The 54,861-nt window shown below is 68.6% G+C and carries 55 protein-coding genes, 1 tRNA gene, 1 other RNA gene and 2 pseudogenes (1 of these 59 only partly in view); 29 read left to right on the forward strand and 30 right to left on the reverse strand.

Features of this window, described 5'->3' with window-relative positions; all coding sequences use genetic code 11:
* The first annotated feature begins 69 nt into the window (after positions 1-69).
* Together BLQ61_RS09205 and BLQ61_RS09210 are read left to right on the forward strand one after the other, a co-directional pair.
* Complete coding sequence (locus tag BLQ61_RS09205) at positions 70-594, forward strand: DUF3489 domain-containing protein (protein ID WP_245703947.1); 525 nt, start codon at positions 70-72, stop codon at positions 592-594.
* A 97-nt stretch (positions 595-691) separates the two neighbouring features.
* Positions 692-1,060 carry a hypothetical protein gene (locus BLQ61_RS09210; protein WP_091569149.1) on the forward strand — a complete coding sequence of 123 codons (369 nt, stop codon included), beginning with the start codon at positions 692-694 and terminating at the stop codon, positions 1,058-1,060.
* On the opposite strand, the pseudogene BLQ61_RS17585 reads toward BLQ61_RS09210, so the two are convergent.
* Positions 1,024-1,179 (reverse strand): annotated as a pseudogene (locus tag BLQ61_RS17585) (DNA methylase N-4); the annotation flags it as partial. The gene BLQ61_RS09210 and the pseudogene BLQ61_RS17585 overlap by 37 nt on opposite strands.
* A gap of 99 nt (positions 1,180-1,278) precedes the next feature.
* On the opposite strand from BLQ61_RS17585, the gene BLQ61_RS17590 reads away from it, so the two are divergent.
* The 7 genes and pseudogenes from BLQ61_RS17590 (at position 1,279) to BLQ61_RS09250 (ending at position 6,554) form a co-directional block, all read left to right on the forward strand.
* Positions 1,279-1,563, forward strand: coding sequence for a YqaJ viral recombinase family protein (locus tag BLQ61_RS17590; protein ID WP_245703949.1), 285 nt, complete (start codon positions 1,279-1,281; stop codon positions 1,561-1,563).
* Positions 1,564-1,599: 36 nt separating this feature from the next.
* Entirely contained in the window at positions 1,600-2,925 is a 1,326-nt protein-coding gene (locus BLQ61_RS09225; protein WP_091569152.1) for a serine/threonine-protein kinase, read from the forward strand.
* Positions 2,926-3,030: 105 nt separating this feature from the next.
* A complete protein-coding gene (locus BLQ61_RS09230) occupies positions 3,031-3,450 on the forward strand; it encodes a hypothetical protein (RefSeq protein WP_139182740.1) in 420 nt (139 codons plus the stop codon).
* Between the two features lie 48 nt (positions 3,451-3,498).
* Positions 3,499-4,389 carry a recombination-associated protein RdgC gene (locus BLQ61_RS09235; protein ID WP_091569155.1) on the forward strand — a complete coding sequence of 297 codons (891 nt, stop codon included), beginning with the start codon at positions 3,499-3,501 and terminating at the stop codon, positions 4,387-4,389.
* Positions 4,386-4,871 (forward strand): annotated as a pseudogene (locus tag BLQ61_RS17595) (TRM11 family methyltransferase); the annotation flags it as partial. The gene BLQ61_RS09235 and the pseudogene BLQ61_RS17595, both read left to right, overlap by 4 nt.
* A gap of 319 nt (positions 4,872-5,190) precedes the next feature.
* Positions 5,191-5,418 (forward strand): excisionase, encoded by a 228-nt coding sequence (locus BLQ61_RS09245; protein ID WP_091569815.1) that lies wholly within the window; start codon positions 5,191-5,193, stop codon positions 5,416-5,418.
* On the forward strand, positions 5,379-6,554 hold the full coding sequence (locus BLQ61_RS09250; RefSeq protein WP_091569812.1) for a site-specific integrase: 1,176 nt from the start codon (positions 5,379-5,381) through the stop codon (positions 6,552-6,554). The genes BLQ61_RS09245 and BLQ61_RS09250 overlap by 40 nt, the downstream gene beginning before the upstream one ends.
* Positions 6,555-6,673: 119 nt before the next feature.
* Here BLQ61_RS09250 and ssrA read toward each other — a convergent pair.
* The 4 genes from ssrA to ompA form a co-directional block, all read right to left on the reverse strand.
* Positions 6,674-7,052: a transfer-messenger RNA gene (gene ssrA, locus BLQ61_RS09255) on the reverse strand.
* Between the two features lie 12 nt (positions 7,053-7,064).
* Entirely contained in the window at positions 7,065-7,745 is a 681-nt protein-coding gene (gene gph / locus BLQ61_RS09260; RefSeq protein ID WP_091569157.1) for a phosphoglycolate phosphatase, read from the reverse strand.
* Positions 7,742-8,455 carry a bifunctional 2-polyprenyl-6-hydroxyphenol methylase/3-demethylubiquinol 3-O-methyltransferase UbiG gene (ubiG, locus tag BLQ61_RS09265; RefSeq protein ID WP_091569817.1) on the reverse strand — a complete coding sequence of 238 codons (714 nt, stop codon included), beginning with the start codon at positions 8,453-8,455 and terminating at the stop codon, positions 7,742-7,744. Before ubiG ends, gph begins: the two co-directional genes overlap by 4 nt.
* Before the next feature lie 78 nt (positions 8,456-8,533).
* Positions 8,534-9,193 carry an outer membrane protein OmpA gene (ompA, locus tag BLQ61_RS09270; protein ID WP_091569159.1) on the reverse strand — a complete coding sequence of 220 codons (660 nt, stop codon included), beginning with the start codon at positions 9,191-9,193 and terminating at the stop codon, positions 8,534-8,536.
* Positions 9,194-9,435: 242 nt separating this feature from the next.
* Here ompA and gyrA point away from each other — a divergent pair, with 242 nt between their 5' ends.
* The 10 genes from gyrA (at position 9,436) to BLQ61_RS09320 (ending at position 21,743) form a co-directional block, all read left to right on the forward strand.
* Entirely contained in the window at positions 9,436-12,105 is a 2,670-nt protein-coding gene (gyrA, locus tag BLQ61_RS09275; RefSeq protein ID WP_091569160.1) for a DNA gyrase subunit A, read from the forward strand.
* Between the two features lie 87 nt (positions 12,106-12,192).
* Positions 12,193-13,302, forward strand: a complete 1,110-nt coding sequence (serC, locus tag BLQ61_RS09280) for a 3-phosphoserine/phosphohydroxythreonine transaminase (protein ID WP_091569162.1) — start codon at positions 12,193-12,195, stop codon at positions 13,300-13,302.
* An 89-nt stretch (positions 13,303-13,391) separates the two neighbouring features.
* A complete protein-coding gene (gene pheA / locus BLQ61_RS09285) occupies positions 13,392-14,489 on the forward strand; it encodes a prephenate dehydratase (RefSeq protein ID WP_091569164.1) in 1,098 nt (365 codons plus the stop codon).
* Positions 14,489-15,373: a prephenate dehydrogenase gene (locus BLQ61_RS09290; RefSeq protein WP_091569820.1), complete on the forward strand. Its 885-nt coding sequence runs from the start codon at positions 14,489-14,491 to the stop codon at positions 15,371-15,373. The genes pheA and BLQ61_RS09290 overlap by 1 nt, the downstream gene beginning before the upstream one ends.
* Positions 15,373-17,388 carry a bifunctional 3-phosphoshikimate 1-carboxyvinyltransferase/cytidylate kinase gene (locus BLQ61_RS09295; protein ID WP_091569165.1) on the forward strand — a complete coding sequence of 672 codons (2,016 nt, stop codon included), beginning with the start codon at positions 15,373-15,375 and terminating at the stop codon, positions 17,386-17,388. Before BLQ61_RS09290 ends, BLQ61_RS09295 begins: the two co-directional genes overlap by 1 nt.
* A gap of 185 nt (positions 17,389-17,573) precedes the next feature.
* Positions 17,574-19,259, forward strand: coding sequence for a 30S ribosomal protein S1 (rpsA, locus tag BLQ61_RS09300; protein WP_091569167.1), 1,686 nt, complete (start codon positions 17,574-17,576; stop codon positions 19,257-19,259).
* A gap of 153 nt (positions 19,260-19,412) precedes the next feature.
* The gene (locus BLQ61_RS09305; RefSeq protein WP_091569168.1) at positions 19,413-19,706 is read left to right on the forward strand and encodes an integration host factor subunit beta; all 294 of its coding nucleotides are present in this window, start codon (positions 19,413-19,415) and stop codon (positions 19,704-19,706) included.
* Between the two features lie 156 nt (positions 19,707-19,862).
* Positions 19,863-20,180 (forward strand): LapA family protein, encoded by a 318-nt coding sequence (locus BLQ61_RS09310; protein WP_091569170.1) that lies wholly within the window; start codon positions 19,863-19,865, stop codon positions 20,178-20,180.
* Positions 20,170-21,318 (forward strand): lipopolysaccharide assembly protein LapB, encoded by a 1,149-nt coding sequence (lapB, locus tag BLQ61_RS09315; protein WP_091569171.1) that lies wholly within the window; start codon positions 20,170-20,172, stop codon positions 21,316-21,318. Before BLQ61_RS09310 ends, lapB begins: the two co-directional genes overlap by 11 nt.
* 92 nt (positions 21,319-21,410) lie before the next feature.
* On the forward strand, positions 21,411-21,743 hold the full coding sequence (locus tag BLQ61_RS09320; protein ID WP_091569173.1) for a ComEA family DNA-binding protein: 333 nt from the start codon (positions 21,411-21,413) through the stop codon (positions 21,741-21,743).
* Positions 21,744-21,771: 28 nt separating this feature from the next.
* Here BLQ61_RS09320 and BLQ61_RS09325 read toward each other — a convergent pair whose 3' ends face one another.
* Both BLQ61_RS09325 and BLQ61_RS09330 read right to left on the reverse strand, forming a co-directional pair.
* Positions 21,772-22,245 (reverse strand): methyltransferase family protein, encoded by a 474-nt coding sequence (locus BLQ61_RS09325; protein WP_245703952.1) that lies wholly within the window; start codon positions 22,243-22,245, stop codon positions 21,772-21,774.
* A 54-nt stretch (positions 22,246-22,299) separates the two neighbouring features.
* A complete protein-coding gene (locus BLQ61_RS09330; protein ID WP_091569175.1) occupies positions 22,300-24,123 on the reverse strand; it encodes an extracellular solute-binding protein in 1,824 nt (607 codons plus the stop codon).
* 49 nt (positions 24,124-24,172) lie between these two features.
* Between BLQ61_RS09330 and fabI the strand changes: the two genes are divergently transcribed.
* Together fabI and BLQ61_RS09340 are read left to right on the forward strand one after the other, a co-directional pair.
* Positions 24,173-24,973: an enoyl-ACP reductase FabI gene (fabI, locus tag BLQ61_RS09335; RefSeq protein WP_091569176.1), complete on the forward strand. Its 801-nt coding sequence runs from the start codon at positions 24,173-24,175 to the stop codon at positions 24,971-24,973.
* A 145-nt stretch (positions 24,974-25,118) separates the two neighbouring features.
* Positions 25,119-26,174: a DNA ligase gene (locus tag BLQ61_RS09340; protein WP_091569825.1), complete on the forward strand. Its 1,056-nt coding sequence runs from the start codon at positions 25,119-25,121 to the stop codon at positions 26,172-26,174.
* Between the two features lie 108 nt (positions 26,175-26,282).
* On the opposite strand, the gene BLQ61_RS09345 is transcribed toward BLQ61_RS09340, so the two are convergent.
* Positions 26,283-28,664: an arginine/lysine/ornithine decarboxylase gene (locus BLQ61_RS09345; protein ID WP_091569178.1), complete on the reverse strand. Its 2,382-nt coding sequence runs from the start codon at positions 28,662-28,664 to the stop codon at positions 26,283-26,285.
* 266 nt (positions 28,665-28,930) lie between these two features.
* Between BLQ61_RS09345 and BLQ61_RS09350 the strand changes: the two genes are divergently transcribed.
* Positions 28,931-29,362: an NfeD family protein gene (locus BLQ61_RS09350; RefSeq protein WP_091569180.1), complete on the forward strand. Its 432-nt coding sequence runs from the start codon at positions 28,931-28,933 to the stop codon at positions 29,360-29,362.
* 53 nt (positions 29,363-29,415) lie between these two features.
* Positions 29,416-30,333, forward strand: a complete 918-nt coding sequence (locus BLQ61_RS09355) for an SPFH domain-containing protein (RefSeq protein WP_091569181.1) — start codon at positions 29,416-29,418, stop codon at positions 30,331-30,333.
* Positions 30,334-30,377: 44 nt separating this feature from the next.
* On the opposite strand, the gene BLQ61_RS09360 is transcribed toward BLQ61_RS09355, so the two are convergent.
* On the reverse strand, positions 30,378-30,719 hold the full coding sequence (locus BLQ61_RS09360) for a serine/threonine protein kinase (RefSeq protein ID WP_175488263.1): 342 nt from the start codon (positions 30,717-30,719) through the stop codon (positions 30,378-30,380).
* A gap of 210 nt (positions 30,720-30,929) precedes the next feature.
* Here BLQ61_RS09360 and BLQ61_RS09365 point away from each other — a divergent pair, with 210 nt between their 5' ends.
* Positions 30,930-31,562, forward strand: a complete 633-nt coding sequence (locus BLQ61_RS09365) for an ERF family protein (protein WP_091569183.1) — start codon at positions 30,930-30,932, stop codon at positions 31,560-31,562.
* Complete coding sequence (locus BLQ61_RS09370) at positions 31,549-32,184, forward strand: lambda exonuclease family protein (RefSeq protein ID WP_091569184.1); 636 nt, start codon at positions 31,549-31,551, stop codon at positions 32,182-32,184. The genes BLQ61_RS09365 and BLQ61_RS09370 overlap by 14 nt, the downstream gene beginning before the upstream one ends.
* A gap of 45 nt (positions 32,185-32,229) precedes the next feature.
* Here BLQ61_RS09370 and BLQ61_RS09375 read toward each other — a convergent pair.
* The 5 genes from BLQ61_RS09375 to tolB form a co-directional block, all read right to left on the reverse strand.
* Positions 32,230-32,305 (reverse strand) — tRNA-Lys (locus BLQ61_RS09375).
* 54 nt (positions 32,306-32,359) lie between these two features.
* A complete protein-coding gene (locus BLQ61_RS09380; RefSeq protein ID WP_091569828.1) occupies positions 32,360-33,157 on the reverse strand; it encodes a tRNA threonylcarbamoyladenosine dehydratase in 798 nt (265 codons plus the stop codon).
* Positions 33,157-33,948 carry a tol-pal system protein YbgF gene (gene ybgF / locus BLQ61_RS09385; protein WP_175488264.1) on the reverse strand — a complete coding sequence of 264 codons (792 nt, stop codon included), beginning with the start codon at positions 33,946-33,948 and terminating at the stop codon, positions 33,157-33,159. Before ybgF ends, BLQ61_RS09380 begins: the two co-directional genes overlap by 1 nt.
* The gene (pal, locus tag BLQ61_RS09390; RefSeq protein WP_091569187.1) at positions 33,948-34,496 is read right to left on the reverse strand and encodes a peptidoglycan-associated lipoprotein Pal; all 549 of its coding nucleotides are present in this window, start codon (positions 34,494-34,496) and stop codon (positions 33,948-33,950) included. The genes ybgF and pal overlap by 1 nt, the downstream gene beginning before the upstream one ends.
* 65 nt (positions 34,497-34,561) lie before the next feature.
* Positions 34,562-35,917: a Tol-Pal system beta propeller repeat protein TolB gene (gene tolB, locus BLQ61_RS09395; RefSeq protein ID WP_245703953.1), complete on the reverse strand. Its 1,356-nt coding sequence runs from the start codon at positions 35,915-35,917 to the stop codon at positions 34,562-34,564.
* A gap of 129 nt (positions 35,918-36,046) precedes the next feature.
* Between tolB and msbA the strand changes: the two genes are divergently transcribed.
* On the forward strand, positions 36,047-37,837 hold the full coding sequence (msbA, locus tag BLQ61_RS09400; protein ID WP_091569189.1) for a lipid A export permease/ATP-binding protein MsbA: 1,791 nt from the start codon (positions 36,047-36,049) through the stop codon (positions 37,835-37,837).
* A gap of 89 nt (positions 37,838-37,926) precedes the next feature.
* Here the strand turns inward: msbA and BLQ61_RS09405 are convergent, their stop codons facing one another.
* From BLQ61_RS09405 to mltG, 6 genes are all read right to left on the reverse strand, one after another.
* Complete coding sequence (locus BLQ61_RS09405; RefSeq protein WP_091569191.1) at positions 37,927-38,598, reverse strand: ankyrin repeat domain-containing protein; 672 nt, start codon at positions 38,596-38,598, stop codon at positions 37,927-37,929.
* Positions 38,595-39,407, reverse strand: coding sequence for a TatD family hydrolase (locus tag BLQ61_RS09410; protein ID WP_091569192.1), 813 nt, complete (start codon positions 39,405-39,407; stop codon positions 38,595-38,597). Before BLQ61_RS09410 ends, BLQ61_RS09405 begins: the two co-directional genes overlap by 4 nt.
* Positions 39,408-39,471: 64 nt before the next feature.
* Entirely contained in the window at positions 39,472-39,831 is a 360-nt protein-coding gene (locus BLQ61_RS09415) for a PilZ domain-containing protein (protein WP_091569195.1), read from the reverse strand.
* A 37-nt stretch (positions 39,832-39,868) separates the two neighbouring features.
* Complete coding sequence (locus tag BLQ61_RS09420) at positions 39,869-40,876, reverse strand: DNA polymerase III subunit delta' (protein WP_091569198.1); 1,008 nt, start codon at positions 40,874-40,876, stop codon at positions 39,869-39,871.
* Positions 40,873-41,538, reverse strand: coding sequence for a dTMP kinase (gene tmk / locus BLQ61_RS09425; protein ID WP_091569200.1), 666 nt, complete (start codon positions 41,536-41,538; stop codon positions 40,873-40,875). The genes BLQ61_RS09420 and tmk overlap by 4 nt, the downstream gene beginning before the upstream one ends.
* A complete protein-coding gene (gene mltG, locus BLQ61_RS09430; RefSeq protein ID WP_091569203.1) occupies positions 41,535-42,542 on the reverse strand; it encodes an endolytic transglycosylase MltG in 1,008 nt (335 codons plus the stop codon). Before mltG ends, tmk begins: the two co-directional genes overlap by 4 nt.
* A gap of 56 nt (positions 42,543-42,598) precedes the next feature.
* On the opposite strand from mltG, the gene ygfZ reads away from it, so the two are divergent.
* On the forward strand, positions 42,599-43,546 hold the full coding sequence (gene ygfZ / locus BLQ61_RS09435) for a CAF17-like 4Fe-4S cluster assembly/insertion protein YgfZ (protein WP_091569834.1): 948 nt from the start codon (positions 42,599-42,601) through the stop codon (positions 43,544-43,546).
* Positions 43,547-43,632: 86 nt separating this feature from the next.
* On the opposite strand, the gene BLQ61_RS09440 is transcribed toward ygfZ, so the two are convergent.
* From BLQ61_RS09440 to murB, 4 genes are all read right to left on the reverse strand, one after another.
* The gene (locus BLQ61_RS09440) at positions 43,633-44,499 is read right to left on the reverse strand and encodes a YbgC/FadM family acyl-CoA thioesterase (protein ID WP_091569206.1); all 867 of its coding nucleotides are present in this window, start codon (positions 44,497-44,499) and stop codon (positions 43,633-43,635) included.
* A 31-nt stretch (positions 44,500-44,530) separates the two neighbouring features.
* Positions 44,531-45,454, reverse strand: a complete 924-nt coding sequence (locus tag BLQ61_RS09445) for an alpha/beta hydrolase (protein WP_091569209.1) — start codon at positions 45,452-45,454, stop codon at positions 44,531-44,533.
* A gap of 73 nt (positions 45,455-45,527) precedes the next feature.
* A complete protein-coding gene (locus BLQ61_RS09450; RefSeq protein ID WP_091569212.1) occupies positions 45,528-46,400 on the reverse strand; it encodes a 2-keto-4-pentenoate hydratase in 873 nt (290 codons plus the stop codon).
* Between the two features lie 170 nt (positions 46,401-46,570).
* On the reverse strand, positions 46,571-47,635 hold the full coding sequence (gene murB / locus BLQ61_RS09455) for a UDP-N-acetylmuramate dehydrogenase (protein WP_091569215.1): 1,065 nt from the start codon (positions 47,633-47,635) through the stop codon (positions 46,571-46,573).
* A gap of 66 nt (positions 47,636-47,701) precedes the next feature.
* On the opposite strand from murB, the gene BLQ61_RS09460 reads away from it, so the two are divergent.
* Positions 47,702-48,187: a YajQ family cyclic di-GMP-binding protein gene (locus tag BLQ61_RS09460; RefSeq protein WP_091569218.1), complete on the forward strand. Its 486-nt coding sequence runs from the start codon at positions 47,702-47,704 to the stop codon at positions 48,185-48,187.
* Between the two features lie 23 nt (positions 48,188-48,210).
* The gene (locus BLQ61_RS09465; protein WP_091569221.1) at positions 48,211-49,200 is read left to right on the forward strand and encodes an HD-GYP domain-containing protein; all 990 of its coding nucleotides are present in this window, start codon (positions 48,211-48,213) and stop codon (positions 49,198-49,200) included.
* Between the two features lie 14 nt (positions 49,201-49,214).
* Here BLQ61_RS09465 and plsY read toward each other — a convergent pair whose 3' ends face one another.
* The 6 genes from plsY to BLQ61_RS09495 all read right to left on the reverse strand — a co-directional run.
* Entirely contained in the window at positions 49,215-49,859 is a 645-nt protein-coding gene (plsY, locus tag BLQ61_RS09470) for a glycerol-3-phosphate 1-O-acyltransferase PlsY (RefSeq protein ID WP_091569223.1), read from the reverse strand.
* A gap of 96 nt (positions 49,860-49,955) precedes the next feature.
* Positions 49,956-51,176 (reverse strand): GGDEF domain-containing protein, encoded by a 1,221-nt coding sequence (locus tag BLQ61_RS09475; protein WP_091569226.1) that lies wholly within the window; start codon positions 51,174-51,176, stop codon positions 49,956-49,958.
* Between the two features lie 27 nt (positions 51,177-51,203).
* Positions 51,204-51,722, reverse strand: a complete 519-nt coding sequence (gene ybaK, locus BLQ61_RS09480; protein ID WP_091569228.1) for a Cys-tRNA(Pro) deacylase — start codon at positions 51,720-51,722, stop codon at positions 51,204-51,206.
* 70 nt (positions 51,723-51,792) lie between these two features.
* Complete coding sequence (locus BLQ61_RS09485) at positions 51,793-52,854, reverse strand: aldo/keto reductase (protein WP_091569837.1); 1,062 nt, start codon at positions 52,852-52,854, stop codon at positions 51,793-51,795.
* Positions 52,855-52,914: 60 nt separating this feature from the next.
* Positions 52,915-53,796: a LysR family transcriptional regulator gene (locus tag BLQ61_RS09490; protein WP_091569231.1), complete on the reverse strand. Its 882-nt coding sequence runs from the start codon at positions 53,794-53,796 to the stop codon at positions 52,915-52,917.
* 184 nt (positions 53,797-53,980) lie between these two features.
* Positions 53,981-54,861: the 3' portion of an ABC transporter ATP-binding protein gene (locus BLQ61_RS09495; RefSeq protein WP_175488270.1), read on the reverse strand. Its footprint extends 205 nt past the window's final position; the window shows 881 of its 1,086 coding nt (coding positions 206-1,086); its start codon lies beyond the right edge, outside the window; it ends in the stop codon at positions 53,981-53,983.

The raw sequence follows: 54,861 nt of genomic DNA on the forward strand, positions 1-54,861 counted from the left end.
TGCAACTCAAAGCACTTCAACCACCACAGAGATCAATTAATCTTGCAACCCCGGACTTCCTCGTTATGAATGGCACGGCGGAAGGGGGCAGGTCACCCCGACAACATCAAAGGCGGCGCGCGCAAGAAGGTGCTCGAAGGAATGTTCAATCGCGCCCTGATCACGCCCGATGGCGAGGGCTGGTGCGTCGCCGCCGAGGGCTACGACGCCCTGGGCATGAAGCGCCCCCACGTTAACGCCAAGCACATCTCCAAGTTCGAGGCCAAACTCGACGCGATCATTGCCAACGCCGAAGCGGCGCAGGACGACACCGCAGACGCTGACCCGGAACTCGAATCCGCCGTCGCCCAAGCCGAGGCATCCTTCAAAACGCCCGTCAAGGCGCCTCGCACCCGCGATAACAGCAAGCAAGCCGAAGTGATCCGGATGCTGCAGCGTCCCGAGGGCGCAACCATCGGCCAGATCTGCACGGCCACCGGCTGGCAGGCGCACACGGTACGCGGCACCTTTGCAGGAGCCTTCAAGAAGAAACTGGGCTTGACCATCGTCTCGGACAAGCCGCAAGGCGGAGAGCGGGTCTACCGCATCGCCTGATCAGAAAGATCGAGAAAGAGGCCAAGCAGCGCTTGGCTTCTCAGTCGAACAGCGCGTTACTACAGGTGTCGCAACGATCAACCCGAAGGAGCCAGAGATGAACACCACCACGCAGATCCCCGCCACCCAGAACGAAGCCTGGGGCTTCTGGGGCACGATGAACGAACACGCCAGCGCCGCGTGGCCCCTGGCGATGGCAGCCATCTCGAACGCCACCAGCCAGCCCCTCGAATCGGTGAGGGTCTTCCTCGACAGCCGCCACGGACGCCACTTTGCCGACGACGTCCAGAACGGTCTTTACGAGGGCAAGGCCCTGGCGGACGCGATCAACACCGCCACCCAACGCTGGATGGGCTGGACGATTGGCCGCCAGACAAGCAAGCAGTACGGCATCCCGCGCGGCCTGCCTTACCTGACGGGCTTTGTGATTCACTGCGAAATCATCGAGGAATCGCTGGCCGCCTGATCGAGCACCGCGCCATCCGCCTCGCGGGTAGCCTGCTTGCCGGTGAACTCCTCCCACCGGCGCACGATCACGTCGACGTACTTGGGGTCGAGTTCGATCAGCCGCGCAATGCGGCCTGTCTACGACCTGGGCTCACGCCTGGACGCCATCAGCGACGAGGCGCAGCGCCTGCGCCTGAACCAGATCTTCGACGCCCGCGTGGCCGAACTGGAGCAAGCATGACCATGGAAATCCTGTACCTGCAGCAGGGCACCGCCGAGTGGCACCAGCACCGCGCCACCAGCCTGAACGCCAGCGATGCGCCGGCCATGCTGGCGTGCAGCCCGCACAAGAGCCGCGCCGAGCTGGTGCGTGAGCGCGCCACCGGCATCACGCCCGAGGTGGGCGCCGCCACCGCGCGCCGCTTCGCCGACGGCCACCGGTTCGAGAACCTGGCCCGCCCGCTGGCCGAGGACGTGATCGGCGAGGATCTGTCGCCTTGCGTGGGCAAGGCCGGCCGCTAAAGCGCCAGCTTCGACGGCATCACCTTCGCCAGCGACGTGGCCTGGGAGCACAAGAGCCTGAACCAGCGCCTGCGCGAGGCCATGCACGAGGGCTGCACCGGCGCCGACTTGCCGCGCGACTACCGCGTGCAGATGGAGCACCAGGCCATGGTCAGCGGCGCCACGCGCATCCTGTTCACCGCCAGCCAGTGGGACGAGGACGGCGCGCTCATCGAGGCGCGGCACTGCTGGTACACGCCTGACCCCGAGCTGCGCGCGCAGCTGGTGGCCGGCTGGGTGGAGTTCGAGAAGGATGTCGCCGCCTACGTGCCCACCGAAGCCGCGGCGCCGGTGGTGGCCGCGCCGGTGGAGAGCCTGCCAGCCGTCGTGGTGCAGGTGGACGGCGTGCTGGCCGTGCGCGGCAACCTGCCGGCCTTCGGCGACGCGCTGCGCGCCTTCATCGCGCGCATGCCGGCCCGGCCCGAGACGGACCAGGAGTTCGCCGACGCCGACGCCGCGTGCAAGGCGCTCAAGGCGGCCGAGCAGGCGCTGGATACGGCCGAAGCCGGCGCGCTGGCGCAGATCAGCGACGTGGAGGCGATGCGCCGCGCCGTGGCCGACCTGAAGGCCTTGGCGCGCAGCACACGCCTGGCCACCGAGAAGCTGGTGGCCGCCGAGAAGGAGGCGCGCCGCGAGGCGCTGGTGCGCCACGCCGCCGTCGCCCTGGCTGAGCATGTGCGCCAGGCCAACGTGCAGCTGCATGTGCATGGCGCCGGCCAGCTGGGCACGCCGGCCCCGGCCGCCCTGGCCGCCTGCATCAAGGGCCTGAAAAGCCTGGACAGCATGCGCGACAAGCTGGCCGCCGAGCTGGTGGCGCAGAAGGTAGCCATCGACGCGCAGGCCCAGCGCATGCTGGACAACCGCGCCGCGCTGCGCCGCCAGGACGGCGACTGGATTTTCCTGTTCGCCGACTTCGCCGCCGTGGGCGGCAAGGCACCGGAGGACTTCGCCGCGCTGGCCGAGCTGCGCATCACGCGGCACCAGCAGGATGAGGCGGCGCGCCAGCGCACCGAAGCCGCCGCGCGCGAGCTGGCGCAGGCGCAGGCAGATGTGCAGCGAAAACCGGCGCCAGTCCTTGCCAGTCAAGCACCTGCAGCTATCAAACCGGAAGCAGATGATGGCATCAGGATGACGCTGGGCCAGATTAACGGCCGGCTGGCGCCCATCAGCGTCAGCGCCGCCGGCTTGGCCGAGCTGGGGTTTCAGCCGGTGGCCACCGAGCGCGCCGCCAAGCTGTACCGCGAAGCAGACTTCCCCGCCATGTGCCGCGCCATCGCCAGCCACGCGACGGCCGCGGCGCTGCCGGCGCTGCGGGCGGCGTAATGCTACTTATTTGATAGCTTCCAGCGCACAGCTAGCAAGCGCTGGAGGCCGGTTTCATTCATTTTTCACGCCCGCCACTGCGCGGGCTTTTTCATGGAGTTCTCCATGCAAACGCACGACTTCTTCACCCGGCTTGTGGAGCAAAACACCCTCGGCCCGAACATGCTTCGCGAAACGTCCACCGAGATCGAGGCCATTTACGAATGCGCCGCGTGCGGCGAGGAGCACAGCGACGAGTGGGACGCGCAGCGCTGCTGCCGACCGCCGGTCTACTTCAAGTGCCCGGCGTGCTCAGAGAAGTGCGACGACGAGGCTGAGGCGCGCGACTGCTGCGGCGCCAGCGGTGAGTGCCAGCCGCGCATCTGCCCCGTCTGCCTGAGCGGGGGAGACACCTACCAAGACGCTGCGGACTGCTGCCTGCACACGCACCCCAGCATGACCGGCTACGGCCGCCAGCGCGTGGCCGAGGACGTGGAGCGCGGCACGCCCTGGGCTGACGCCATCCGGGCGCACGCCTGCCACTGATCCACCCTCCCCGGCCTGCTTCGCGCAGGCCCTTTTTTTGGAGCACCCATGTTCACCAGCCTGACCCTCTATCGCATTGGCGCCCTGTTCGACGCCGACCTTCCTGCCATCGAGCAGGCCCTGGCCAAGACCCCGTTCACCAAGTGCACCCCAACGCAGGAGCGCAGCGCCGGCTGGGTGCCGCCGCGCGGCTGGAGCACCGGCGCCCTGGTCGAATCCGTGGGCGGCCAGTGGATCGCCCGCTTCATGACCGAGGCCAAGCAGATCCCCGCCGATGTGCTGCGCCGGCGCGTGGATACCAAAGCCGAAGCCATCGAGCGCGAGACAGGCCGCACGCCCGGCAAGAAGGAACGCCGCGAGCTGCAGGACGAGGCCCGGCTGGACCTGCTGCCCCACGCATTCGCGCGCCAGGCCGCCACCTGGGTCTGGATCGACCCGGGCGCGCGGCTGCTGGCCATCGACACCGGCACCCAGTCGCGCGCCGACCAGATCGCCACGGCGTTGGTCGAGGCCTTGCCCGGCCTGTCGCTGGCGCTGCTGGACACCCAGACCAGCCCGCAGGCGGCCATGGCGCACTGGCTCAAGGAGCAGGAGCCGCCGGCGGGCTTTGCCATCGACCGCGAGTGCGAGCTGAAAAGCGGCGCCGAGGACAAGGCGGTGGTGCGCTACGCGCGCCACCCGCTGGACATCGACGAGGTGCGCGCGCACATCGAGGCCGGCAAGCTGCCCACGCGCCTGGCCATGGCCTGGGACGATCGCGTGTCCTTCGTGCTGACCGAGGGGCTGCAGCTGAGGAAGGTGCAGCTACTGGATGTGGTACTGGAGGGCGGCGAGGCAGAGGGCGGCTTCGACGCCGACGTGGCGATTGCCACCGGCGAGCTGGTGCGTCTGGTGCCAGAGCTGGTCGAGGCGCTGGGCGGCGAGAGATGCGTCGCATGAGCGCCGCCGTACTTGACCCCTGCTGCGGCAGCCGAATGATGTGGTTCGACAAGGCCGACCCACGCGCGGTTTTCGGCGACCGTCGCCGCGAAACGATCACGGTCACCGACAACTCGCCACGCAACCCGTCTGGCCAGCGCGTGCTGCGCATTGAGCCGGATGTGCTGCTGGACTTTCGCAGCCTGCCCTACCCGGCCGCCAGCTTCCGCTTGGTGGCCTTCGATCCACCGCACTTGGTGCAGGCCGGTCCACGATCCTGGCTGGCCGCCAAGTACGGAAAGCTGGGCCAGGACTGGCGCGACGACTTGCACGCCGGCTTCGCCGAGTGCTTCCGAGTTCTGGAGCCCGGCGGCGTGCTGGTGTTCAAGTGGAACGAGACGCAGGTGAAGCTGCGCGATGTGCTGGCGCTGACACCTGAGAAACCCATGTTCGGCCAGGTGTCAGGGCGCGCAGGCCTGACGCACTGGCTGGTGTTCATGAAAGGCATCAAGCACCCCCAGCCACCCGCCGCCCCGCCGGCGCCAACCCCTGAACGCTGCATTCGTTGCGGCCGACGCTCCCCCGCCCGATTGGTACGCCGCCGACCGCGCGTACCAGGACCACCACGGCCGCTGCAGCCTCTGCCAGGCGGCCGGCAAGAACCCCGACCTGCAGCGCTGCGCCGAGGGGCAGGAGCTGTGGGACGCCTACAACCAGGCCGGCGAGCCGCCGCATTTTCTGTGGCTGCAGCGCAAACCGCGCACGCCGGCCAAGCCAGCCGCCCGCCCGGGGCGGCCTTTCCATTCCAGGGAGGTCAAGACCATGACAGCCACCACCCCCGTTGCACCGGCGGTTGCGCCAGAATGGGTGCTCGCGGACAAGTTCCGCGACCTGACCGGCACCACCACCAACACTGTCCACCAGCGCCGCAAGAAAGGCGTCTGGCTGGACGGCGTGCACACTGCCGTGGTGGACCGCCGGCTCTACGTCAACATCAAGGCGGCCGACCAATGGATAAAAAACCAGCTCTCGCAACCCCGCCCGGCGTGAAGATCCGCGAGTTCGTCAGCGGCGCCCGCCTGCAGATCGCGTTCACCTGGCAGGCGCGTGAGTGCCGCGAGCTGCTGCCGCCGGGCCCCATCAACAAGGGCAGCATCCAGTATGCGGCCAACCTGCGTGCAGAGATCCGGCGCAAGGTCGTCGATGGCACGTTCGACTACGCCGCCTACTTCCCCGACAGCCCGCGCGCCAAGGCGGGCACACCAGACAGCGCTCTCATGCAGACGCTGCTGGAGCGCCAGCTGGAAACCTACGCGCGCCAGGTGGAGAACGGGCAGATGTCCCCCGCCACCTACCGCGGCTACGAGAAGTCCATCCAGGGCGAGCGCATGCGCCGCTGGCATGCCGTGAAGCTGCGCGACGTGACGCCCAGCGCACTGCGCGAGTGGATCGGTGACATGGACTGCACCAGCAAGGCCATTCGCAACATGCTGATCCCGCTGCGCAGCGTGTTCGATGACGCGCTGAACGACGACCTGATCGAGTTCAACCCGTTCGACCGCATCGCCTTGGCCAAGCTGATACGCCAGACCGCCCGCGCCAGCGACTACGTGATCCAGCCCCTCACCGAGGACGAGCGCGAGCGGCTGCTGCAGGCCTGCCGCCCCGACGAGCGGCCGATGATGCAATTTTGGTTTACCACCGGCCTGCGCCCGGGCGAGCTGCAGGCGCTGCAGTGGGACCGGTGCGATTTCGACCGTCGCACGGTGCGAATCGAGCTCAACCAGGTGGCGGGCGTGGTCAAGGGCCCCAAGACTGCGGCCGGCATCCGGGACGTAGACCTGAGCGACGATGCGCTACGCGCGCTGGCGGCGCAAAAACCGCTGTCGGCGCTCAAAGGGGCGCGCGTATGGCTGAACCCGCGCAACGGCGAGCCCTGGGAAACGGACGCGCAGATCCGCAAGACGCTGTGGCAACCGCTGTGCACGCGCGCCGCCATCCAGTACCGCAACCCCTACCAAGTGCGCCACACCTACGCCTCATCGCTGCTGACCGCCGGGGCGAACCCCTGGTATGTCGCTGCCCAGCTGGGCCATGAGGACGTGGAAATGGTGTTTCGCACCTATGGCAAGTTCATCCGCGAGGACTACCAAAAGCCCAAAGCGGCGCTGCGCCTGGCCACCTGATCGGATCGGTGCGATTGCCGGTGCGATTTCCGTGCGAATCTCAGGACCGCCCAGGACAAGCGAAAGGCAAGAAAAAACCCCAGACAAGAGGGACGCTCATTGTCTGGGGTTGTTTGTGGTGGTGGAGCTGGCGGGAATTGAACCCGCGTCCGCAAGCCTTCCTCGAGCAGATCTACATGTTTAGCGTTCTGGTTTGGATCTCACGTTCCATATCGCGCAGACGCACGCTATATGAAACGCCAGCACCCTTGAGTCTCGCTCCATGCCAAGGTACCCGACACGGAGCCAGCTGATGTGAATTCCCTTGCAGCCGGGAGGTATTGCTACCCCCTTGCCCAGCCCATCAGCGTGCTGTTGCAAGGCTCACCGGTGTTTAAGCGGCGAGTGCGAAACGTTCGTCGTTTGCAGTTACTTTGATGAATGGAGATTTACGAGCGTCACTCAAGCTCGACATGCACCACACCGATTCCGAACCCACGTCGAAACCAGGACAGCCCCATGCGTCCTATTTTAGACCAAGCGCAGCAGTTTCAAGAGGTCTGCCGGGCTTTCGATGCATGCATCTGCGCCCCAAGCGGTAGCTTCGCCATCCTTGCCCAGGTATCCGTACAAGGCGGCCACGGTGCCCATGCCGGCCGCGCGCCCTGCCTGCACGTCACGCAGGTCATCCCCGACGTAAATGCAGTCCTGCGCCGCAACGCCCAGTTGACTGGCAGCCGCCAGCAATGGCGCCGGATGAGGCTTGGCGTGGGGCGTGGTGTCGCCGCTGATGATGGCTCCGGCGCGGGCAAACAGCGGCGTGCGCTGCGCAATCAGAGAGGTGAAACGCTGCGCCTTGTTGGTGACAATGCCCCAGGGCAGGCCATTGCGCTCCAGCACTGGGAGCACCGTTTCCATGTGGTCGAATACGCGCGTCCGGTCGTGGATGCAGGCCTCATACAGATCAAGGAAAGCGTCGCGCAGCGGGACGAAGCGTTCCTCATCAGGCTGAACACCAAACGCGATGGACAGCATGCCACGCGCGCCCGCGCCTGCCATCGGCCGAAAATCCTGCAGCGGCAGGGCTTCCAGCCCGTGGGCGGCGCGCAGCTGGTTGGCGGCATGTGCCAGATCCGGCGCGCTGTCCACCAGCGTACCGTCCAGGTCGAACAGAACCGCGCGCGTGCGTCCCCAATCAAATGCCTGCTTCATGCCGAGGTGCGCCTTGCCGCAAAGAGATAGTTCACACTGGTGTCCGAGCTCAACCAGTAGCGCCCGGTGATCGGGTTGTGCTGCAGGCCGCGTGTGTGCTGCACTTCCAAGCCCGCGCTGCGGCAGGCGGCCGCCAGTTCCGCCGGCTGGATGAACTTTGCATATTCATGCGTGCCGCGCGGCAGCATGCGCAACAGGTATTCCGCACCGAAAATGGCCAGGGCAAAGGCCTTGGCGTTGCGATGGATGGTGGAGAAGAAAACCCATCCACCGGGTTTCACCAGCTGTCCGCATGCCTTGACCACCGACTGCGGATCGGGCACGTGCTCCAGCAGTTCCATGCAGGTCACGATGTCGAACCCACCGGGAGATTCCTGCGCCAGTGCTTCGACGCTGACTTCCCGGTAGCGCACGCGTGGGGTCTGCGCCTCGAGCGCGTGCAGGCTTGCCACCCTCAATGATTTGCTGGCCAGGTCGATGCCCAGCACGTCCGCGCCCTTGCGTGCCATGGCATCGGAAAGTATGCCGCCGCCGCAACCCACATCCAGCACGTCTTGGCCGGCCAGGGGTGCGATCTGGTTGATCCAGTCGAGTCGCAAGGGGTTGATCTGATGCAACGGCCGGAATTCACTTTCGGGATCCCACCAGCGATGCGCCAACTCGGAAAATTTCGCCAGTTCCGCCGGATCGGCGTTGAGGTGCTCGTTCATGAACCGCATTCTCCTGCTAAATCACACGGACGAAAAAAAGCCCCGTTGCCGGGGCTTTCTTGGGATACCGGTGCCAGATTACTTGGCGCGTGTGCCCACCACCTCGATTTCAACGCGGCGGTTCTTGGCGCGACCTTCAGCCGTGCGGTTATCCGCAACAGGCTGCTTCTCGCCCTTGCCTTCCGTGTAAACACGGTTCTTTTCGATGCCCTTAGACACCAAGTAGGCCTTCACGGCTTCAGCGCGGCGCACCGACAGCTTCTGGTTGTACGCATCGGTCCCGATGGAGTCGGTATGACCCACGGCGATGATGACTTCCAGGTTGATGTTGCGGACCTTGGAGACCAGGTCATCCAGCTTGGCCTTGCCTTCCGGCTTGAGAACGGACTTGTCGAAGTCGAAGAAAGCGTCAGCAGCGTAAGTCACCTTGCTGGCAGCAGCCGGGGCAGGAGCCGGGGCGGGAGCGGGAGCGGGAGCAGCCGGCGTCACGGCAGGAGCCGGAGCAGGCGCAGCAGCCTTGACCAAGGCGCCATCGCAACCTTCAGCTGCGGTGGCAGGCGTCCAGGACGCATCACGCCAGCACAGTTCGTTGGTGCCGTTCTTCCAGACCAGTTCACCGGTGCCGTTTTGCCAGTTGTCCACGACATTACCGCCGTCGGCTGCGCGGATCTGGGCGCCAGCGGAGGTAGCAATCACGGCAGAGGCCAACAACATCGCCACTTTGTTCAGTTTCTTCATGGTTCTCCTCTCGGGGATAAAGCCGCAGCCGTGCTGCGAATCTTGACGTCGCCAGTGACCATCACCGGCAAAAACGTTGAATTCATTGTGCCATACGTAACAGGCACGGGGTGCCGCCGGCATGGTGCGATCCGTAGGACAGCGGCGCAAACCCGGACTACCTGTTGCGCTGCTGCGACAAGGGCTTGGACCTAAAATGGCTCGTTTCCGCCTGCGCGGGCTTTCGCATTTCATTATTCGACATGAACCAGTTCGCCAAAGAGACTCTGCCCATCAGCCTGGAAGAGGAGATGCGCCGCAGCTATCTCGACTACGCCATGAGCGTGATCGTGGGCCGGGCGCTGCCGGATGCGCGCGATGGCTTGAAACCTGTGCACCGGCGTGTGCTGTTCGCCATGCACGAGCTGAACAACGACTGGAACCGCCCTTACAAGAAGTCGGCACGTATTGTTGGGGATGTGATCGGTAAATATCACCCGCACGGCGACAGCGCGGTCTACGACACCATCGTGCGCATGGCGCAGGATTTCTCGCTGCGCCACATGCTGGTGGACGGCCAGGGCAACTTCGGTTCGGTGGACGGCGACAACGCCGCCGCCATGCGCTACACCGAGATCCGCCTGGCGAAAATCGCGCACGAGATGCTGGCCGACATCGACAAGGAGACGGTCGACTTCGGCCCGAACTACGACGGCAGCGAACGCGAGCCGCTGGTGCTTCCCAGCCGGCTGCCGAATCTGCTGGTCAATGGCTCGGCCGGCATCGCGGTGGGTATGGCGACCAACATCCCGCCGCACAACCTCAACGAGGTGGTGGATGCTTGTCTGCACCTGCTGCACGCGCCGGATGCGTCGATCGACGACCTGATGGAGATCATCCCGGCGCCGGACTTCCCCACCGCCGGCATCATCTACGGCATCAACGGCGTCAAGGAAGGCTACCGCACTGGCCGCGGGCGCGTGGTGATGCGCGCCAAGGTGCATTTCGAGGACATCGACCGCGGCCAGCGCCAGGCGATCATCGTCGACGAGCTGCCCTACCAGGTCAACAAGAAGACGCTGCAGGAGCGCATGGCCGAACTGGTGCACGAGAAGAAACTCGAGGGCATCAGCCACATCCAGGACGAGTCCGACAAGTCGGGCATGCGCTTGGTGATCGAGCTCAAGCGCGGCGAGGTGCCCGAGGTCGTGCTGAACAACCTCTATAAGCAGACGCAGCTGCAGGACACCTTCGGCATGAACATGGTGGCGCTGGTCGACGGCCAGCCGCGCCTGTGCAACCTGAAGGACCTGATCCAGGTCTTCCTGCAGCACCGCCGCGAGGTGGTCACGCGCCGCACCGTGTTCGAGCTGCGCAAGGCACGCGAGCGTGGGCACGTGCTGGAAGGCTTGGCGGTGGCGCTGGCCAACATCGACGAGTTCATCCGCATCATCCGCGAGTCGCCCACGCCGCCGGTGGCCAAGGCCGAGCTGATGGTGCGCGGCTGGGACAGCCAGCTGGTGCGCGAGATGCTGACGCGCACGCGCGAAGATGGTGGCACGGTGAACGCCGACGACTACCGCCCGGAAGGGCTGGAGCGCGAATTCGGTATGCAGGCGGGCGGCCTGTACCAGCTGTCGGACACCCAGGCCCAGGAAATCCTGCAGATGCGCCTGCAGCGCCTGACAGGGCTGGAGCAGGACAAGATCGTCGCCGAGTACAAGGACATCATGTCCCACATCGAGGACCTGCTGGACATCCTCGCCAAGCCCGGCCGCGTCTCGACCATCATCGGCGAGGAGCTCACCGCCCTGCGCACCGAATTCGGCCAGACCAAGCTGGGCGCGCGCCGCAGCCTGGTCGAGCACAGCGCGCAGGACCTGTCCACCGAGGACCTGATCACGCCCACCGACATGGTGGTGACGCTCAGCCACACCGGCTACATCAAGAGCCAGCCCTTGAGCGAGTACCGCTCTCAGCGCCGCGGCGGGCGCGGCAAGCAGGCCACACAGACCAAGGAAGACGACTGGATCGACCAGCTGTTCATCGCCAACACGCACGACTGGATCCTGTGCTTTTCCAACCGCGGCCGCCTGTACTGGCTGAAGGTGTGGGAGGTGCCGGCCGGCTCGCGCGGCTCGCGCGGGCGGCCGATCGTCAACATGTTCCCGCTGCAGGAAGGCGAGAAGATCAACGTGGTGCTGCCGCTGACCGGCCCGATGCGCCACTTCCCCGAGGACCATTACGTCTTCATGGCCACCTGCAAGGGCACCGTGAAGAAGACCGCGCTGTCGGAGTTTTCCAATCCGCGCAAGGTCGGCATCATCGCCGTCGGCCTGGACGAAGGTGATTACCTGATCGGCGCGGCACTCACCGATGGCCAGCACGACGTGATGCTGTTTTCCGACGGCGGCAAGGCCGTGCGCTTCGACGAGAACGACGTGCGCCCGATGGGCCGCAACGCGCGCGGCGTCAAGGGCATGACGCTGGAGGAAGGCCAGAGCGTGATTGCCATGCTGGTGGCAGAGGGCGAGGCGAGCAGCGAGCAGGCCGACGGCCTGGCCCGCACCAGCGTGCTGACGGCCACCGAGAACGGCTACGGCAAGCGCACTCCCATCGGCGAGTACACGCGCCACGGCCGCGGCACCAAAGGCATGATCGCCATCCAGCAATCCGAGCGGAACGGCAAGGTCGTCGCGGCCACGCTGGTGCACGCCGACGACGAGATCATGCTGATCACTGACACCGGGGTGCTGGTGCGCACGCGCGTGTCCGAGATCCGCGAACTCGGCCGCGCCACCCAGGGCGTGACCCTGATCGCGCTGGACGATGGTGCGCGGCTGGGTGGGCTGCAGCGCATCGTGGAGAACGACGCACAGGCGGCCGAATCCGGGGACGCTGCGGATGTGCCGGATGCACCTGCACAGGAATGATCCGTCACGCCGCTCGTTCACTATCAAAAGAATAGCTATCGGCCCTTTGATTACGAGGGCTTCACCCCTTTTTGGTTTGAATACGTCATGAACCGCCCCTACAACTTCTCCGCCGGCCCGGCCGCCATTCCCGAGGAGGTGCTCGAGCGCGCCGCCGCCGAGATGCTGGACTGGCATGGCAGCGGCATGGGGGTGATGGAGATGAGCCACCGCGGCAAGGAATTCATCGCCATCTACGAGCAAGCCGAGGCCGACCTGCGCGAGTTGCTGGCCGTGCCGTCCCACTTCCGCATCCTGTTCATGCAGGGCGGCGGCCTGGCCGAGAACGCCATCGTGCCGCTGAACCTGTCGCGCGCCGCGACGGTGGACTTCGTCGTCACCGGCGCCTGGAGCGCCAAGTCGCGCAAGGAGGCGCAAAAATACGCCGCCGAGGTGCACACCGCTGCCAGCAGCGAGGACACGGGCTTCACCGCCCTGCCCGATCCGGCGACCTGGAGCTTGAGCCGCGGCGCCAGCTACGTGCACCTGTGCAGCAACGAGACCATCCACGGCATCGAATTCCAGGAGCTGCCCGACCTGGCGGCGCTGGGCAGCGATGCACCGCTGGTCATCGACTTTTCCTCGCACGTCGCCTCGCGCCCGGTGGACTGGTCGCGCGTCGGCCTGGCCTTCGGCGGCGCGCAGAAGAACCTGGGTCCGGCCGGGCTGACGCTGGTGGTGGTGCGCGAGGACCTGCTGGGCCACGCCCTGCCCGCCTGTCCCAGCGCCTTTGATTACAAGACGGTGGCCGACAACCACTCCATGTTCAACACCCCGCCGACCTGGGGCATCTACATGGCCGGCCTGACCTTTCAGTGGCTCAAGCGCCAGCGCGAGGGCGATGTCACCGGCGTGGCCGCCATGGAAATCCGCAACCGCGCCAAGGCGCAGCGCTTCTATGACTACGTGGATGGCTCGCAGCTGTATCTGAACAAGGTCGCCCCCAATGCGCGCTCGCGCATGAACATCCCGTTTTTCCTGCGCGACGAGTCGCGCAACGACGCTTTCCTGTCAGGCGCGCGCGAGCACGGCCTGCTGCAGGTCAAGGGCCATAAGTCGGTCGGCGGCATGCGCGCCAGCCTGTACAACGCCATGCCCATGGCCGGCGTCGAGGCGCTGATCGCCTACATGCAAGAATTCGAACAGCGCCACGCCTGACGCGCCCCGCATGGCGCCTTCGGTGGCGCCGCTCACCCGCTCCTTGAATGAAACGGCCTGGCGGCCGGTTCACCCCTGCCCTGCCCACGATGACCAGCCCTTCCGCCTCGCCCGACCTTGCCAGCCTGCGCGTGCAGATCGACAGCCTCGATCAGCAGCTGCTTTCCCTGCTCAACCAGCGCGCCCTGGTGGCTGAGCAGGTGGGTGAATTAAAGAAGCGCGAGGGCACGCCGTTCTTCCGTCCCGACCGGGTGGCGCAGGTCATCGAGAAGATCACCGGCGCCAACCCGGGCCCGCTGCGTGATGCCCACGTCGCGGCCATCTGGCGCGAGATCATGTCGGCCTGCCTGGCGCTGGAGTCGCCGCAGCGCGTAGCTGTGCTCGGGCCCGAGGGCACGTTCTGCGAGGCGGCGGCGATCGAGTACTTTGGCGGCGCGGCCGACCTGATGTACTGCAACAGCTTCGACGAGGTGTTCCACGCCACGGCCGCCGGCGGCGCGCAGTACGGCGTGGTCGGCGTGGAGAACTCCAACGAGGGCGTGGTCACGCGCTCGCTGGACATGTTCCTGCACACCCCCTGCCACGTGGTCGGCGAGGTCAGCCTGCTGGTGCGGCACAACCTGCTGCGCACCAGCCCTTCGGCCGAGGGGATCGAGGCCGTGCTGGCGCACCCGCAGGCGCTGGCCCAGTGCCACGCCTGGCTGGCCAAGCACCTGCCGCACGCCGAGCGCCGGCCGGTGGCCAGCAACGCCGAAGGGGCCCGCCTGGCCGCCACCAACCCGGCCTGGGCCGGCATCTCCAGCGAGCGTGCGGCGCAGCAGTACGGCCTGCACGTGGTGGCGCGCGCCATTCAGGACGACGCCTACAACCGCACCCGCTTCGCCGTCATTTGCCTGCCGCACACGCTGGCCACGCCCGCGCCCTCTGGCAAGGACTGCACCAGCCTGATCATTTCCGTGCCCAACCGTCCTGGCGCGGTGCACGACCTGCTGGTGCCGCTCAAGCGCCACGGCGTGTCGATGACGCGTTTCGAGTCGCGCCCGGCGCGCACCGGCCAGTGGGAGTACTACTTCTACATCGACCTGGCGGGCCACCCGGCGCAGCCCAGCGTGGCCGCTGCCCTGGCCGAGCTGCAGCAGCTGTGCGCCTTCTACAAGATGTTGGGCGCCTACCCGGTGGCGGCGTGATGTTCGAGCAGCTGGGCCTGATCGGCTGCGGCCTGATGGGCGGCTCGTTCGCGCTGGCGTGCAAGCGCGCCGGGCTGGTCAAGCGCGTGGTCGGCTACAGCAAGTCGCCCTCGACCACCGAGCGCGCGCGCCAGCTGGGCGTGATCGACGTCGAGGCGCCCTCGGCCCTGCTGGCCGTGGCCGGCGCCGACGTGGTGCTGCTGGCCGTGCCGGTGGCCGCCACCGAGGCCACGTTAAAGGCCATCCGCCACTTGGTCACGCCCACCACGCTGATCATGGACGTGGGCTCGACCAAGCAGGATGTGGTGCAGGCCGCGCGCGACGCGCTACGCGAGCGCGTCGGCTCCTTTGTGCCGGCGCACCCGATCGCCGGACGCGAGGTGGCCGGGGTGGAGCATGCCGATGCCCAGCTGTACCAAGGCGCGCAGGTCATTTTGACGCCCACTGAACGCACACTGACCGCACAGCTCCAGCGCGCCCGCGCGCTGTGGAGCGCCTTGGGCTGCCGCGTCAGCAGCATGGCGCCCGAGGCGCACGACGCGGCATTCGCCGCCGTCAGCCACCTGCCACATTTGCTGGCCTTCGCGCTGATGGGCGCCATCCAGTCGCAGCCCGACGCCGAACGCCTGCTGGCGCTGGCGGGGCCGGGCTTTCGCGATTTCACGCGCATCGCCGCCGGCGACCCGGCCCTGTGGCGCGACGTGCTGCTGGCCAACCGCGAGCAGGTGCTGGCGCAGTCGCAACAGTTCGCCGCCGCGCTGGACATGCTGCAGCAGGCCATGCGCGCCGGCGACGGCCAGCTGCTGCACGACCTCATCACCCTGGCCAGCACCGCCCGCGCGCGCTGGCGCCTGGGCGACTACGCCCTGCCGACGGATTCCTGATGTACACCACCGCCTTCCTCGACGTCCCGCCCCTGGCGGGCGCTGGCGGCAGCGTCCGGCTGCCCGGCTCCAAGAGCATTTCCAACCGCGTGCTGCTGCTGGCCGCCCTGAGCGCCGGCACCACCGAGGTGCACGACCTGCTGGCCTCCGACGACACACGGGTGATGCTGGACGCGTTGCGCCAGCTCGGCTGCGGCGTGGAGGAACCCGCCGGCGGCCCGGTGCGCATCACCGGCCTGGGCGGTAGCGCGCCACATTCGCCCGCACAACTGTTCATGGGCAACGCCGGCACCGCCATCCGACCGCTGACGGCGGCGCTGGCACTGCTGGGCGGCGAGTTCACGCTGTCGGGCGTGCCGCGCATGCACGAGCGGCCGATTGGGGACCTGGTGGACGCGCTGCGCCAGCTCGGCTGCGGCATCGACTACCTGGGCAACGACGGCTATCCGCCGCTGCGCATTGGCCACACCGGCGGTGCGCCCACGCTGCGCCTGGAGGCGCCGATCCGCGTGCGCGGCGATGTCTCCAGTCAGTTCCTGACGGCGCTGCTGATGGCACTGCCACTGGCGGCGGCCACGCAGGACGTGGTGATCGAGGTGGAAGGCGAGCTGATCTCGCGACCCTACATCCACATCACGCTGGAGCTGTTGGCGCGCTTCGGCATCGCGGTGCGACACGAAGACTGGCAACGCTTCACCATTCCGGCCGGCAGCCGCTACGCCTCGCCGGGCAGCATCCACGTCGAGGCGGATGCTTCTTCCGCTAGCTATTTCATAGCGCTTGGCGCTTTGACCACGCCGGCTGAAGGGCAAAATGCCCTGAAAATCCTGGGCGTGGGGCTGGATTCCATCCAGGGCGACATCCGCTTCGTCGAGGCGGCGCAGGCGATGGGCGCGCGCGTGCAGGGCGGCCCGGGCTGGCTGCAGATCGAGCGCGGCGCCTGGCCGCTCAGGGGCATCGACCTGGACTGCAACCACATCCCCGACGCCGCCATGACGCTGGCGGTGATGGCGCTGTATGCCGACGCCCCGACCACACTGCGCAACATCGCCAGCTGGCGCGTGAAGGAAACCGACCGCATCGCCGCCATGGTCTACGAGCTGCGCAAGCTGGGCACCCGCGTCGAGGAAGGCGCTGACTGGCTGCGCGTGCACCCCCTGCCCGCTGCGGCTGACTGGCGTGCCGCCAGCATCCACACCTACGACGACCACCGCGTGGCGATGTGCTTCTCGCTGGCGGCCTTCAACCCGGCCGGACTGCCGGTGCGCATCCAGGACCCGCGCTGTGTGGCCAAGACCTTCCCTGATTATTTCGAAGCGCTGTTCAGCGTGGCGCAGACGCCGCCAGAGCACATCCCGGTGATCTGCATCGACGGGCCCACCGCCTCGGGCAAGGGCACCGTGGCCGCGGCGGTGGCGCAGCGGCTGGGCTACCACTTCCTGGATTCGGGCAGCATGTACCGCACCACGGCGCTGGCGGCGATGCGCGCCGGCATCCCGATCGACGCGCAGCACGAGCCCGAGCTGGCCGCGCTGGCGCGCACGCTGCCGGTGCGCTTCGCGGGCGGCAGCATCTGGCTGGGAGCGGACGACATCACCGACGCCATCCGCACCGAGGAAGCCGGCATGAACGCCTCGCGCGTATCCACCCTGGCGCAGGTGCGCGAGGCGTTGGTGGCGCTGCAGCTGTCGTTCCGCCGCCTGCCCGGCCTGGTGGCCGACGGGCGTGACATGGGCACCGTCATCTTTCCGCAGGCGCCGCTGAAGGTGTACCTGACGGCCAGCGCCGCCGTACGCGCCGAGCGGCGCCATAAGCAATTGATTTCCAAGGGCATTTCCAGTACAATTGCCGACCTTCGCGCGGACCTGGAAGCGCGCGATGCGCGCGATGCGAATCGCGCCGTCGCACCGCTCAGACCCGCCGAGGATGCGCTGGTACTGGACAACTCCCTGCTCACGATCGACGAGGCCGTGGCACAGGTGATTGCCTGGTGGCAGGCACGCCAGCCCTTCTGATCTTCGCGTCGAAGGGCCGGTTTTTCTGGCCCGCACGGCTGCCGCTGGCGCTGCACTGCAGCGCACCGGCCGGGCGGTTTTCCACCTTCAACCCCGCGGCGCGATGCCGCAAGCACCTTCACCGACAGCCATAACCACACGGGCAATGGTGCCCGTGGAAACCTGTCGCGTGGACAAGGAACCACATGTCTGAATCTTTTGCCGCCCTGTTCGAGGAATCGCTGCAACGCACCGAGATGCGTCCCGGCGAGGTCATCACTGCTGAAGTGGTGCGCGTCGAGCATAACTTCGTGGTCGTGAACGCCGGCCTGAAGTCCGAGGCCTATGTGCCGATCGACGAGTTCAAGAACGACCAGGGCGAGATCGAAGTCCAGGTGGGCGACTTCGTGTCGGTCGCCATCGGCTCGATCGAAAACGGCTACGGCGACACTATCCTGTCGCGCGACACCGCCAAGCGCCTGGCCTCCTGGCTGGCGCTGGAAAAGGCGCTGGAGTCCGGCGAATTCGTCACCGGCACCACCTCCGGCCGCGTCAAGGGTGGCCTCACCGTGCTGGTCAACGGCATCCGTGCCTTCCTGCCCGGCTCGCTGATTGACACCCGTCCGGTCAAGGACCTGACGCCCTACGAGAACAAGACCCTGGAATTCAAGGTCATCAAGCTCGACCGCAAGCGCAACAACGTGGTGCTCTCGCGCCGCGCCGTGGTGGAAGCCTCGATGGGCGAAGAGCGCGCCAAGCTGATGGAGACGCTCAAGGAAGGCGCCATCGTCAACGGCGTGGTCAAGAACATCACCGAATACGGTGCGTTCGTGGACCTGGGCGGCATCGACGGCCTGCTGCACATCACCGACATGGCCTGGCGCCGTGTCCGCCACCCCTCCGAGGTGGTGCACGCCGGCCAGGAACTCACCGCCAAGATCCTGCGCTTCGACACCGAGAAGAACCGCGTCTCGCTGGGCCTCAAGCAGATGGGCGACGACCCGTGGCTGGGCGTGTCGCGCCGCTACCCGTCGGGCACGCGCCTGTTCGGCAAGGTCACCAACATCGCCGACTACGGCGCCTTCGTCGAGCTGGAGCCTGGCATCGAGGGCCTGGTGCACGTGTCCGAGATGGACTGGACCAACAAGAACGTCGCGCCGTCCAAGCTGGTCAGCCTGGGCGACGAGGTCGAGGTGATGGTCCTGGACATCGACGAGGACAAGCGCCGCATCAGCCTGGGCATGAAGCAGTGCAAGGCCAACCCGTGGCAGGAATTCGCGCAGGACACCAAGCGCGGCGACCGCGTCAAGGGTCCGATCAAGTCGATCACCGACTTCGGCGTGTTCGTCGGCCTGGCTGCCGGCATCGACGGCCTGGTGCACCTGTCCGACCTGTCCTGGAACGAGCCCGGCGAAGCCGCCGTGCGCAACTACAAGAAGGGCCAGGAAGTCGAGGCCATCGTGCTGGCCGTGGACGTGGACCGCGAGCGCATCTCGCTGGGCATCAAGCAGCTGGACCAGGACCCCTTCACGACCTTCGTGACGGTGAACGACAAGGGCCAGATCGTCTCCGGCAAGGTCAAGACCGTGGACGCCCGTGGCGCCGAGATCGACCTGGGCCAGGATATCGTGGGCTACCTGCGCGCCTCGGAAATCTCCCGCGACCGCGTGGAAGATGCCCGCAACGTGCTCAAGGAAGGCGACGAAGTCTCCGCCGTGGTGGTCAACGTGGACCGCAAGACGCGCAACATCCAACTGTCCATCAAGCAAAAGGACATGGTCGACGAGCAAGGCGCCATGGCCCACCTGTCGGCCCAGTCGGCCAAGGAAAACGCCGGTACCACCAGCCTGGGCGCACTGCTGCGCGCCAAGCTGGACAACTCGGACAAGTGATCCGGCGCGGCGGCGCGGCCTGCCCTGTGCAGGCCCTGCCGCCCGGGCCCGCAGCGCGCCATGCGCCCGGGCTAGTAGCATTCCCAGCAGCGGGCGCCTCGGGCGCCCGCTCTTTTTTGATGTGCTTTTCTCCATTGGACAGCAGGCCAGGCCATGACCCGATCCGATCTCGTCGAGGAACTTGCGGCGCGCTTCGCGCAGCTCACCCAGCGCGACGCCGAGCTGGCCGTCAAGACCATCCTGGATGCCGTGGGCGATGCGCTGGTGCGCGGCCACCGCATCGAGATCCGCGGCTTCGGCAGCTTCTCCGTCACCCGCCGGCCGCCGCGCATGGGTCGCAACCCGCGCACTGGCCAGGCCGTGCCCATCCCGGAAAAGCGCGTGCCGCACTTCAAGCCCGGCAAGGCGCTGCGCGAGGCGGTGGACCAGCGACCACCGTCCCACTGAAGGCAGGCACAGTTACGCTCCTGAATTAATAGCTGATTGCCCTTTCTCCATATGGGCCAAAGGCCAGTTTTGGCATAAACCATGGCGAAACCGCCATCCGGTGGCTGTGGCGGGCCGACGCCTTAGAATGGCGCCGGCCCGCCGGATCGCCTGACTATGAAATACGTTCTGTGGCTGCTCAAGGCAGCCATTTTTTTCACCCTCTTCGCCTTCGCGCTGAACAACCAGCAGGGCACGACGGTGCATTTCTTCTTCGGCACGCACTGGACGGCGCCGCTGGTGCTGGTGGTGCTGAGCGCCTTTGCCCTGGGCGTGGCGGTCGGCGTGCTGGGCATGGTGCCGCGCTGGTGGCGGCACCGCAACGCCGCGCTGCGCGCCCAGGCGCCAGTAGCGGCTGCGCCAGCAGCGCCCGCTCCGGCCATCGCCCCCGACACCGAAGCTGCGCTCGCCCAGAGCCCCATGCATGGAATTTGACCTCAGCTGGATCGTCCTCGGCCTTCCCGTCGCCTTCGCCCTGGGCTGGCTGGCCTCGCGCCTGGACCTGCGCCAGCTGCGCCAGGACAGCCGGCGCGCGCCCAAGGCGTACTTCAAGGGTTTGAACTACCTGCTGAACGAGCAGCAGGACCAGGCCATCGACGCCTTCATCGAGGCAGTGCAGAACGACCCGGACACAACCGAGCTGCATTTCGCCCTGGGCAACCTGTTTCGCCGGCGCGGCGAATACAACCGCGCCGTGCGCGTGCACGAGCACCTGCTGTCGCGCGGCGACCTGTCGCGCGGCGACCGCGAGCGCGCCCAGCATGCGCTGGCGCTGGACTTCCTAAAGGCCGGACTGCTAGACCGCGCCGAGGACGCGCTGCGCCGCCTGGAGGGCACCCCCTTCGAGGCGCAGGCGCGGCTGGCGCTGCTGGCGATCTATGAGCGCTCGCGCGACTGGCCTCAGGCCACCGAGATCGCCCGGCGCATGCAGGCGGCGCACCAAGGCGACTTCGGCACGCGCCAGGCGCACTACCTGTGCGAGCAGGCGCTGGCCCATACCGCGCACGGCGAGCTGGATGCCGCCCAGTCGCTGTTGCTGCAGGCGGTCACCGCCGCGCCGCAGGCCGGGCGCGCGCGCATCGAGCTGGCGCGGCTGCACCAGCGGCGCGGCGACGCGCGTGCCGCACTGCGCGTGCTGCACGAGCTGGCCGGCGTCGCCCCCGCCGCCCTGCCCCTGGCCGCGCCGCTGCTGGTCGAGGCCGCTGCCGCCACTGGGCAGGAGTCCGAAGCGCACACCCTGCTAACCCGGCAGTACCAGGAACTGCCATCGCTGGACCTGCTGGACGCCATCGTCGCGCTGGAGGGCGGTGGCGCCACGCCCGCGCGCGACTGGTACCTGCGCCACCTGGAGCGCGAGCCCTCGCTGGTCGCCGCCACGCGCTGGCTGGCCGGCGAGACGCTGTCGCAGCCGCAGGCGCAGCCCAAGGTGCAGCGCGCGCTGGAACACGCCAGCCGGCCGCTGACGCGCTACCGCTGCGCCGCCTGCGGTTTCGAGGCGCGCCAGCACTTCTGGCAATGCCCTGGCTGCCAGAGCTGGGACAGCTACCCGGCGCGGCGCGTCGAGGAGCTGTAGCGCAGGCGCACGGCGGGCCATTCCCGGCTTGCCGGCGGCTGCCAGCGGTTGCACAGTGTCAGCCCCTGACACATCGCCCGTGGAGGCCCGCCATGCGCTTCGTCCGCTCCCTGATCCTGTGCGCCGCCGTGGCTGGCCTGGGCTGGCCGGCCTGGGCCAGCGCTGCACAGCCCGTGCCGGCCACCATCGACGCCAACCAGGCCACCGAAGCCCAGCTGGACGGCCTGCGCGGCCTGGGGCCAGCCACCACGCGGCGCATTCTGGCGGCGCGTGCCGAGCAGCCCTTCGATGGCTGGCCGGATTTGGTCGCGCGTGTACGGGGCGTCGGGCCAGCGCTGGCCGCACGGCTGTCGCAGCAGGGCCTGACCGTGGCCGGGCAGGCATGGGAACCGGCGCCGCCGCAGGCGGCACGTGCTGCGCCCTGACTGTTCAGCGCGCATTCGCCGACGCCTGCTACAGCCAGCGGCGCACCCGCGCGCAGTAGCACTCGTAGTCCGGGCCGAACTTCTCGCGCAGTACCCGCTCCTCCGGCTGGATCTGCCAGCGCGTGACCCAGGCGACGAACAGCACCGGCGCGACCAGCGCCAGCGGGTTGCCCAGCCAGAGGGCAGCGCCCAGCAGCTGCAGCGCCAGGCCAACATACATGGGATTGCGCGTGAAGGCGTACGGCCCGGCCTGCACCACCAGCCGGGTGCGCTGTGGGACCAAGGGATTGGGTGTGGTCTGGTGGCGGCGGAAGGTCCACAGCGCCCAGGCGTCCAGCGCCACGCCCAGCAGCGCGGTCGCCAGGCCCAGGGCCAGCGGCAGGTTGCGCGGCAACCCTAAGCGCGCCTCGGGCACCGCCCTGTCCAGCCCCCAGGCCAGCAGTGCGCACAGCAACGCCACCACAGGCGGCGGCACGCGGTGTTCGAGCGGCTGCAGATCCATCTAGAAAATATCCTTCAAAACAGCCTTCAGCCCAATAGATACGGGGGCTGACAGCTATGGTTTTTTCGACCACCAGGTGTCGATGGCCCACATCTCGCCGGGCGAGTACGGCGGCACGACCGGGGGCAGCGCCAGCGTCCAGGCGTTGTAGACCATGCGGTGCGCGCCACCGGCCCACTGCGGGATCAAATAGTGCTCGTGGGCGACGATGCGGTCCAGCGCGTGGCAGGCCGGCAGCATGTCCTGCAGCGTCTTGGCGGTGACCATGGCCTGGATGGCGGCGTCCACCGCCGGGTTCTTCACGCCGGGGAAGTTGCCCGAATCTTCCTGATCCGCCGCCGCGCTGCCGAACAGGTCGGCGAACTCCTGGCCCGGGTTGTTCGTGCCCTGGTAGGCGATGGTGGTGATGTCGAAGTCGAACTTTTGCAGCCGCTGCTGGTACAGCGCGAAATCCACCGAGCGGAACTTGAGCGTAATGCCGAGCGTTTGCAGGTTGCGCATCCACGACGACAGCGTGCGCATGCCGCCCTCGCTGCTGTCCATGTACTCCAGCACGAAGGGCTCGCCCCAGACGTTGCGCAGCAGGCCGTCGCGTACCTCCCAGCCCGCGTCCTTGAGCAGCGCCTGGGCGCGGCGCAGGTTCGCGCGCAGCGCGGCGGCGTCCTGCGGCGCCGGCGGCTCGGCCATGGGGCCGAAGACGCTGGCGGGGAGCTGCGCGCGGAAAGGCTCCAGCAGCGCGACCTCCTCCGGCGACGGCAGGCCGTGCGTTTCACACACGGTGTTGCCAAACAGGCCGCGCACGCGCGTGTAGGCGCCGTAGAACAGCCGCCGGCTCATCCACTCGAAGTCGTAGGCCAGGCCGAGGGCTTCGCGCACGCGGCGGTCCTGCAGGAGCGGCCGGCGGGTGTTGAGCACATAGCTCTGAAAGCCCAGCGGCAGCTTGTTGGCGAACTCGCCCTTGACCAGCTCGCCCGAGCCGAACTTCTTGCCGTTCACACGCCGCGCCCAGTCGCCGGCGCTGAAAAAGCGCATCAGGTCGAACTCGCCGGCCTTCAGGGCTTCCAGCCGCGCCGTGCCGTCCTTGTAGATCTTGACCAGGATGCGGTCGAAGTTGGCCGTGCCGCGGCGCACCGGCAGGTCGCGCGCCCAGTACTCGGGGTCACGCACATAGGTGATGTCCTTGCCGAAGCTCACCGGACCGATGCGGTAGGGGCCGCTGCCGATGGGGATGTCCATCACCACCTGGTCGAAGGGCTTGGGGCGCCCGTCCTCGCCCAGGCCCCAGTCGCGGCTGAAGATGGGCAGGCCGCCCACGGTCAGCGGCAGTTCGCGGTTCGGCCGGTGGAACCGAAAGCGCACGCGGCGCGCGTCCAGCACGTCGACGCCGGCCACGTCCATCAGCATGGTCTTGTAGCCCGGCGACGTGAACGGACCGACCAGCGTGTCGTAGCTGTGCTCGACGTCCTGCGCGGTGACCGGCTTGCCGTTGTGAAAGCGTGCCTCGGGCCGCAGCCGGAAGGTGGCCGACAGGCCGTCCGGCGCCACCGCGACGTCCTCGGCCAGCAGGCCGTAGCCGGTGGCCGTCTCGTCCATCGAGCCCACCAGCAGCGTGTCGAACAGCAGCGCCGACAGGTAGGCCGGCGCGCTGCCGCGGATGGTGAAGGGGTTGTACTTGTCGAAGGTGGACACGCGCAGGTTGCTCACCAGGCGCAGCTCACCGCCCTTGGGGGCGTCGGGGTTCACATAGGGCAGGTGCGTGAAATCGGCGGGCAGCTTTGGCTCGCCCCACATCGCATAGGCGTGCGCGGCCCACGCCGTGGGGGCGGCCAGCAGCGCCGCGCACGTGGCCACCCGCAAACTGTTCAGCCAATACCGCATGCGACAATTCTGCATCACTGGAAACACTGCAATTTTGGAGAGAACAACGATGGGAATCCTCGCCGGCAAGAAGCTGCTCGTCACGGGCGTGCTGTCCAACCGCTCGATCGCCTACGGCATCGCCCGCGCCTGCCGCCAGCAGGGCGCCGAGCTGGCCTTCAGCTACGTGGGCGAGCGCTTCAAGGACCGGATCACCGAGTTTGCCGCCGAGTTCGGCTCCTCGCTGGTGTTCGACTGCGACGTGGCCGAGGACGCGCAGATCGAGCGCATGATGGCCGGCCTGCACGAGGCCTGGGGGCAGTTCGACGGCTTCGTGCACAGCATCGGCTTTGCACCGCGCGAGGCCATCGCCGGCAACTTCCTGGACGGATTGAGCCGCGAGAACTTCCGCATCGCGCACGACATCAGCGCCTACAGCTTCCCGGCCATGGCCAAGGCTGCCCTGCCGCACCTGAAGGACAAGTCGGCGCTGCTGACGCTGTCGTACCTGGGCGCGCTGCGCTCCATCCCGAACTACAACACCATGGGCCTGGCCAAGGCCAGCCTGGAGGCGTCGGTGCGGTATCTCGCCGAGGCGGTGGGCTGCACCCAGGACGGGCGCGCCATCCGTGTGAACGGCATCAGTGCCGGCCCGATCAAGACGCTGGCGGCCAGCGGCATCAAGGACTTCGGCAAGCTGCTGTCGCGCGTGGCCGACGCCTCGCCGCTGCGGCGCAACGTGACCATCGAGGACGTGGGCAATGCCGCGGCGTTTTTGCTGTCCGACCTGGCCAGCGGCGTGACGGCCGAGGTCACCTATGTGGATGGCGGCTTCAGCCAGACAGCGGGACTGTCGGCGGACCAGGTCTGAGCAGCCGGACCGGCCATCAACACCACGCGGCGCCGCTGATGATCACGCCGCACACCGACCCGCAGCGCGCACCCGGCGCCTGCGGGTTTTTTTGGGTCTTTTGGGCCTCCAGCCCCTGCCAGCCATGTGCCAGGAGCTATGGTTTATGAAAATCCCTGCCCTGCACCAGGTGCAGCGCCAGGCCGCGCCCGTGCCTGCGGTGGGCCGCCAGCACTGGCCGCTTGGCTCCAAAGCCCGCGGGTGGATCGGCGCAGTTGCGCTGGTGTGCACCGCGAGCGCCGCGCAGGCGCCAACCGCCGCACCGGCGGCACCAGCGGCAGCCCTGCTTGCTGCTCCTGACGCGTTCGCGCCACCGAAGTCGGCAGCAGCGCCCGGTGCTGCGCCTGCCCCGGCCTTGGCCCAGAGCTACCAGCGCGGCAGCGTGGAGCTGGCGCACTACTGGGTCAGCGAGAAATACGACGGCGTGCGGGCGCTGTGGGACGGGCGTCGGCTGCTGTCCCGCCAGGGCCTGCCGATCCGCGCGCCGGCTTGGTTCACGGCGGGCTGGCCGGCCACGCCGATGGACGGCGAACTGTGGGCCGGGCGCGGGCGCTTTGCCGACGCGCAGTCGGCGGTGGCGCAGACCGTTCCGGTGGACACCCAGTGGCGCACGCTGCGCTACATGGTGTTCGACCTGCCGGCACACCCGGGCTCGTTCGACCAGCGCCTGCCCGCGCTCAATGCGCACATCGCCGGGCTGCACCAGCCCTGGGTGCAGGCCGTGGCGCAATGGCGCGTCGCCGGCCACGACGCGCTGATGGCGCAGCTGGCGCGCTATGAAAAGGCCGGTGCCGAAGGCCTGATGCTGCGCCGGGGCGACGCACCGCACCGCGCCGGGCGCAGCGGCGACCTGCTCAAGGTGAAGTCTTTCGAGGATGCGGAAGGCGTGGTCGTCGCCCACCTGCCCGGCCAGGGCAAGTACGCCGGCCAGACCGGCGCCCTGCTGGTCGAGCTGCCGGACGGCCAGCGGCTGCGCCTGGGCAGCGGCCTGACCGACGCGCTGCGGCGCGCGCCGCCGCCCCTGGGCAGCACCGTGACCTACCGCTACAACGGCCTGCACGCCGGCAGCGGCCTGCCGCGCTTCGCGCGCTTCTGGCGCGTGCGGGCCGATGTGCCGCCGCCGGGCGCGCCGGCGCAAGATTCAAGCAAAAAAGGCCGTTAGCCCTTATGAATGAAGGGCAAGCAGCTATCGAATATAGAGCGCAGAAATACGATGGGCCGCGGGAGGAAGCATGCTCCCCACCGCAGCCCAAGTCTGTCCGAAGGGGCGTCAGATGATGCGGCTGTAGGCTCCGTCGTCGCCCACCTGCACCAGCTTCTTGCCCTTGCCGGCGTTGCTGCGCGACTTCGGGATGTCGGTCTCCTGCGCGGTCACGCAGTCGGCGTAGTAGCGCACATGGCCGTTCTCGTCCTCGATCTCCACCAGGCCGTGGATGTCGGTCTCGAAGCCCGGGCACAACTTGGAGAATTCGCGCGAGAACTTCAGGTAGTCGACGATCTTCTTGTTGAACACCTCGCCGGGGATCAACAGCGGGATGCCCGGCGGGTACGGCGTGATCAGGCTGGTGGTGATGCGCCCTTCCAGCTGGTCGATCTCCACGCGCTCGGTCTTGCGGTGGGCGATGTGCGCGTAGGCGTCGCTGGGCTTCATGGCCGGCGTCAGGTCCGACAGGTACATTTCGGTCGTCAGGCGCGCCACGTCGTATTGCGCGTAGAGCTGGTGCACGTGCTGGCACAGGTCTTTGAGGCCCATGCGCTCGTAGCGCTTGTACTGCTGGCAGAACTCCGGAAGGATGCGCCACATCGGCTGGTTCTTCTCGTAGTCGTCCTTGAACTGCTGCAGCGCGGCCAGCAGCGTGTTCCAGCGGCCCTTGGTGATGCCAATGGTGAACAGGATGAAGAACGAGTACAGGCCGGTCTTTTCCACCACCACGCCGTGCTCGGCCAGGTACTTGGTGACGATGCTGGCCGGGATGCCGGTCTTGTCGAAGCTGCCGTCCAGGTTCAGGCCCGGCGTGACGACCGTGGACTTGATCGGGTCGAGCATGTTGAAGCCGTCGGCCAGGTCGCCGAAGCCGTGCCACTTGGCCGCCCCGCCCTTCTTGTTCCTGCCCTTGCCGCCCGTGCGGAAGATCCAGTCCTCGGCCGTGCCCAGGCCCTCTTCCACGATGTCCTGCGGGCCCCAGACTTTGAACCACCAGTCGTTCTTGCCGAACTCCTGCTCGACCTGGTGCATGGCGCGGCGGAAGTCCAGGGCTTCCAGCAGCGACTCCTCGACCAGCGCGGTGCCGCCGGGCGGCTCCATCATGGCGGCGGCCACGTCGCAGCTGGCGATGATGCTGTACTGCGGGCTGGTCGAGGTGTGCATCAGGTACGCCTCGTTGAACAGGTGGCGGTCCAGCTTGGTGGTCTGGCTGTCCTGCACCAGCACGTGGCTGGCCTGGCTGATGCCGGCCAGCAGCTTGTGGATGGACTGCGTGGCGTAGACCACCGACTCCTTCGGCCGCGCGCGCTTCTTGCCCATGGAGTGGTAGGTGCCGTAGAACGGGTGGAAGGCTGCGTGCGGCAGCCAGGCCTCGTCGAAGTGCAGGTTGTCGACGTAGCCGTCGAGCATGCCCTTGATGGTCTCGGTGTTGTAGAGCACGCCGTCGTAGGTGGACTGCGTCAGCGTCATGACGCGCGGCTTCACCTTCTTGGGATCGACGCCCTTGAGCAGCGGGTTGGCGCGGATCTTGGCCTGGATCGTCGCAGGCTCGAACTCGGATTTGGGGATCGGGCCGATGATGCCGAAGTGGTTGCGCGTGGGTTTCAGGAACACCGGCACCGCGCCCGTCATGATGATCGAGTGCAGGATGGACTTGTGGCAGTTGCGGTCCACCACCACCACGTCGCCCGGCGCCACGGTGTGGTGCCAGACCATCTTGTTGCTGGTCGACGTGCCGTTGGTGACGAAGAAGCAGTGGTCGGCGTTGAAGATGCGCGCGGCGTTGCGCTCGCTTTCGCCGATGGCGCCGTTGTGGTCCAGCAGCTGGCCAAGTTCCTCCACCGCGTTGCACACGTCGGCGCGCAGCATGTTCTCGCCGAAGAACTGGTGGAACATCTGGCCCACCGGGCTCTTCAGGAACGCCACGCCGCCCGAGTGGCCGGGGCAGTGCCACGAGTACGAACCGTCCTCGGCATAGTCCAGCAGCGCCTTGAAGAACGGCGGCTGCACGCTCTCCAGGTAGGCCTTGGCCTCGCGGATGATGTGCTTGGCGACAAACTCCGGCGTGTCCTCGAACATATGGATGAAGCCGTGCAGCTCGCGCAGGATGTCGTTGGGCAGGTGGCGCGCGGTCTTGGTCTCGCCGTGCACGTAGATCGGCACATCGGCGTTCTTCCTGCGCACCTCGCTGATGAAGTTGCGCAGGCTCAGCACGATCGGGTCGTGGCCGGTGCCCAGGGTGAATTCCTCGTCGTCGATGGACAGGATGAAGGCGCTGGCCCGGCTTTGCTGCTGCGCGAACTGCGTCAGGTCGCCGTAGCTGGTCACGCCCAGTACTTCGAAGCCCTCGGCCTCGATGGCCTGCGCCAGCGCGCGGATGCCCAGGCCCGAGGTGTTTTCGGAGCGGTAGTCCTCGTCGATGATGACGATGGGAAAGCGGAATTTCATGCGCTGCCTCCGGGCTGCGGGGTGGGGGGTGGCGAAAAGGGGCGAAGTGTACGGAATATGCCGCCGTGCCCTGCCCGGCGCGCGGTATTTCGCACAGAATCCCTGGAGTGTTTCAACTTGCTTGCAGACCCGGCCGCTGCATCGCGCGGCCCGCCCTGCAACGCCCTGTTCCTGGCGCCCTCGTCTTTTCCACCTGCAACAGACACGGACCAGGAGAAGGCGTCTTTTCTCCCATCACTCTGCCTGTCAAGGCATGGACCCAAGTCATGCATCTGGAAGCTGCAACCCTGTGGTGGCTCATGGCCGGCATCGCGGTGATCGCCGAGCTGCTGACCGGCACCTTCTACCTGTTGATGCTGGCCATCGGCCTGGCCGCAGGTGCGGTGGCGGCGCATGCCGGCCTGAGCTCATCGGCCCAGTTGCTGGTGGCCGCTGCCGTGGGCGCGGCGACCGTAGGTGCCGCCTACCTGGCACGGCGCCAGCGCCCGGGTGATCCGCCGCCGCGCGGCGACCGCAGCGTGAACCTGGACGTGGGTGAGACCGTGCAGGTCGATGCCTGGCTGCCCGATGGCACGGCGCTGGTGCGCTACCGCGGCGCCACCTGGACGGCCATCCACCGCCCGGGCGCCATGCCGATCGCGGGGCCGCACCGTGTGTCGGAGCTGGTGGGTAACCGCCTGCTGGTGGACCCGCTGTAGTCTGCAGGCCAGCACTGTCGCTCTCATTCCCTCATCGCCTTCAGGAAGCCGCCATGGAAGTCGCCATCGTCCTTTTCATCATCGCCGTGATCTTCATCGTGCGCTCGGTGCAGATCGTGCCGCAGCAGCATGCCTGGGTGAAGGAACGCCTGGGTCGCTACGCCGGCACGCTGTCGCCCGGGCCGCGCTTCATCATTCCATTCATCGACCGTATCGCCTACAAGCACAGCCTGAAGGAAATCCCGCTGGACGTGCCCAGCCAGGTCTGCATCACCAAGGACAATACGCAGCTGCAGGTGGACGGCATCCTGTACTTCCAGGTGACCGACCCGATGCGCGCCAGCTACGGCTCGTCCAACTACATCATGGCTGTGACGCAACTGGCGCAGACTTCGCTGCGCAGCGTGATCGGCCGGCTGGAGCTGGACAAGACCTTCGAGGAGCGCGACATGATCAATGCCCAGGTGGTGGCCGCCATCGACGAGGCGGCGCTGAACTGGGGCGTAAAGGTGCTGCGCTACGAGATCAAGGACCTGACACCGCCCGCCGAGATCCTGCGCGCCATGCAGGCGCAGATCACCGCCGAACGCGAAAAGCGCGCGCTGATCGCCGCCTCGGAAGGCCGTCGGCAGGAACAGATCAACATCGCCACCGGCGAGCGCGAGGCTTTCATCGCCCGCTCCGAAGGCGAGAAGCAGGCCGCCATCAACAATGCCCAGGGCGAGGCCACCGCCCTGCTCACCGTCGCGGCCGCGTCGGCACAGGCGATCGAACGCGTGGCAGCGGCCATCCGCCAGCCCGGGGGCGAGCAGGCAGTGCAGCTGCGCGTTGCCGAAAAAGCGGTCGAGGCCTACGGCAAGGTGGCCGCAGACGCCACGACCACGCTCATCGTGCCCAGCAACATGACCGAGGTTTCATCACTGATCGGCTCGGCCATGCAGATGATCAAGACCGGCGCGCGCACGTCCTGACAGCGTTGGCAGGGCCGGAGCGGCATGCGGGCGCAGACCTGGCTTTAACGCTCGCGCCGCTCGGGCTCGTCGCTGGGCTCGACGCGGTCGGACATGATTTCGGCGGGTGGGGCCAAATCGCCGCTGTCGGCGCCTTCATCGTCCCAGGTGCCGCCGGTGCGCTCGGTGTTGCCGCGCGGATGCTCCATGGTCGTGCCGTCGTCGAAATTCAGTGGTCCGTCGTTCGGAATGTCGTCGAAGGAATGTGCCGTGATGTCGTCAAGGCCATCGGACACGTCCATCTCCGCGCTGAGGGTGGCATTGGCCTCGGCGGCAGTGTCCGCCTGGGCAGTAGCTTCTTCAGGGGTATCGGCGGAAACGGAACCGGGAACGCTTTTGATGGACATACAGACCTCCTCGAATGGCAATGCATCGCAGCTTGACGGCTGGCGATGCGCCGCCCGGTGAGGGCAGAGCCAGATTAAGGGTAGGAGCTGACCGGCACGGATTCTGCGCGCCAGCCGCGCCGCACCTTCAGGCACTGGTTCGGCCTACATCCGCTGCACGGTTAAGCGGCTAAGGTGGCGCGATCCAGAACCATCGTCCGAGCCTGCACCATGAGCAAGATTCAGTCCGCCGTCCTGGGCGTCATGAAGGACATCGCCACCACCGGTATCGCCAAGCTGCAGCGCAACGTGCAGCAGGGCTACACCTTCCGCGGCATCGAGTCGGCCATGAACGAGCTGTCGCCGCTGCTGGTCAAGCATGGCATCACTGTGACACCCGGCTATTCGGAACTGCAAATTGGCGAGCGCTTTCGTGGCGACCCCAAGGACGGGCGCGCGATCCGCTTTTGCACGTTGAAGGGTACTTTCAAGTTCTCCGCCGAGGACGGCTCGTTCGTCGTGAGCGAGTGTTATGGCGAGGCCATGGACTCGGGCGACAAGGCGGTGACCAAGGCGCAGTCCATCGCCTTTCGCACGGCACTGTTCCAGCAGTTCGTGGTGCCCACCATGGCGATGGACCCGGAAAGCTACATCGACCCCAATGATGAAACCTTGCCCATCGGACCGGCTCCGTCGCAGGATCTGCTGGACGCCGCCACCAGCGCCGCCAATGCCGGTCTGGAGGCGTATCGCAGCTTCTGGCAGAGCGCGATGCCCGACGAGCGCATGGCATTGGCGGCACGACATGCGGAACTGAAGTCCGTGGCGCAGCGGGTGTCGGACGGAGCGAATGCGGATCAGTGATGCGCCGCAGGGCAGTCCTGAATGGTTTCAGGCACGTCTGGGCAAGGCCACGGGAAGCCGGTTTGCCGATGTGCTGGCAGGAGGGCGCGGCCTGACCCGACGCGCCTACGCCACACAGCTGGCGCTGGAACTCATCACCGGGCAGCCGGCGGAAACCTACACCTCGGCCGCGATGCAACTGGGCACCGAGCGCGAACCCACGGCGCGGGCGCTGTACGAGGCGCTGACCGGCAACTTCGTCACCGAAGTGGGTTTCTGCCTGCATGACAGCCTGCCCTGTGGTATCTCCCCAGATGGCCTGATCGATGACGACGGCGGACTGGAGATCAAGTGCCCACATAAGCGCACCCATGCCGACTACCTGGCTTTGCCTGCCGAGCCGGCCTGCTATACCGCACAGATCCAGGGCTGCCTCTGGGTCACCCAGCGCAGGTGGTGGGATTTCGTCAGCTTCAACCCGGCGTTTCCGGTCAATGCGCGGCTGATCGTGCGCCGCATATGGCGCGACGAGGCCTATATCGGCCAGCTCGAACAAAGCGTGGCCGCGTTCGCTGGTGAGGTGCAGGCCATGGTGGAGCTGATCCGCAACTATCGCAATCCTGAGCTGGCGCCGCAGGGCTGAAACAGCAAACCCCCGCAATCTTGCGATTGCAGGGGTTCAAAGATGTGGTGGGTCGTGTTGGATTCGAACCAACGACCAACGGATTAAAAGTCCGCTGCTCTACCGACTGAGCTAACGACCCACAGCTCTCAAAAGAAAGCTCGCTGACAGGCCAGCGAAGCCGCAGATTCTAGCATCAAATTTTGACCACTTCCGCTTTCGCAGCAGCCGAAGCCGCGATGCGCTCCATCAGCCAGCCTGCGGCACACATGCCAAAGGCAGCGGTCACAGCAACGGTGGAACCATAGCCGTGGCAGTTGAGCGATCCGTCACCTGCAGGCAGCTCACAGGAAGCATGGGGCGGCGCCACGGGCTCGCGGCTGAAGACGCAGGCCACCCCGATACGCTTTCCGCCCTGCGCCGCACCGTGCTCGCGGCGCAATTGGTAGCGCAGACGCGCCAGCAGCGGGTCATGGGTAGCCTGCGCCAGGTCATCCACGTCCACGCGATGCGCCAGCCGTTTGCCACCCGCTGCGCCGACAGCAACGAACGGCAGGCGCGTGCGCAGCGCCCACGCCGCCATGGCCGTCTTGGCGCGCACTTGGTCGCATGCGTCGATCACGGCCTGCACGCCCGACGACAGTACGGATGGCCAGTTATCCGGATCGACGAAATCCTCCACGCATTGCACTTTGCAGGAAGGCTGGATCAAGGCGATGCGCTCCGCCATGGCCTGCACCTTGGCCTGACCCAAGGTCGGCGTCAACGCGTGCACTTGACGGTTGACGTTGGATTCGGCGACCTGATCGAGGTCGATCAGGGTCAGGCGACCCACCCCACTGCGCGCAAGGGCCTCGGCCGCCCAGGAGCCGACGCCACCAATACCGACCACCGCGACATGTGCGGCGCGCAGCGCCTCGGCGCCTGGTACGCCGTACAGGCGCGCCAGGCCGCCAAAGCGCCGCTCCTCGTCAGCGGCTGCAGGCGCTTCGATCACTTGAGCCGCGCCAGCCGCTCCTTGGCGGCCGAGGCTGCCTCGGATTGCGGATAGCTGCGGATCAGATCTTCGAGCGTCTTGCGCGCGGCGCGCGTGTCCTTCAGCTCGATCTGGCAATTGGCGATGGACAGCGCGGCTTCCGGCGCACGGGCATGGTCCGGTGCGCTGGCCAGCAGCGACTTGAAGTTGCCAATGGCTTCCTTGTAGTCGCGCGTAGCGTACTGCGCATTTCCCAGCCAGAAGCGGGCCGAGGACGCATAGCCCGACTGCGGGTACTGCCGCAGGAAGTTGCCGAATGCCGGTACGGCTTCGGCGAACTTGCCGGTGCGGAACACCGCAAGGGCCGCCTCGTAGTCGCGCCGCTCGTTGGGATCGACTTGGAACTCGCGGCCGTCCACCGTGACCTTGACCGGCTCGAACTGCCGCAGACGTTCGTCCACGCCCTGCGCGATGTCCTTCTGGCGCCGCTGCAGGTCGGCCACGTCGCGCAGCAACTGCTCGTTCTGGCCACGCAGCAACGCCTGCTCGGTGCGCAGCGCCTCGATCTGCGACTGCAGGTCCAGCAGGCTGCGGCGCAGCTGCGAGACCTCGTCGCCGGCCCGCTCGCCTGCGCGCTGGCTGCTTTGGTTGAGGGCATCCACCCGCTGGCGCAGCTCGAGGATCGCTCGGCGCGCCTCTTCGTCCTCGAACAGCGCATAGCTGGGGCCTGCCCATGACAATGCGGCGGCGAACACGGCCGCCAGCGCGGCCGTGCGCGGCCGTGCCATCGCAACGCGTGTGCGTGCCATCAGCGGTACGTCAGTTCGGCGCGGCGGTTTTGCGAGTGCGCGTCCTCACCATGCCCCGAAATCGCAGGCTTTTCCTTGCCGAAGCTGACGGCTTCCATCTGCGCATCGCCCACGCCCAGCAGTGCCAGCGAACGGCGCACGGCCTCGGCACGCTTCTGGCCCAGGGCGAGGTTGTACTCGCGACCACCGCGCTCGTCAGTGTGGCCCTCGATCATGACCTTGCGCGCAGGCGCAGCCTTCAGGTAACGGGCGTGGCCTTCCAGCAGCGACTGGTACTCGGGCTTGACGACGAAGCTGTCGAAGTCGAAGTACACGATGCGCTCCACCCCCACCGGGCCACCGGCGTTCTGCGCGGACTGCGACAGGTCCACCGGCGCCACGCCGCTCTGGCCCATGCTGCCGGAATTGGCGCCGGGGTTGGGAGCGGTCGACATCGCGCCACGGTCTTCCACCGGCACGTCATCCAGCTTGACGCCGGAGCTGCAGCCTGCCACGAGGGCAGCGATGGCGAACGCGGCGGACACGCGCTTGAGGGGGAAGGCAATCATCTGGACACTCCTGAAGTAATTAAGGAAATGGTTGTTGGTAAAAACAGAGAGAACCGAAGGAAAAATCACTGTTTGGTAAACGGACCCCAGTCGGGTTCGCGGATATCGCCGCCCTGCCCGGCCAGACGTGCCTTGATCTTGCCGTCCAGCGTCGTGGTCATGAGTGCATCCCGGCCCTGCTGCTTGGTGGCATACACCACCAGGCGGCTGTTGGGCGCGAAGCTGGGATTTTCGTCGGCCGTCGTGTCGGTCACGGCGGTGGCCGTGCCCGATTTCAGGTCCATGACGTGCAGTTTGTAGCCTCCCCCGGTGCGCGAGATGTAGGCCAACCACTGCCCGTCCGCGCTGACCGCAGGGGAAATGTTGTAGGAGCCCTGGAAGGTCACGCGTTCGGCGCCGCCGCCGCTGGCGCCGACCCGGTAGATCTGCGGCGAGCCGCCGCGGTCGCTGACGAAATAAATGCTGCGCCCGTCGCTGGAGAACACCGGCTCGGTGTCGATACCGCTGCTTTGCATCAGCCGGCGCGGCTCGCCGCCGTTGGCGTTGATGGTGTAGAGCTGCGAGCCGCCGTCGCGACTCAGCGTCACCGCCAGCGTGTTGCCATCCGGCGACCAAGCGGGTGCGCTGTTGGAGCCACGGAAGTTCGCGATCAGCCGGCGCCGGCCCGTGGAAACGTCATGCACATAGACCACCGGCTTGCGCGACTCGAACGACACATAGGCCAGCTGCGTGCCGGTGGGCGACCAGGCTGGCGAGATGATGGGCTCGGGGCTGGACAGCGCCGACTGCGCGTTCTCGCCATCCGAGTCCGCCACCCACAGGCTGTAGCGCGAGCCCACCTTGGTCACGTAGGCGATGCGCGTGGAGAACACGCCACGCTCACCAGTGAGCTTTTCGTAGATGAAATCGGAGATGCGGTGCGCCACCAGCCGCAGGTCAGCCTGCGTGACGACGAAACTCTGGCCGCCCAGGTCCTGGCCCTTGACCACGTCCCACAGACGGAACCGCACGTCATAGCGGCCATCGGCCAGGCGCGTGATGCTGCCCGACGTCAGCGCGTCGGCCTTGCGCTGGCGCCACAGCGCCAGGTCGGGGCGCGAACCCTCGTCCAGCGCCACGCCCGAGGCATCGACACCGACGAAGCGGCCGCTGCGCTCCAGGTCGGCTTGGACGATGGCCGAGATCTTCTGCGGCGCCTGCGCCTCGCCGCGGAACGGCGCCAGCGCGATGGGCAGCTGCGTCAGGCCGACGCCGGTGATCTCCACGCGGAACTGCGCCAGCGTCGGCAGGCTGCAACCAGCGGCCAGTGCCAGCGCTGCACCGCGCCGCGACAGGGTCGCGAAGGAAGCGGGCTGGGAGGGAACGTCGGTGCCAGAAGACGGGGAGGCGGAAGCGGAGGAAGAAATACGGTCGATACGCATGGGCGTCTGTGGATCCATCGAATGCAGCAATACGGTCAGGGGCGGGACAACAGAGCCGGGGATGTTACACATTGCGCAGCAGTGGGCGTGACAAACTGTGCCAGGCCGCGTCCGTAGAATCCGCCCTCCATGCAAGACAAGAATCATAGCGCCGCGCAGGCCCCCGCCGCGCCGCCGCTTTCGCTGCTGGCGCGCCTGAAACGCCTGCACGTGTATTTCGGCCATCAACGCCTGGCCTGGACCCTGGCGGTGCTGGCCACGCTGGTGGGGGCCGCCACCGAACCCCTGATTCCTGCCCTGCTCAAGCCGCTGCTCGACCAGGGCTTCACCGACGGCTCGCTGCAGCTGTGGATGGTGCCGGTGGCCATCATCGGCGTGTTTCTGGTGCGCGGCGTGGCACAGTTCTCCGGCCAGTACGCACTGGCGCGCATCGCCAACGAGGGCATGCTGCGCCTGCGCACGGCGCTGTTCGAGCGGCTGATGGTGGCGCGCATGGAGCTGTTCGCGCGTCAGTCCGCCAGCACGCTGTCCAACACCGTGGTGTACGAGGTGCAGACCGGCTTCACCGCGTTGGTGCAGGCGCTGATGGGCCTGTCGCGCGACGGCTTCACGCTGATCGCGCTGCTGGGGTACCTGATCTACCTGAACTGGCAGCTGACGCTGATCGTCGCCGTCATGGTGCCGGGCGTGGCCTGGATCATGAAGACCCTGTCGCGCCGCCTGTACCGCATCACCAAGACCAGCCAGCAGGCCACGGACGACCTGGCCTACGTGGTGGAGGAAAACGTGCTGGCGCACCGCATGGTGCGGCTGCACGGCGCGCACGCCCAACAGGCCGAGCGCTTCGGCGTGCTCAGCCGCCAGCTGCGCCGCCTGGCGATCAAGTCGACCATTGCTTCGGCCGCGATGACGCCCACCACGCAGCTGCTGGCGGCCGGCGCGCTGTCGGCGGTGATCGTGATCGCGCTGTGGCAAAGCCACGGCAGCGCCGGCGCGGCGGCCAGTGATGTGACGGTGGGCGGCTTCGCCTCGTTCATCGCCGCCATGCTGATGCTGATCGCGCCCATCCGCCGCCTGGCCGACGTGGCCAACCCGATCACGCGCGGTGTCGCGGCGCTGGAGCGTGGCCTGCTGCTGCTGGGCCAGGCGCAGCCCGAGAGCAGCGGCGCGCACGCCGCGCCGCGCGCCGTGGGCGCCATCGAACTGCAGGATGTGTCGGTGGCGTTCGGCGCCGAAGGCGAGACGCGCGCGCTGCACGGCCTGTCGCTGGCCATCCGCCCCGGTGAGGTGGTGGCGCTGGTCGGCCCCTCGGGCGCTGGCAAGACCACGCTGGTGAACCTGCTACCGCGCTTTCTCGACCCCAGCGCAGGCCGGGTGCTGCTGGACGGCGTGGCACTGCCCGACTGGGATCTGCTGTCGCTGCGCGCCCAGTTCGCCCTGGTCAGCCAGGACGTGGTGATGTTCAACGCCAGCATCGCCGCCAACGTGGCGCTGGGCGGCACCATCGACGAGGAGCGTGTCCGGGCCTGCCTGGTGGCCGCCAACCTGGCCGAGCACATCGCCGCGCTGCCGCAAGGCATGCATACCGTGGTCGGGCACAACGCCACGCAGCTGTCGGGCGGCCAGCGCCAGCGCCTGGCGATCGCGCGCGCGCTGTACAAGGACGCACCCATCCTGATCCTGGACGAGGCCACGTCGGCGCTGGACACCGAGTCCGAGCGCCTGGTGCAGGACGCGCTGCAGCGCCTGATGCAGGGCCGCACCACCCTGGTCATCGCGCACCGGCTGTCGACCATCGAGCATGCCGACCGGGTGGTGGTGATGGAGCGCGGGCGCATCGCCGAGCAGGGCACGCACGCCGAGCTGATGGCGCTGGGCGGGCTGTATGCGCGCCTGCAGACGCGGCCCAGCGGCGCCTGATGCTACTCAAACAATAGCTGAACGCCCTTGTTCCATAAGGGCTGGAGGCACTTTTGGCTTGAAATGGGCAGCTGGTGGTGCGCTGTCTGCTACCACTGCCGGCGCGCTGGCTGGCGCCGGCGCAGCGCCTGGGTGATCAGGTCCACCATGTCGTCGCGCCCGGCCTGGCGCGCGAATTCCAGCGCGCCCAGGCCGCGCTCGTTGCGCACCGCCGGATCGGCCCCTGCGCGCACCAGCTGCAGCGCGACGTCGGACTTGCCGTAGCGCACCGCCATCATCAAGGGCGTGGTGCCATTGGGCGACGTGGCGTCGATGTAGGCATGGTGCTCCAGCAGCAGCGCCGTCATGTCGGTGGCGCTGTCGGCGGTGCTGGAGGCGGCGTAGTGCAGCGGCGCCCAGCCCTCCTGGTTCACATCGGCGCCGCGCGTGATCAACGCGCGCGCGATGTCCATGCGCCCGCGCAACGCGGCCATCATCAGCGCGGTCTCGCCTTTGGCATTGCGCGCATTCACCTGCAGGCCGCGCGCCTGGGCCAGCGCCAGCGCTGCCTGGTAGGACTCCGAGTGCAGCGCCAGTACCAGAGCAGGGGCACCCTTGGCATCACGCGTGTTCGGGTCGAAACCGCGGCGCAGCAGTGCGTTGATCTGCGGCGCCTGGTCCAGCTCGATGGCGCGAAAGAAATCGTCGTGGGCGCTGGCATGGGCGCAGGAGGACGTGGCCACGGCCAGGGCGGCCAGGATCAGGGTGCGGCGCTGCGTCATGCGGCTTGCTCCTGCTGCAGGAACAGCCGTTCGAAGTTGCGACTGGTTGCAAATGCGATGTCTTCCACCGGCATCTGGCGCACCTGCGCCAGCTGCCGCGCCACATGCGGCACATAGGCTGGGCTGTTGACCTTGCCGCGGTACGGCACCGGCGCCAGGTAAGGACTGTCAGTCTCGATCAGCAACCGGTCCAGCGGCACGAAGGCGGCCACATCGCGCAGATCCTGGGCGTTCTTGAACGTCACGATGCCGGAAAACGAGATGTAGTAGCCCAGGTCGAGCGCGGCGCGCGCCACCTCGGCGGTTTCCGTGAAGCAGTGGAACACGCCGCCGGCGCGGTTGCCCGCGCCGTCCTCGCCCTCCTCGCGCAGGATGGCCAGGGTGTCGGCCGAGGCGCTGCGGGTGTGGATGACCAGCGGCCGCTGCACCTCGCGCGCTGCGCGGATGTGGGTGCGAAAGCGCTCGCGCTGCCACTCCAGGTCGGCAACGCTGCGCCCGCCCTTGCGGTCTTCCATGCCGTAGTAGTCCAGCCCGGTTTCGCCGATGGCCACCACGCGCGGCAGGCGGGCGCGCTGCACCAGGTCCTGCACGCCGGGCTCGGCCAGGTTTTCCGTGTCCGGGTGCACGCCCACGGTGGCCCAGAAGTTGTCGTGCTGCGTGGCCAGCGCGTGCACGTCGTCGAACTCCTCCATGGTGGTGCAGATGCACAGCGCGCGGTCCACGCCGGCCTCGGCCATGGCCTGGCGGATGGCGGGCAGCTGGCCGCGCAGCTCGGGAAAGTTCAGGTGGCAGTGCGAATCGACGAACATGAAGCAACGAAGGGGAAGCGCCACGCCCGGACAGCGCGGGGCGGCAGGGGAAGAAAGGCGCCGATCAGATGGTCTGCGTGGGCCGGTCCGACGCCAGGCTGCTGCCCAGGATCTCCTCGATCCTGTGGCGCAGCTGGCGCGACTTGTCGTCGTTGGGGAACTGGATGCCCACGCCCTGCGTGCGGTTGCCGGCGGCGCGTGCCGGCGTCACCCAGGCCACGCGGCCGGCTACCGGGTAGCGCTGCGGATCATCGGGCAGGCTCAGCAGCACGTACACATCGTCGCCCAGGCGGTACTCGCGCGGGGTGGGCACGAAGATGCCGCCGCATTCGAAAAACGGAATGTAGGCGGCGTACAGCGCCGCCTTTTCCTTGATGTTCAGCTGCATCACGCTGGGACGCGGAGCCGATGAAGTGCTGCCCATGCCGGCCTTTCTGGTGGAGTGGCGCCGCCGCGCCGGGTCAGGAGCGCGAGTTTATGGCGTGCTGCGCCTGCGCCGCCAGCGCCTCCAGCATCAACCCGGCGTTGAACGGGTGATCGGCGGTGCGCGCGTGCTGCACCAGTGCGCGCGACCAGCGCGTGAGCGCGGCAAGGCTGGCAGCCGGCGGCAAGTCGGTCGGCGCGAAGAAACGCGGCGGCGCGCCGACATGCCGCGCCAGCAGATCGTGGCAGAGCTTTTGCAGCACCTGAACGGCCTGCGGCGGTGCCAGCTCGGCCAGCGCGCCGGTGTCGCCGCGCGCCAGCGCCTTCGGAATCAGCGCCCAGGCGGCGGCGTCGCGGCCGGAGCGCGACAGCGCCAGCGCCTCGTGCGGGCGCCCGCCGGCGGCGCGCAGCCAGGCGCCGGCGGCATCCGCCGCCACGCCCTGCTGCTGCAGCCACTGCAGCATGGCGGGCTCGCCAGGCCAGGCCATGGTGTGCGCTAGGCAGCGGCTGCGGATGGTGGGCAGCAGCGCGTGCGCGGCCTCGGTGGCCAGCACGAAGCGCACATCGCCAGGCGGCTCCTCCAGGGTCTTGAGCAGCGCGTTGGCGGTGACATGGTTCATCTGCTCGGCCGGGTACACCAGCACCGCCTTGCCGCGCCCGCGGCTGCTGGTGCGCTGGGCGAACTCGACCGCGTCGCGCATGGCCTCGACGCGGATCTCGCGGCTGGGCTTGCGCTTCTTGTCGTCGATGTCGGCCTGGGCCTTTTCCGGCAGCGGCCACCCCAGGGCGAGCGCCGTGGTCTCGGGCATCAGCACGCACAGGTCGGCATGGGTGCGCACATCGATGCCGTGGCAACTGGCGCACTGCCCGCAAGCGCCCTGCGGCGTGGGCGCATCGCACAGCCAGGCGCGCACCAGTTCCAGCGCCAGGGTATCCTGGCCCAGACCGGCCGGTCCGTGCAGCAGCCAGGCATGACCGCGCTGGGCCAGCAATTGGTCGCGCTGGTGGGCGATCCAGGGGGCGACGGCCGCGCGCGCACCGCTCATGCCGCCGAGTCCCGCGCTGCGGGCAGCCAGCCGCGCGCCGCCACCTCGGCCAGCACCTGCGCCGCCACCTGCGCTGGCGGATGGGCGGCGTCGATGCGCGCGAAGCGCGCCGGCGCCTGCCGCGCGCGGTCGGCGTAGCCGGCGGCGACGCGGGTGAAAAACGCCAGCGGCTCGGCCTCGAACCGGTCCGGCGCGCGCGCCGCCGCCAAGCGCTCGGCGGCGATGTGCGGCGCCACGTCGAACCACAGCGTCATGTCCGGGTTGCGCATGAAATCGGCCTCCGGCCCTTGAATATACTGGACCAGTTGCTCCAGTTGTGATAGCACGCCCAGATCGAATCCGCGCCCCGCGCCCTGGTAGGCGAAGGTGGCATCGGTGAAGCGGTCGCACAGCACCACCGCGCCGCGCGCCAGCGCCGGCTCGATGACGGTGCGCAGATGGTCGCGCCGGGCGGCGAAGACCAGCAGCACCTCGGTCAGCGCATCCATGGCGTCGTGCAGCAGCAGCTGGCGCAGTTTTTCGGCCAACGGCGTGCCGCCGGGCTCGCGCGTCAGCGTCACCAGCCGGCCGGCGGCCCGAAAGGCCTGCGCCAGCGTGTCGATGTGCGACGACTTGCCCGCGCCGTCGATGCCCTCGAAGGTGATGAACAGGCCGGCGCTCATGGCTTGCCGCCGCGCTGGTAGCGGTTCACGGCCCGGTTGTGCTCGTCCAGCGACTCGCTGAAGTGGCTGCTGCCGTCGCCGCGCGCGACGAAGTACAGCGCGCGCGTGTCTGCCGGCTGCACCGCGGCCAGCAGCGAGGCCTTGCCCGGCATGGCGATCGGCGTGGGCGGCAGGCCGGCCCGGGTGTAGGTGTTGTAGGGCGTGTCGGTGGTCAGGTCGCGCCGGCGCAGGTTGCCGTCGAACGATTCGCCCAGGCCATAGATCACCGTTGGATCGGTCTGCAGCAGCATGCCCACGCGCAGGCGGTTGCTGAACACGCCGGCGACCTGGGCGCGGTCCTCGGCGCGGCCGGTTTCCTTCTCGACGATGCTGGCCAGGATCAGCGCCTCGTCGGCGCTCTTCAAAGGCGTGTTCGGCGCGCGCTGCGCCCACGCAGCCTCCAGCCGGCGGTCCATGGCGTGCAGCGCGCGGCGCAGCACGGCCAAGTCGCTGCTGCCCTTGGCGTAGGTGTAGGTGTCCGGGAAGAAGCGCCCTTCCGGGGCCAGCTGCGGGCGCTGCAGCCGTTCCATGATGGCCTGGTCGGACAACTCGGCGGTGTCGGGGCGCAGCTGCTCGGCGCGCGCCAGCGCCTGGCGCACCTGGCGGAAGTTCCAGCCCTCAACCAGCGTCACGGCGCGCAGCGCCTCGTCGCCGCGCACCAGCTTGGCCAGCAGCGTGCGCGGCGTGGTGCCCGCGGGGATCTCGTAGTTGCCGGCGCGGATCTCGCGGTCCTGGCGCGACAGGCGGAACCACCAGTACAGCAGCTCGGGGCGTACCTCCAGCCCGGCCGCGACCGCCGCGCGCGCCACGCCGCGCGGCGTGGTGCCGGGCTCGATGGCCAGCTCCAGAGGCTGGCCGGCCGGCGCGGCGCCGGCGCGCTGCGGCAGCGGCGCATTCAGCCACCAGGCCGCGCCGGCGCCTGCGGCGATCGCCAGCAGCAACAGGAAAACGAAAAGACGGCGCACAGGGGAAAAGGCAGCAGCGCTGCGGCGACAAACAGCCGGCCATGATAATGGACGCCATGCCTGAAACCCGGAGCCCTTCCCCCGCCACGACCGCCCACGCCGGCACCCTGCCGGACGGTGTCGCCCCCCTGCCCCACCTGGGCGTGATCCGCGTCGCCGGCGTCGATGCGGCGGCCTTTCTGCATGGCCAGCTGACGCAGGACTTCGCCCTGCTGGACGACCGGCACGCCCGCCTGGCGGCGCTGCTCACGCCCAAGGGGCGCATGCTGGCCAGCTTCATCGGCTTCAAGCGCGGCGCCGACGAGGTGCTGCTGGTGTGCCCGCGCGACCTGCTGGCGCGCACGCTCAAGCGCCTGTCGATGTTCGTGCTGCGCGCCAAGGCCAGGCTGACCGATGCCAGCGAGGAGTTCCAGCTGCAGGGCCTGACGGGCAGCGCCGCCAGCACGCTGCTGCCACCGGACGCCGCGCCCTGGACGCTGGCGCAATCGGGCGCTGCCAGCGTGGTCGCGCTCTACCCCGCCGACGGACAGCCGCGCGCGCTGTGGCTGGCTCCCGCCGGCACGCCCGCGCCGCAGGGCGCCCCGCTGAGCACGGATCTGTGGCTGTGGAGCGAGGTGCGCAGCGGCGTGGCCACCGTCACCGCGCCGGTGGCCGAGGCCTTCGTGCCGCAGATGCTGAACTACGAATCCGTGGGCGGCGTGAACTTCAAGAAGGGCTGCTACCCCGGCCAGGAGGTGGTGGCGCGCAGCCAGTTCCGTGGCGCGATCAAGCGGCGCACGTATGGGGTGCACGCGCCCCAGGCGCTGGAGCCCGGCACCGAAGTCTTCGCCACGCACGACGCCGAGCAGCCGGTGGGCCTGGTGGTACAGGCCGCTCCTCATCCTGCAGGCGGCTTCGATGCGCTGGTCGCCATACAGATCGCGGCGGCGGGCGAGGCGCTGCAGGCGGGCGGCGTGCCGCTGGCAGTGCAGCCACTGCCGTATGCGCTGCTGGAAGACATTTGACCGCTGGGCCGGCATGGCTGCCAGGGTGGTCTTTAAGGCAAAAACGCCTTCCGGCCCAGGTACCACATAGGCCTCAAGCTATCAAATCAGGAGTTGTCCAGCATCCTCCGCATGCCGATGTGCGCAATGCCAGCCTCCTCGAAAGCCGCCCCTTCCGGCACGAAACCGGCGCGCAGGTAGAAATCCTCGGCGCTGCGTTGCGCGTGCAGCGCCACTGCCATGTCGCCGCGCGCCTGTGCCGCCTGCATCAGCGCATCCAGGACCGCCCGGCCCCAGCGCTGGCCGCGCACGCTGCGCTGCACCGCCATGCGGCCGATGCGTGACACGCCGTCCTGGGCGGGCAGCAGCCGACCGGTGGCCACCGGCATGCCCAGACGGTTGTAGGCGACGGCGTGCACGCAGTGCCCATCCTCGCCGTCCAGCTCGATGGCCGGGTCGATCTGCTGCTCCTGCACGAAGACCTCCATGCGCAGCGCGGTGGCGTCGCGGCCCAAGGTCGCCCAGTTGCCGGTGCGCAGCTCGACCATCTCGCCGCCGGCCTCGAAGTGCTCGAGCATGGCGCGCAGCGCGGGCGGCACCGGGCGCTTGGTCTGGGTGGCCGGGTCGGCGAAGACATAGACCAGCTGCACGGTCACCAGCAGCCGGTCGCCAGCGAAAATGCCGCAGGCGAAGGTGAGCGAGGTGGTGCCGATGGCGGCGCAGCGCAGGCCCACATCCAATACGTCGTCCAGCCGCGCCGAGGCATGGAACTCGACCTCGGCCTTTTTCAGATAGATCTCGCCGCCCAGCGCCTGCATGCCGGCCTCGTAGGGCAGCGCCAGGGCGCGCCAGTAGTCGGTCAGGGCGCAGTCGGCGTAGGTCAGGTAGTGGGCGTTGAAGACGATTTTCTGCACGTCCACCTCGGCCCAGCGCACGCGCAGGCGGGTGTGGCAGCGGAAATCCTGGGGTCGCATCGCAAGCCTTCCTGAAAAGAAAAATCGGACTTCAGTCCAGCCCGAAGGCGCCGCGCAGCGCACGCGCCGCGTCGCGCTGGAACTGCCGCGCCTCGGGCACGGCGCGGCCCATCTTGATGAACTCGTGCGTCACGCCGCGGTAGATGTCCAGGTCTACCGGCACGCCGGCCAGGCGCAGCCGGTCGGCGTAGGCGATGCCCTCGTCCACCAGCGGGTCGCACTCGGCCAGCGCCACCCAGGCGGGCGCCACGCCGTCCAGGTCGGGCGCCAGCAGGGGCGCGAAGCGCCAGTCCTCGCGCGCCGCGCCGGGGGCGATGTAGTGGTCAAAGAACCAGTCGATGGCGGCGCTGCCGATGACCATGTCGGCCGGGCCGAAGCGCCGGTGCGAATCCGTGTCCTGGTGCGCGCCGGTGCCGGGGTAGATCAGCAGCTGCAGGCGCAGCGCCAGGCCGGCATCGCGCGCGGCGATGGCGCAGGCCGCGGCCAGCGTGCCGCCGGCGCTGTCGCCGCTCACGGCCAGGCGCGTGGCGTCGGCGCCCAGCGTGCCGGCATGCGCCGCCAGCCACTGCAGCGCGTCCCAGCTGTCCTCGAATGCGGTCGGAAAGCGGTGCTCGGGCGCCAGCCGGTAGCCCAGTGACAGCACCCGGCAGCCGGCCTGGTGCGCCAGCGCACGGCACAGTAGGTCATGCGTGGCGATGCTGCCGATGGTGAAGCCGCCGCCGTGCAGGAACAGCAGCAGCGGCTGGCCGTCCTGGGCGCCCGGCACGTACAGCCGTGCCGGCAGCGCGGCGCCGTCGCGCGCGGGGATGTGCAGATCCTGCACCTGCGCCAGCGGCGCGGGCGGCAGCTCCAGCACGCCGGCGCCGGCCTCGTAGGCGGCGCGCGCCTGCGCCACGGGCAAGGCGTGCAGCGGCGGGCGGCCCAGCCGGCGCATGCCCTGGATCACGCCGCGCATCTGCGGCGTCAGGCAGCCCAGGTCATCGGCGGGAGTGGAAGTGTGATGGGGCGGCAAATGCAACGGCCTTGGTTTACTCGAACGACACCCTCACCGGCTGCGCGCCGGGCAGGCCGAGGTAGGTGGCCGTGACCTGCAGCCCGGCCCTGGGCGGCAGCAGTGGCGAGAACGAGCCCAGGCTGACCAGGTCGCCCGGCTGCAGGGTGATGCCGTCCTTTTGCAGCGCCTGGGCGATCCAGACCACGGCGTTCAAAGGGTGCTCCAGGATGTCGCTGCCCCGCCCTTCGGCCAGCAACTGGCCCTGGCCGTTGGTCAGCTGCACCTGCATGCGCTGCAGCGCGTCCAGCAGCCGGTAGCGCTCGCCGCGCGTGACGGGCACGGCGATCGGCTCGCCCGCCACGCCCAGCCGCGCGCCGACGTTGATCGCCGCCACGCCGGCGCCGTTCAGCCTGGACGGGGTCTGCACGATCAGATCGGGCAGCTCGATGAAGGGGATGACCTGGTCGATGTGGCGCAGCACCTCGGCCGGCGTGCGCGCGTGGTGGATGCCGGAATCCTTGACGCGCACCAGCATGTCGGCCTCGTACAGCGGGCGGGCGCCGAAGGCGACCGGCGTGCTGAAGCCGCTGGGCTGGATCATGCCCTCGTACAGCACGCCCCAGACCGGCTGGTCGGTGTTGAAGCGCTTTTGCACCGCCGGGTTGGTGAGGCCCGCCTTGTAGCCCACCACCCGGCCCAGGCGCGTGGCCAGCAGCGCGTTCAGGCGCTGGCGCGTGCAGGCGCCGTCAGCATCCGACAGCGGCGCGGCGAAGTCGGCGGCCGGCTGGCGCGCGGCGTAGCGCGCGGCCAGCTCGGCCACCTGGGCGTCGTCCAGGCACTGGGCGTGCACGGCGCCGGCCAGGCCCAGGGCCAGCGCGATCGGGGCGAGGAAGGACTTGGGCAGCATGCGGGTCTCCTTGGCGGGTGGTGGTAGCGCTGCATCGTAGCGGCAACCAGCGGTCCGGCCCAGCCTGCGGCGCACCGACGCCCGCTGCGCCAAGTTATCAATAAAATCGGCCTCAAGCCCTTTGTTTACAACGGCTATCAGCTATTGAATCGATAGTAAGTGGCGTGCTGTCAGACCACTACCGGCTCCGGCTCCAGCCGGATGCCGAAGCGCTCGTACACGCTGGTCTGGATGGCGCGCGCCAGCGTCATGACCTCACCGCCGGTGACGCTGTCCTCGGGCGTGCCGCGGTTGACCAGCACCAGCGCCTGGCGGTCGTACACGCCGGCCTTGCCCACGCGCTTGCCTTTCCAGCCACAGGCGTCGATCAGCCAGCCTGCGGCCAGCTTGACGCGCCCGTCGGGCAGCGGGTAGTGCACCACCTTCGGCTCGCGCGCGATGATGTCTTGGCACTGCTCGGGCGAGACGGTGGGGTTCTTGAAGAAGCTGCCGGCGTTGCCGACCACGGCCGGGTCGGGCAGTTTGGCGCGGCGCACCTCGCATACCCAGTCGAAGATCTGCTGCGCGCTGGGCTGCAGGAGGCCCGACTCCTGGCGCTTGCGCTCCAGGTCCAGGTAGCCCAGTTCGGGTTTCCAGTCTTTGCGCAGCAGCAGCCGCACGTGCGTGATGACGGCGCGCCCGGCCAGGCCGAAGCCGCGCGTCTCGCCGTCGTGCGCCGGTGCGCGGTGCTTGAACACTGAGTCGCGGTAGCCGAAGGCGCACTGCGCCGCATCCAGCTCGAACGGCTCGCCGGTCTCCAAGTCCACCGCGACCAGCGAATGGAAGCGGTCCTGCAGCTCGACGCCGTAGGCGCCGATGTTCTGCACCGGCGCGGCGCCCACGGTGCCCGGGATCAGCGCCAGGTTCTCCAGCCCAGGGTAGCCCTGCGCCAGCGTCCAGGCCACGGCGCCGTGCCAGGATTCACCCGCGCCGGCCTCGACGATCCAGGCGCGCTCGGTCTCCTGCCACAGTCGCAGGCCCGGCACTTCCATCTTCAGCACCAGCGCGTGCACGTCGCCGGTCAGCACCACGTTGCTGCCGCCGCCCAGCACGAATTTCGGCATGCGCGCCAGCCTTGGGTCGGCCAGCACATCCTGTACGTCCCGCACTGAGCGCACCCGCACCAGCTCGTGCGCGCGCGCCGCGATGCCGAAGGTGTTGCAGCCCTGAAGGGAGACATTGTTCTCGACTAACATCCCCTGGATTGTCGCACCCGCCCTTTTGCCGGCGGGCTGCGCACCCCCCATTTCCCAAGGTGAGTCATGCCCTCTTTCGATACCGTCTGTGAAGCCAACTTCGTTGAAGTAAAGAACGCCGTGGAGAACGCTGCCAAGGAGATCGGCACGCGCTTCGACTTCAAGGGCACGTCCGCCGCCGTCGAGCTGAAAGACAAGGAGATCACCCTGTTCGGCGACGCCGAGTTCCAGCTGCAGCAGGTCGAGGACATCCTGCGCGCCAAGCTGACCAAGCGCGGCGTGGACGTGCGTTTCCTGGACGTGCAGAAGGCGCAAAAGATCGGGGGCGACAAGGTCAAGCAGGTCGTGAAGGTCAAGAACGGCATCGACAGCGAGCAGGCCAAGAAAATCCAGCGGCTGATCAAGGACAGCAAGATGAAGGTGCAGGCCGCCATCCAGGAGGACAAGGTGCGCGTGACCGGGGCGAAGCGCGACGACCTGCAGGCCGCCATGGCGCTGATCCGCAAGGACGTGGCCGACCTGCCGCTGACCTTCGACAACTTCCGCGACTGACCACCCTTACACGCCGGGCTGCCATGTCCGCCCTGCTCCGCCCCGCCCCGCCGGACACCGAGTACGAGGACCTGCTGGGCCAGTGGGCCGACCTGGAGGCTTTCGCCGGCATGCTGCTGGCGCGTCCGGCGCAGGTGCCCGGCTTCACGGCCAAGATGCAGCAGTGCGCGCTGTGGCTGGACGAGCTGATCGCGCACGACGTGGACGCGGCGCTGTACCTGATGTTCCAGCTGGCGGGGGCCTCGACGGTGGGCTACAGCGCGGCGCACGCGCTGGTCTGCGCGGCGCTGTGCCAAGTGCTGGCGCCGCAGCTGGCACTGGCGGCGGACGAGCGCGCCGCGCTGGTACACGCCGCCTTCACCATGAACATCGGCATGACGGCACTGCAGGACGCGCTGGCGCTGCAGGCGGGGCCCCTCTCGCCCGAGCAGCAGCAGGGCGTGGACGGCCATCCGCAGCGCGGCGTGCAGCTGCTGCAGCAGTGCGGTGTGGACGACCCGCTGTGGCTCGAGACAGTACAGCGCCATCACCAGGTGCCGCGGGTCGACACGCCCCTGGCCGCGCTGGCGCCGGCCCAGCGGCTGGCGCGCATTCTGGGCACCATCGACCGCTATGCGGCCATGATCAGCCCGCGCAAGACGCGCCAGGGCCGCAGCGCCACCGAGTCCATGCGCGCCGTGTTGGCGCGCGGCGAACAGCCCCAGGACGCCGTCGGGCTGGCGCTGTCGCGCAGCGTTGGCCTGTGCCCGCCGGGCACCTTCGTGCGGTTGGAAAATGGCGAAACCGCCGCCGTGCTGCGCCGCGGTCTGCAGGGACCGGCGCCGCTGGTGGCCAGCGTGGTGGATGCGCGCGGCCGGGCGCTGGTGCGCCCACGTCTGCACCCGACTGGAGCCGGCGCGCCGCGCATCGTCTCGGCGGTGCCGCGCTCGGCGCTGGCGCTGCAGTTGAACCACCGCGCCATGGTGCGGCTGGGCCTGTTCGCCGCGCACCGCACCATCAGCCTGCGCGGCTGATTCCAGGGCCGTGCTCAGGCCTTGGGGTTGGCGCCCTTTTTCGCGCCCAGGCGCGATTCGGTGCCGGCCAGCAGCCGGCGGATGTTGTCCTTGTGGCGCCAGGCCAGCAGGGCCGACATGACGGCGATCGCCAGCCCCACGCGCGCATCGGTGTACCAAGCCACGCCACTGCCCAGCACATAGAAAAACGGCGCGAACACCGCCGCCACCAGCGATGCCAGCGACGAGTAGCGGAAGAAGAAGGCGATGATGACCCAGGTGGCCAGCGTCGCCAGGCCCAGCCAGCCGCTGATGCCCAGCAGCACGCCGGCCGCCGTGGCCACGCCCTTGCCGCCCTGGAAGCGGAAGAACACCGGCCACAGGTGCCCGAGGAAGGCCGCCAGGCCCACGGCGGCCATGGTGCCCTCCTCCAACCCGTACGGCGCGCCGTACCAGCGCACCAGCACCACCGGCAGCCAGCCTTTCAGCGCATCGAACGCCAGCGTGACCACGGCCGCCGCCTTGGAGCCCGAGCGCAGCACGTTGGTCGCGCCGGGGTTCTTGCTGCCGTAGGTGCGCGGGTCGGACAGGCCCATGGCGCGACTGACGATGACGGCGAACGACAGCGAGCCGAGCAGATAAGCGGCAAGGGTGGCCAGGACAGGATAGGCAAGGGTCACGAAGACGCCCTTTCAAAGGCGATTCAGGTGAGGGAAACAGCGCGCAGCCTGTGCGACGCGGGTGGCGGCGCATTTTGCCATTCGCCCATGGCTCGTTCAGGCGGTGCGCAGGGCTGGATCGATGTCGGCGACCCGCGCCTCCGTGGCCTCTGCATCCGCAGGCGCCGGCGATCCGGCCACGACCCGGTTGCGCCCGTCGGCCTTGCCGCGGTACAGCGCGGCGTCGGCGATCTGCAGGGCGGCATCGAAGCCTGCGAGATGCTGGAACGGCTGCGACAGCCCGATGGTCACCGTGCAGCGCAGCGGCGCGCCGGCGCCGGCAATGGGCACCTCTTGCCGCTCGATCGCCAGGCGCAGCCGTTCGGCCAGCGCCAGCGCGCCCGCCTCGCCGTGCAGGCCGACGATGACGAACTCCTCCCCGCCCGTGCGGCTGACCAGATCGCCGCCGCGCACCGTGCTGCGCAGGGTGCGTGCCACCTGGCACAGCACCTCGTCGCCCACGCGGTGGCCGTGGGTGTCGTTGACGCGCTTGAAATGGTCGATGTCCAGCAACAGCACGCACGCCGGCGCGGCTGTGCGCTGGCCGAAGTGCTGCTCCAGCGCCGCCAACAGGCCGCGCCGGTTCAGCAGCTGCGTGAGCGGGTCGTGCGCCGCGGCGGCCCGCAGCGCATCGGTCAGGCGGTGCAGCACCAGCCAGACCATGGTCGGCGCCAGCACCGTCGCCAGGAACGACATGTAGAGGTAGAACACCGTCTGGAAGCGTTGCCCCGGCTCCAGCGCCGCCAGCCCCAGCTGCAGCAGGCGCTGGAACTTCGCCGCGTTCAGCACGCCCAGGCCGGCGATGAGCACGGCGAACAGCGCCATCTCCAGCCGCAGGTCGCGTGCCACGCCGCGCATGGCATACAGCACGCCGGCGACCATGGCCGCCATCAGCAGCGCCGAGAGCAGCGCCAGCATGGCGTGGCGCGCGGCCGGCCCCAGCAGGGCGTGCACCAGCAGCTGCGCCACGCTGTAGGCCAGCGCCAGTGCCAGCACCGGCCGCAGCAGCGGCGTAGGCCGGCCGAAGAACCGCAGCCCGCCCACGGCATAGACCACCGGCGTGCACAGCGTCAGGGTGTGGTTGAGCACGCTTGCGGCGCTCCAGCCGGGCAAGCCTTCCAGCAGCTGCAGCACGTAGGCCAGGCCGAGCATGGCGTTGCCCAGCGCGAACACGTCCATGCCCAGCCGGTTGCCCTCCAGGCGCCAGCTGATCAGCCAGAACATGACGCCGAAGCACAGCAGGTACAGGCACAGCAGGCCGACGATGAGGTTGGCCATCCTGGCTGCCTCCGGTGCCCGGTGCGGTCAGGCGCGCGTGCCGGTGTCGTCGCCCAGCGCGCACTGCACCGGCGTGGCGCCCAGCAGCGGGATGCAGGCCTGCGGGTCGAGCTGCACCAGGAAGCCGCGCCGCCCGCCGTTGATGGCGATGCGCGGCAGCTGCAGGATGGTCGCTTCGACGTACACCGGCATGGCCTTGCGCGTGCCGAACGGGGAGGTGCCGCCGACCTGGTAGCCGCTGTGCCGCTCTGCCACCTGCGGGGCGCACGGCTGCACGCTCTTGGCGCCGATCTGGCGCGCCAGGTTCTTGGTGGACACGGTGCAGTCGCCGTGCATCAGCACGATCAGCGGGCGCGCGTCCTGGTCCTGCATGACCAGGGTCTTGACCACGGCGTGCTCGTCCAGCCCCAGCTGGCGCGCGGACTCGGCCGAGCCGCCGTGCTCCACGTAGTCATACGGGTGCTCGGTGAACGCCACGCCATGGGCGCGCAGCCACTGGGTGGCGGGGGTCTCGGAGACGTGCGCGCTTTTATCCTTCTTGGCCATCGAACAACTTTAAAAACAATAGCTGCAAGCCCTTTTGGAATAACGGCTTGCGGCACTTTTCATATCAAACTCACTGCGCCGGGTCGCGCATCTGCCAGCGGATGGCGTCGATCTCGGCCAGCAGCTCGGGCGCCAGCTGCACGCTCCAGGCGTCCAGGTCGTCGTGCAGCTGCGCCAGCGAGGTCACGCCGAGGATGGTGCTGGCCACGCGCCAGCTGCGGTAGCAGAACGCCAGCGCCAGCTGCACGGGCGTCAGGCCGTGGTCGCGCGCCAGCTGGTTGTAGCGGCGCGCCGCGGCCAGCGCCTCGGGCCGGCCCCAGCGCTGTGCGCGCACGGATTCGTACCGGGCGATGCGCCCGTCCTGCGGCGCACCCGCTTCATGCGGCGCGTGCTGGTCGTACTTCCCGGTCAGCAATCCGAAGCCCAGCGGCGAATACGCCAGCAGCGACACGCCCAGGCGGTGACAACTCTCGTCCATGGCGTTGTCCCAGCTGCGGTTGACCAGGCAATACGGGTTCTGCACCGAGACCACGCGCGGCAGGCCGTGCTGCTGCGCCAGGCGCACGAACTCGAGCACGCCCCACGGTGTCTCGTTGGACAGGCCGATGTGGCGCACCTTGCCGGCGCGCACCAGGCTGTCCAGCGCCTGCAGCTGCGCGTGGATGGACGTCTGGCTGGTTTCCTTGGCCGGGTCGTAGTACAGCTGGCCGAACGCCGGCGCGTGCCGCTCGGGCCAGTGGATCTGGTAGAGGTCGATCACGTCGGTCTGCAGCCGGCGCAGGCTGGCCTCGCACGAGGCGACGATGTCCTGCGCCGTCATGCCGCTGCCGGCGCGGATCCACGGCATGTTGCGCGCGGGGCCGGCGACCTTGCTGGCCAGCACGATGCGCTGGCGCATGCCAGGGCGCGCGGCCAGCCAGCGGCCGATGATGGCCTCGGTGGCGCCGAAGGTCGCCTCGCGCGCCGGCACGGCGTACATCTCAGCGGTGTCGATGAAGTTCACGCCGCGCTCGACGGCGGCGTCCAGGATGGCGTGGGCGTCGGCTTCGGCGACCTGCTCGCCGAAGGTCATGGTGCCCAGGCAGATCGGGGTGACATGCAGGTCGCTGCCGCCCAGGGAAAGGGGGTGCATCATGGTAGGGGCCAGAAAAAACCGGGAAGCGCCGCAGTGTACGGCGCGGCACAGGACTCTTCAGCCCAGGCCCCAGATGCCGCGCAGCACCGACAGCGCCGCGACGATGGGCGGGTCGTGCTCGGCCGCGCGCGGGTGGATGAAGGCCAGCCGCGCGCCCACCCGCGCGTGCGGCCAGATCACCACCTCGCCGCGCTCGCTGGCCGGCAGAGCCGCGTCCTCGCGCAGCAGCGCCAGACCCACGCCGCTGCGCACCAGCGACAGCGGCGCCGCCGCCTCGTCGCACTCGACCACCTGGCGCGGCACCAGGCCCTGGCGCGCGAAGGCCTCGCGCAGCAGCGTCTGCGTGTGGTGCTGCGCCGGCGCGCCGATCCAGGGCAGCGCTGCCAGTTCGCGCCAGCCGGCGCGCAATATCGCCTCGCGCAGCGCCGGCGGCCCGGCGACACGAAAGTGCAGCGTCTGCAGCGCGAGGCCCGCCACCTCGCGCGGGATGTGCGGGCCGATGTAGAACGCACCTTGCATCAGACCGGCGGCGACCTGGTCGCGCAGCTCCTCGGCCAGCCCGCCGCGCGTGCGAATTTCCAGCAGCGGCAGCGCCTCCACCAAAGCGCCCAGGAACGAGCCCAGGCGCAGCGAATCCGGCTCGGCCACGGTGCCCAGCAGCAGCGCGCCCGTCACCTCGCCCTGCAGGTCGCGCGCCCGGCCCGACAGGTGGCCGGCCGCGGTCAGGACCTGCTCGGCATCGGGCAGCAGCACCTCGCCGGCGCGCGTGAGCTGGATGCGCCCGGGCCTGCGGTCGAACAGCGCCACGCCCAGCTCTTCTTCCAGCGCCTTGATCTGCGCGGTGATGGCCGGCTGGGTGACGTGCAGCGCCTCGGCCGTGCGCGTCAGGTTGCCGAGCTTGGCGGCGGTGACGAAGGCGCGCAGCTGGTAGATCTCCATCCGGGAAGTGTCGCCGCGCGGCTCAGAACGTGTGAATGCATCCGGCGTGGCCGAGCAGGCCGCGAAAACGCAGCCGATCCAGGCGCAAAGCGCAGCCATGGCGCGGGCCATGGCGAGCATTGGCGACAACGAGCGGGTGTGTTGTGGCGGGATGAGCGGGCATGGCGGGTTCTTTCACACGTTCTCAGGCGTCCAGGTAGCGCAGCTGGCCGGGCTCTATCCCTAACCGCACGCGCGCGCCGGGCTCGAACATGGCGATGCCGGCGTAGTGCGGCTGGTCGGCCACCAGCGCCACCTCGCCCACGCGCACGCGGTAGCGCGAAAACTCGCCCAGGAACTCGGCGCTCTCCACGCTGCCGTCCAGCCACACGCGCGAGGCGTCGCCCTGCTCGTCGCGCACGCCGATGCTGACCTGGTGCGGACGAAAGGCGATGGCGCCCGGCCCCGGTGCGGGTGCGTCCGCCGGGCGCGGCAGTGTCAGCGTGCCCAGGCCCTCGACCTGGAACGACAGCGTCTCGCCACCGACCGACGTGACCCGGCCCTCCAGCACGTTGGCGGTGCCGACGAAGCCGGCGACGAAGCGGTTCTGCGGGTAGTCGTACAGCCCTGCGGCCGAACCGACCTGCTGCAGCACTCCGCCGTCCAGCACCGCCATGCGGTCGGCGGTGGTCATGGCTTCTTCCTGGTCGTGCGTGACGAAGATGGTGGTCAGGCCCAGCTTGCGCTGCAGGTTCTTCAGCTCCTCGCGCATCTGCACGCGCAGCTGCTTGTCCAGGTTGGACAGGGGCTCGTCCAGCAGCAGCAGCTTGGGCTCGATGACCACGGTGCGCGCCAGGGCCACGCGCTGCTGCTGGCCACCCGACAGCTGCGCCGGGCGGCGCTGGGCGTACTGCGACAGGCCCACCAGCTCCAGCGCCTCGCCGACCTTGCGGCGGATGGCGTCGCGGCTCTCGCGCCGCTCCACCAGGCCGAAGGCCACGTTGTCCCACACCGTCATGTGCGGCCACAGCGCGTAGTTCTGGAACACCATGCCGATGTTGCGCGCGTGCGGCGGCACGGTGCTGA

The sequence above is a fragment of the Oryzisolibacter propanilivorax genome (assembly GCF_900103645.1).
GTDB lineage: Bacteria > Pseudomonadota > Gammaproteobacteria > Burkholderiales > Burkholderiaceae_C > Melaminivora > Melaminivora propanilivorax.

Bases quoted from the DNA above. Each gene is read 5' to 3' on its own strand.
- BLQ61_RS09205 (WP_245703947.1), top strand. From the start codon at position 70: ATGGCACGGCGGAAGGGGGCAGGTCACCCCGACAACATCAAAGGCGGC.
- BLQ61_RS09210 (WP_091569149.1), top strand. From the start codon at position 692: ATGAACACCACCACGCAGATCCCCGCCACCCAGAACGAAGCCTGGGGC.
- BLQ61_RS17590 (WP_245703949.1), top strand. From the start codon at position 1,279: ATGACCATGGAAATCCTGTACCTGCAGCAGGGCACCGCCGAGTGGCAC.
- BLQ61_RS09230 (WP_139182740.1), top strand. From the start codon at position 3,031: ATGCAAACGCACGACTTCTTCACCCGGCTTGTGGAGCAAAACACCCTC.
- BLQ61_RS09235 (WP_091569155.1), top strand. From the start codon at position 3,499: ATGTTCACCAGCCTGACCCTCTATCGCATTGGCGCCCTGTTCGACGCC.
- BLQ61_RS09245 (WP_091569815.1), top strand. From the start codon at position 5,191: ATGACAGCCACCACCCCCGTTGCACCGGCGGTTGCGCCAGAATGGGTG.
- BLQ61_RS09250 (WP_091569812.1), top strand. From the start codon at position 5,379: ATGGATAAAAAACCAGCTCTCGCAACCCCGCCCGGCGTGAAGATCCGC.
- gph (WP_091569157.1), bottom strand. From the start codon at position 7,745: ATGAAGCAGGCATTTGATTGGGGACGCACGCGCGCGGTTCTGTTCGAC.
- ubiG (WP_091569817.1), bottom strand. From the start codon at position 8,455: ATGAACGAGCACCTCAACGCCGATCCGGCGGAACTGGCGAAATTTTCC.
- ompA (WP_091569159.1), bottom strand. From the start codon at position 9,193: ATGAAGAAACTGAACAAAGTGGCGATGTTGTTGGCCTCTGCCGTGATT.
- gyrA (WP_091569160.1), top strand. From the start codon at position 9,436: ATGAACCAGTTCGCCAAAGAGACTCTGCCCATCAGCCTGGAAGAGGAG.
- serC (WP_091569162.1), top strand. From the start codon at position 12,193: ATGAACCGCCCCTACAACTTCTCCGCCGGCCCGGCCGCCATTCCCGAG.
- pheA (WP_091569164.1), top strand. From the start codon at position 13,392: ATGACCAGCCCTTCCGCCTCGCCCGACCTTGCCAGCCTGCGCGTGCAG.
- BLQ61_RS09290 (WP_091569820.1), top strand. From the start codon at position 14,489: ATGTTCGAGCAGCTGGGCCTGATCGGCTGCGGCCTGATGGGCGGCTCG.
- BLQ61_RS09295 (WP_091569165.1), top strand. From the start codon at position 15,373: ATGTACACCACCGCCTTCCTCGACGTCCCGCCCCTGGCGGGCGCTGGC.
- rpsA (WP_091569167.1), top strand. From the start codon at position 17,574: ATGTCTGAATCTTTTGCCGCCCTGTTCGAGGAATCGCTGCAACGCACC.
- BLQ61_RS09305 (WP_091569168.1), top strand. From the start codon at position 19,413: ATGACCCGATCCGATCTCGTCGAGGAACTTGCGGCGCGCTTCGCGCAG.
- BLQ61_RS09310 (WP_091569170.1), top strand. From the start codon at position 19,863: ATGAAATACGTTCTGTGGCTGCTCAAGGCAGCCATTTTTTTCACCCTC.
- lapB (WP_091569171.1), top strand. From the start codon at position 20,170: ATGGAATTTGACCTCAGCTGGATCGTCCTCGGCCTTCCCGTCGCCTTC.
- BLQ61_RS09320 (WP_091569173.1), top strand. From the start codon at position 21,411: ATGCGCTTCGTCCGCTCCCTGATCCTGTGCGCCGCCGTGGCTGGCCTG.
- BLQ61_RS09325 (WP_245703952.1), bottom strand. From the start codon at position 22,245: ATGGATCTGCAGCCGCTCGAACACCGCGTGCCGCCGCCTGTGGTGGCG.
- BLQ61_RS09330 (WP_091569175.1), bottom strand. From the start codon at position 24,123: ATGCGGTATTGGCTGAACAGTTTGCGGGTGGCCACGTGCGCGGCGCTG.
- fabI (WP_091569176.1), top strand. From the start codon at position 24,173: ATGGGAATCCTCGCCGGCAAGAAGCTGCTCGTCACGGGCGTGCTGTCC.
- BLQ61_RS09340 (WP_091569825.1), top strand. From the start codon at position 25,119: ATGAAAATCCCTGCCCTGCACCAGGTGCAGCGCCAGGCCGCGCCCGTG.
- BLQ61_RS09345 (WP_091569178.1), bottom strand. From the start codon at position 28,664: ATGAAATTCCGCTTTCCCATCGTCATCATCGACGAGGACTACCGCTCC.
- BLQ61_RS09350 (WP_091569180.1), top strand. From the start codon at position 28,931: ATGCATCTGGAAGCTGCAACCCTGTGGTGGCTCATGGCCGGCATCGCG.
- BLQ61_RS09355 (WP_091569181.1), top strand. From the start codon at position 29,416: ATGGAAGTCGCCATCGTCCTTTTCATCATCGCCGTGATCTTCATCGTG.
- BLQ61_RS09360 (WP_175488263.1), bottom strand. From the start codon at position 30,719: ATGTCCATCAAAAGCGTTCCCGGTTCCGTTTCCGCCGATACCCCTGAA.
- BLQ61_RS09365 (WP_091569183.1), top strand. From the start codon at position 30,930: ATGAGCAAGATTCAGTCCGCCGTCCTGGGCGTCATGAAGGACATCGCC.
- BLQ61_RS09370 (WP_091569184.1), top strand. From the start codon at position 31,549: ATGCGGATCAGTGATGCGCCGCAGGGCAGTCCTGAATGGTTTCAGGCA.
- ybgF (WP_175488264.1), bottom strand. From the start codon at position 33,948: ATGGCACGCACACGCGTTGCGATGGCACGGCCGCGCACGGCCGCGCTG.
- pal (WP_091569187.1), bottom strand. From the start codon at position 34,496: ATGATTGCCTTCCCCCTCAAGCGCGTGTCCGCCGCGTTCGCCATCGCT.
- tolB (WP_245703953.1), bottom strand. From the start codon at position 35,917: ATGCGTATCGACCGTATTTCTTCCTCCGCTTCCGCCTCCCCGTCTTCT.
- msbA (WP_091569189.1), top strand. From the start codon at position 36,047: ATGCAAGACAAGAATCATAGCGCCGCGCAGGCCCCCGCCGCGCCGCCG.
- BLQ61_RS09405 (WP_091569191.1), bottom strand. From the start codon at position 38,598: ATGACGCAGCGCCGCACCCTGATCCTGGCCGCCCTGGCCGTGGCCACG.
- BLQ61_RS09410 (WP_091569192.1), bottom strand. From the start codon at position 39,407: ATGTTCGTCGATTCGCACTGCCACCTGAACTTTCCCGAGCTGCGCGGC.
- BLQ61_RS09415 (WP_091569195.1), bottom strand. From the start codon at position 39,831: ATGGGCAGCACTTCATCGGCTCCGCGTCCCAGCGTGATGCAGCTGAAC.
- BLQ61_RS09420 (WP_091569198.1), bottom strand. From the start codon at position 40,876: ATGAGCGGTGCGCGCGCGGCCGTCGCCCCCTGGATCGCCCACCAGCGC.
- tmk (WP_091569200.1), bottom strand. From the start codon at position 41,538: ATGAGCGCCGGCCTGTTCATCACCTTCGAGGGCATCGACGGCGCGGGC.
- ygfZ (WP_091569834.1), top strand. From the start codon at position 42,599: ATGCCTGAAACCCGGAGCCCTTCCCCCGCCACGACCGCCCACGCCGGC.
- BLQ61_RS09440 (WP_091569206.1), bottom strand. From the start codon at position 44,499: ATGCGACCCCAGGATTTCCGCTGCCACACCCGCCTGCGCGTGCGCTGG.
- BLQ61_RS09445 (WP_091569209.1), bottom strand. From the start codon at position 45,454: ATGCGCGGCGTGATCCAGGGCATGCGCCGGCTGGGCCGCCCGCCGCTG.
- BLQ61_RS09450 (WP_091569212.1), bottom strand. From the start codon at position 46,400: ATGCTGCCCAAGTCCTTCCTCGCCCCGATCGCGCTGGCCCTGGGCCTG.
- murB (WP_091569215.1), bottom strand. From the start codon at position 47,635: ATGTTAGTCGAGAACAATGTCTCCCTTCAGGGCTGCAACACCTTCGGC.
- BLQ61_RS09460 (WP_091569218.1), top strand. From the start codon at position 47,702: ATGCCCTCTTTCGATACCGTCTGTGAAGCCAACTTCGTTGAAGTAAAG.
- BLQ61_RS09465 (WP_091569221.1), top strand. From the start codon at position 48,211: ATGTCCGCCCTGCTCCGCCCCGCCCCGCCGGACACCGAGTACGAGGAC.
- BLQ61_RS09475 (WP_091569226.1), bottom strand. From the start codon at position 51,176: ATGGCCAACCTCATCGTCGGCCTGCTGTGCCTGTACCTGCTGTGCTTC.
- ybaK (WP_091569228.1), bottom strand. From the start codon at position 51,722: ATGGCCAAGAAGGATAAAAGCGCGCACGTCTCCGAGACCCCCGCCACC.
- BLQ61_RS09485 (WP_091569837.1), bottom strand. From the start codon at position 52,854: ATGCACCCCCTTTCCCTGGGCGGCAGCGACCTGCATGTCACCCCGATC.
- BLQ61_RS09490 (WP_091569231.1), bottom strand. From the start codon at position 53,796: ATGGAGATCTACCAGCTGCGCGCCTTCGTCACCGCCGCCAAGCTCGGC.